This is a genomic window from Acinetobacter gerneri DSM 14967 = CIP 107464 = MTCC 9824 (assembly GCF_000368565.1).
Taxonomy (GTDB): Bacteria; Pseudomonadota; Gammaproteobacteria; order Pseudomonadales; family Moraxellaceae; genus Acinetobacter; species Acinetobacter gerneri.
The window spans coordinates 2,381-60,051 of the sequence record NZ_KB849539.1; the positions used below are offsets into that span (position 1 = coordinate 2,381).

Below are 57,671 nucleotides of genomic sequence, written 5' to 3' on the forward strand. Positions count from 1 at the left end.
GATGCACCAACAGCGGCACTGGTTTCTGATACGGGTATTCCAGGTGATGGCGTGACTTCAAATGGTGAAGTGGCTGTAACCTTGACGGACAGTGGCGTAGACAACTGGCAGTACAGTACTGATGGCGGTGTAACATGGTCGACAGTACAAACTGCGGACAACAACCGCTTCACCTTGGCGGATGGTGATTACCCAGCAGGACAAGTACAAGTCCGAGAAGTAGACCCAGCAGGAAACATTTCAAATGCTTATGAAATGGGTCATCTACAAGTTTACAATGGCGCACCACCACAACCACAAGCATCGCTTGTGAACGATACAGGTGTTGATAATAATGACCAAATCACCACTGATGGTACCTTGCAAATCACGGGCATTCTCCCAGGATTTACATGGAAATACTCATTGGATGGTGGTACGACCTTCGTCGATGGTTCAAGCGATAACTTGTTGGTATTACCAGCAGGTACATATGACAATGTCATGATCTTCCAAGTGAATGATATTGGTAGTAGTGGTACAGCTTGGAATACTGGTGAAATTGAAGTGGTTGCACCAATCACGCTTGGCTTAAGCTTGGCAGCAGATACCGGTTCAAGTGCTACTGATGGCATTACCAGCAATGGCACAATCAATGTCACAGGGATCAACCAGTCCGCATCGACAGGGACTTGGGAATATTCGACAGATGGTGGAACAACATGGACACCAGGTTCAGGCACAAGCTTCACATTACCAAGTGATGGAACTTATGCAGCGGATCAAATCCAAGTACGCCAATCTAACCCTGCGTTTACTTCAGATTCGATTACGAAGTTTGGTAATGTTGTGTTGGATAACAGCGCACCAGATGCACCAGTGATCTTGAATGTGAGTGCGGCGGATGTCGTCACAGGCACAGCAGAGAAAAACAGTGTTGTGACCGTTAAGTTTGCTGACAACACGACAGAAATCGTTACTGTATCAAGCACTGGAACTTGGAGTGTGACACATCCAGGTATCGTGAATGGTTCAACCATTACAGCGACAGCAACGGATACAGCAGGTAATATCAGCCCAGAAGCGAGCAAAGTTGTTGATAATTCAGCACCAGCAACGCCGACAGGCTATGTGGATAATGTTGCGCCAGAAGAAGGCACATTTGCTTCAGGAACATCGACCAACGATACAACGCCAGGCGTACTCATCGCAGCACCAGCTGCGGGTGAAACACCGAAGTTATATGTGGATGGCACAGAAGTCCCTGCGACTTATGATCCAGTAACGGGTACATTGACACCAGATGCTCCACTGGGTGAAGGCAAACATGATTTGACCTACACCTTGACTGACAGCAATGGCTTTGAAAGTGTACCGAGTGGCATATTGAGTTTAACTGTAGATACCCAAACTCCAGTAGCACCAACAGCAGCATTGGTTTCTGATACGGGTATTCCAGGTGATGGCGTGACTTCATATGGTGAAGTGGCTGTAACCTTGACGGACAGTGGCATAGATAACTGGCAGTACAGTACTGATGGCGGCGTAACATGGTCGACAGTACAAACTGCCAACAACAACCGCTTCACCTTGGCGGATGGCGATTACCCAGCAGGACAAGTACAAGTCCGTGAAGTCGATCCGGCAGGAAACGCATCGGATGCTTATTTATTAGGTCATTTACAAGTCTATAATGGTGCACCACCGCAACCGCAAGCATATCTTGTGAATGACACAGGTGCAGATGATAATGACCAAATTACCACTGATGGTACCTTGCAAATCACGGGCATTCTCCCAGGATTTACATGGTCATACTCTATTGATGATGGTCCATTCATTACAGGTTCAAGTGATAACTTGTTAGTATTACCAATTGGTACTTACGATAACATTATGATTTCTCAAGTGAATGATATTGGTAGCAGTGGTCAAGCATGGAATACGGGTAGAATTGAGGTTGTTGCATCTGATAGTGGATCTGTTGTTGCGCCATTTGCTGCATTCTCGGCGCTAGAGGATACAACACCAAGTAATACGACTGAAACTTCGACCTCTGCAAATGATACGTTTAACTCAACTGCATCACAGCACAACACAGTGATCTTTAATGTGTTAAATAACGCAGATGCAACAGGTGGAAATGGTCAAGATACTTGGAATGGATTTACGGTTACGCCTACAGATGCAAGTTCAACAGTACAAAGTACTCAAGATGTGATTGATGTAACTAAGCTGTTGAGCGGACAATCAGTAGACGCAACGAATATTTCTAAGTTTGTGACTTCTGTGACTGTAAATAACACTGAAGGCGGTAAAGACACCGTGATTGCAATTGATCGTGACGGTGCAGGCGGTTCATTTAATTCAACAGACATTTTGACATTGAAAAATGTTGATACGACTGTAGATGAATTAATCAAAAATCATCAATTATTATATTAATCAATGATTTGATTAAGATATAAAAGAGGATCTTCGGATCCTCTTTTTTTTCTTAAAATATGCAAGCTAGGAATATATAGCGATGTTTAGTAATAAAAAAGCCAGAATAGATTCTGGCTTTTTCTACTAAAATTGATTTTAAAATGGAAATAAAACGAAGACGATTCTTAAAAATATAACAGGTTATTTTGCATTCTTCTTTAAAAAATCTAGATAAGGCTTAACTAACAGCTGTTCTTGTTCCATGATTGGCATATGTCCAACACCTTTTAAAATCACAGGATCTTGAGCATTTTTCAGTAAGCTTTTTAGTTCAGATGCAGCTTCAACATTAATGATTTTATCTTGATCACCCCATGCAATCAGTACAGGTTGATCAATTGAACGAGTCGCCAAAGAGAAAGTATCAGGCGTGTAGAGTTTAGCCATCGTTACCAATTGTTCAACCAATTTTGAAGTATTTTCCTGCTGAGAAATCATCATTTTTTCTTGTTCGACTTTTAGCTCATTTGGCACAAAAGGAGGCAGCGCAGTCGCAATTGAAAATAGGCGGTCAAAATCACCGGGTTTACGCACTACAAATTGGCGTAATAAAGTAGGATCTTTGAGATAAGGCGTATTGGCAGATTTAAACACGCCTGCGGAATCAACTAAAAATAAGGATTGAGTATCAATAGGATATTGCGCGGTATAGAGCAGGGCAATAGCTCCCCCCATACTATGACCTGCAATATTTAAATTTTTATCCACTTTTGCAGCTTCAGCAAAACGACGTAATTTCTCAGCTAGATTTGGTATCGAATAATCAAAGTCAGCAGGGACTTTACTATCGCCTTGACCAGGTAAATCAGGAATAATCACGTGATAATGTGGTGTTAAATAACGTGCTACGCGATTCCAGTTATCACGGCTACCTGCCAAGCCATGGACCAGCATGACTGTAGGTTTAGAAGCATCACCACCTTCGCTATAAGCCCAATCAATATCCGCAACTTTTAAACGTTTACTTTGCAAGCCAGCCCAAGCACGTTCTTGTTGCAAAACACTTTGAATATTGATTGAGGAAGAAGCTGCATGTGATGAAGTTGCGATACTCAGCACGCCTGCAGAACCCATTGCAAGACAAGCTGATAATAATAATTTGGGAAAAGTCCGTTTCATTTTAAATACTCTTGTTTTAGTTTTAAAAAACTTTGCCAAATTAGCCTAAAATAGTTAGTGAATAAAAGCATTTGCTAAAAAAATACAAAGCATATATTTAAGGTCAATCTATGACAGTACAGTCGAAAGTCTCAGATGAATTGGCGCGACAAATATTGGAGGTCGTGATACGAATTCCCAAAGGGAAAGTTGCAAGTTATGGACAAATCGCACGAATGGCTGGTTTACCAAAACATGCAAGGTTGGTGGGGTATGTATTAAAACACTTAGATGAAACCAGTGAAGTGCCGTGGTATCGAGTGATCAATTCTCAGGGAAAAATTAGCCTAAGCAAATTGGATGAAAAAGGAGAAAATATTCAAATTATAAAATTGAGAGAAGAGGGGATTTTGGCAGCAAATGGCAAAGTCGATTTAAAACAATTTGCATGGCAAAGTGACTAAACGGATATTAAGTCGAAAAACATAAGCTCCTTACTCGGCCAGAGAATAAGGAGCTTATCGGGTTAGTCTTGGCGAACGATTAAGACAGGAATCTTAACTTCACCGAGGACATTCTGTGCAACGCTTCCCAGAATGAACTTTTTAAAACCAGTTCGTCCATGAGACCCCATGACAATTAGATCTGCGCCAACTTTGTTAGTAGCCTCAACAATTTCACGATGAACCACTTGACCTTCCGCAATCAAAGTATCAACGACGATACCTTCTTCTCGGAATTTTTGTTTCGCCAAGTCCAAAGTTTCTTGAATATTGTTTTTTGCACGCTCGATAATATCGCTACTTTGTGTTGCAGTAATATATTGGGCTTCGATATAAGGATCAATCGTCAAAACTTGTAGTACTGTTATTTTACAACGAAAATTTTTAGCCATATCTGCTGCATGTGCTACAGCTGTCATTGAAGTTTCAGAACCATCAATCGGAACTAAAATATGTTCATATACCATAATTTTTCTCGCTATATCTAAGGTAAATCTTATTTGAAAAAATAAATGTATATTGGTGTAAAATACTTATAATCCTTATTAAAACAGTAAGGATAAATAAATATTAAGGTCATAATTTAAACTAACATAAAATAGTTTAAAAATCATTTAATATTCCACTAAAGTTAATAAAAATATTTTTTAATAAATTAAACATTGATGAATAATAAATAAATTTTAAATAATGTGATTTTCTATGCAAATTTTAATTTCCTTCATAAAATCGAGTAAAATAATAGGATTATTTTTTAATGAAAATTATTTAAGTGTTTTTAAATAAAACTAAGTAAATGTAAATTTTAAATGATTTTGCATTTAAAATAATATTACGTGAAAAATATAATAATATTACTTTATTTTAATTTTCTTTGATTCGTTTTTAGGTATTTATTATCTCTTAACAATAGATTTCTTTGATCAGTCAAAAAGGATTGAATAATATATTATTTTATAAAATAATATAGCAAGTTCCTTCTCCTGAGCAAGAATCAAAGCACTGCTTTGATCGTAGCGCAAGACGTAGTGAGGAGAAGCTTAGGATGAGGAGAGATTTCTAATAGAATTTCATCTTCTTGCGGAACATGTTCCTGATCCTGTAGAAAGGAGAGCCAACCGCATTGTAAAACATAATTTTAATCTAAAATCTATTTATGCAAATGATCCAATATTTTGAGAAATATCATGCTTTAAAGAGACTGGGGGAGTTTATCTCTGATACTTAAAAAAAGCGCAGGGATGGCTATAGCATAAGTACGATGCTGGTTTAGCCGAGCAAATCACATTGTCATTTCATCAATAGATGATCTAGAGTCTAGAGAGCAGAAGTCTATTATTCTGGATTAGATGCACTTAAATATAGAGCTAAAGCATCTACATCATCACCTTGAAGTTGTTCACGTATTTTCAAGATAACTTTTTCATCTAAATCATAAAGCTTGAGTGCAAGCAGTTTTTCGATTTTATCTTGATCAAAACGATATTTTATAATTTGCGCGGGAACGCCAGCCACAACAGCATAAGGTGGTACATCTTTGGTCACAACTGATCCTGCTGCAACGACTACACCTTCGCCAAGATGCACGCCTTGCATGATCATGGCACGACTGCCAATCCAGCAAGCATCATCAATTTTGGTATCTCCAGCAACGACAAAGCTACGAGTATCAAAAGGGAAAGTGCAAATCCAGTCAGGGCGGTGTAGTTGATTTCCACCCATCATAATCACGCATTCAGCGCCAAAACTGACAAAATTGCCAATGTACAGTTGATCTATAGGTTTATCTTCAGTGGTGGCTTTTTCATGTAAATAACGCACCACACAGCGCTCAAAGCCTTGATCCCAATAAGCAGAATAATACGAATAATTTCCTTTGATATGAATGTTAGGATTGGTATTGGTTTTAGCAATAAACTCAAATTCACACCAATGTTTTACAGGAGAATTAATCGAATCAGACATTTCACAAGATTTTGATGACAAAGCAAAATTATAGCTGAGTTATGCGATAAATCTCAGCTTCTCTTATCAATTAACTCGCAAAAAGCAGTTTTATTGATTTTCAATATCAAACTTCGATACAACATGGCTGCTCATCAGTATTTATTTTTACGCAGATGAAGCATGTGTGTGGCATGGGTATGACGGATATAGTCTGGGCGTTTTTCGAAATAGCGTTGACTGATTTCAAGTCCAGTTAAATCTTCAACGACTTCATAACCCATATTTTCTAAAGACTGATGTAGATGTTCTGGTAAAAATGCACCAATCAGCGGCTCTTTTAAAAGTTGCGTAAATCGTGAAAGCAACATACTACCGATACGCTCAATCCCTAACAGATTGCGATAATCAACAGAATAATCTAAAACAACCTCACTTCCATCAACTACAAAATCAGCAATATTTTTTAAAGTCGCAAGTGTAGTTTCTGGTTGCAAATAATGTGTCGTACCCAACCAAGAATAAAATCCTGCTTTGTTTTTGTCATAAGCACTGCGACTCAGTGCGTCTGAGAGACTTTCCTTTTCAAAATCAATGCAAACGAACTCAACATTTTTAGGTACATTGCCGTATTTTTGCAATTTATGAAGTTTGAGTTTTTGAGTATCGGGATGATCAACTTCAAAGATACGTAGATTTGGATATAAGTTTGCCAAACGCAAAATAAATGAATCTAAGCCTGCACCAACCAATATATATTGTTCAATGCCATTTTCGATGGCTTGTTTGAGCAAATCTTCGCTATAACGGGATCTGGCAACGACTTGTCCAGTCAATTTTCCAAAAGTACGATTGACAGGTGCTGAATTGAATAATCGGGTAAATGTTTGATTGGATAATAATTTTCGCCATTCAGTACTGGTCATGTCCAGCGCGAAAGGGTCTGAAAAAACTGGATTAATGGCGTTCAAATAATGATTAGCACGTATTGCTGCTGCCGCTAAAGCTGTTTTGCTGGCACGTCCTGCTTTCATTGTTGTTTTCCCCATTTTTTTAAAGTGTTATTTTTTTTAGTGTAGCTCAAAGACTTAATTTTGAAATAGCAAAAAAGGACTATTTGTAATTATTTATTGAAAAAAAATTCTGATTTTTAACATAAATTTCTAATTTTGTTGGCTAGTAGACATTTAATATTTTTTATTAAAATTTTTCCGTTTTTTAAAGAATGCACCCCATTAATTTTCCCCTTTTTAAAGAATCCACCCCAACCCTCCTTTGGAAAAGGAGGGAGCTACCTTTTTTAGGGGAGCTAGGGAGTGCGGGTAATGCAGTCAGTTAAAAAATCCACTCCATCAAGTCTCCCTCTTTTTTAAAGAGGGGTTAGGGGAGATTCAAATATAGGATTAAGAATTTTACTGCACTGATCACATGATTCATGCGAGGATAATGTTTATTAGCAAAGAATTTATTCAATAAGTTCCTCCCTTTTTAAATAATCCACCCCAACCCTCCTTTAGAAAAGGAGGGTGCATTCTTTTTTAGAGGGGCAAGGGGAGATTAATGGCATGATTTATTTGAGGGTAATGCAGTGAGTTGAATACTTAGAATCCACTCCATCAAGTTCCCCTCTTTTTTAAAGAGGGGTTAGGGGAGATTAAAAATATAGAATCAAAAATTTTACTGCACTGATCACATGATATATTTGAGGATAATGTTTATTAGTAAAGAATCTATCAAATAAGTTCCACTCTTTTTTTAAGAATCCACCCCAATCCTCATATAGAAAAGGAGGGAGCGTTCCTCTAGTGAGTTTTTACCACTTAGCTATTATTAAAAATCAGAGCATAAAAAAAGCCCCCATTTGAGGAGGCTTAGATGCATTTCATACTATAAAGATCAATTATAGATATTCAACGCTAACGATTTCATATTCCACTTCGCCTTGTGGTGTGACGATTTTTGCTTCATCACCTTCATTTTTGCCAAGCAAACCACGTGCAATTGGCGAATTCACAGAAATTTTGTGAATTTTAAAGTCAGCTTCATCATCGCCAACAATTTTATAAGTTTTACGTTCTTCTGTATCAATGTTTTCGATGGTAACTGTTACACCGAAAACCACTCGACCATTTTGTTCAAGCGTTTTGACATCAATCACTTGAACTGCGCCAAGTTTCCCCTCGATATCTTGAATACGTCCCTCGCAAAATCCTTGTTGTTCGCGTGCAGCATGATATTCAGCATTTTCTTTTAAATCACCGTGTTCACGCGCTTCTGCAATTGCAGCAGTGATACGTGGACGGTCAACTGATTTAAGTTGCTGTAATTCTTTCTCTAAGGCTTCTTTGCCTTCGGGAGTCATAGGATAACGTTGCATTGTTGTCCCTCAAGTTGAGTATTAAAAAAATACACGTTTATAAAATAAAAAAATCCCGCCACCGATAGGTGACGGGACTTATCGGTAAACGAATTAACCTTTTGTTTGCAAATCTTGCAAGCGATATACATCCATTGGCAATTTAATTGCTAAAGCTTGGCATACAGCTTCTGCGCCATTTAAGGTTGTAGTGTAATACACTTTACCTTGAAGTGCAGAGCGACGGATTGAGAATGAATCCTGCTGAGCTTGTTTGCCTTCAGTAGTATTGATAATGAGGTGAATTTCGCCATTTTTCAAGCGGTCTACAATATTTGGTCGACCTTCTGTGACTTTGTTCACACGTTCACATTCAATACCAACTTCATTGATCACATCATAAGTACCGCCAGTTGCGATTACTTTGAAGCCATATTCAGTCAATTGTTTTGCAACATCAACCACACGGTGTTTATCAGAATCACGTACTGAAATGAAAGCGTGTTTTACTTCACCTTCAGTTGGTTTACCTGGTAAGCGATCATTTGAGCCTAACACAGCTTTATAGAATGCTTCACCAAAAGTTTGACCAACACCCATCACTTCACCAGTAGATTTCATTTCTGGTCCAAGGATAGGGTCAACACCTGGGAATTTGTTGAATGGGAATACCGCTTCTTTCACTGCGAAGTGAGTCGGGATAATTTCTTTAGTAAATCCTTGAGATTCTAAAGATTGACCCGCCATACAACGTGCAGCAACTTTTGCTAAAGATTCGCCGATACATTTAGAAACGAATGGCACAGTACGTGATGCACGTGGATTCACTTCCAAGATGTAAACGTCATTGCCTTTAACAGCAAACTGTACGTTCATCAAACCAATAACGCCAAGCTCTTTTGCCATAGCCACAGTTTGACGACGCATTTCGTCCTGGATTTCTTTAGATAAAGAATAAGGAGGAATCGAACATGCTGAGTCACCAGAGTGAATACCTGCTTGTTCAATGTGCTGCATGATACCGCCGATTACCACATCTTTACCGTCAGATACACAGTCAACGTCGACTTCTGTTGCATCATCTAGGAAATGGTCAAGAAGTACAGGTGCTTCGTTAGAAGCTTGTACTGCTTCACGTAAATAACGTTTCAATTCATCATCGTTATATACGATTTCCATCGCACGACCACCCAATACATAAGATGGACGAACAACAAGAGGGTAACCTACTTTAGATGCTTCAGCCAAACCTTCTTCAGCAGATTTTACAATGCTGTTACTTGGTTGACGTAGATTCAATTTTTGAATCATTTGTTGGAAGCGTTCACGGTCTTCTGCACGGTCGATCGCGTCAGGTGATGTACCAATAATAGGTGCACCAGCTTCTTCTAAAGCACGAGCCAATTTAAGCGGAGTTTGACCACCGTATTGAACGATAATGCCTTTCGGTTTTTCGTTACGAACGATTTCAAGTACGTCTTCAAGTGTAATTGGTTCGAAGTACAAACGATCAGAAGTATCATAGTCTGTAGACACTGTTTCAGGGTTACAGTTGACCATGATTGTTTCGTAGCCGTCGTCACGCATTGCAAGAGCTGCGTGTACACAGCAGTAATCGAACTCGATCCCTTGACCAATACGGTTAGGACCACCACCGATTACCATAATCTTGTCTTTAGTAGACGGATTAGATTCACATTCTTCATCGTAAGTTGAATACATATATGCTGTATCTGATTCAAACTCAGCAGCACATGTATCTACACGTTTGTAAACTGGATATACACCCAAGCTCCAACGATGTTTACGGAATTGTTTTTGTGAAATACCCATCAAGTTTGCGATACGAAGATCAGACAAACCTTTGCGTTTGAACGCACGAATATTGTCAGCGTTTAAATCACCAAAACCTAAAGTTTTAATTTCTTCTTCAGTTTTGATAATGTCTTCGATTTGAATCAAGAACCAACGATCAATATTTGTTGCTGCAAAAACTTCGTCTAAAGTAAAACCATGACGGAATGCATCAGCAACATACCAAATACGTTCTGGACCTGGAACTTTAAGTTCAACCAAGATTTTTTCTTTCGCGCCTTCAGTACCTACAGCGATTTTTTCATCAAAACCACATGTACCTACTTCTAAACCGCGAAGTGCTTTGTGCACTGACTCTTGGAAATTACGGCCAATTGCCATAACTTCGCCCACAGATTTCATCTGTGTAGTCAACATTGCGTCAGCTTGAGGGAATTTCTCAAAATTAAAGCGAGGAATCTTGGTAACTACATAGTCGATCGCAGGTTCGAACGATGCTGGAGTTGTTCCACCAGTGATGTCATTTTTAAGTTCATCAAGGGTATAACCAACAGCAAGTTTCGCAGCAATTTTTGCAATAGGGAAACCTGTTGCTTTAGATGCAAGTGCAGATGAACGTGAAACACGTGGGTTCATCTCGATCACAACCATACGTCCATCTTTCGGATTGATACCGAACTGAACGTTTGAACCACCAGTTTCTACACCGATTTCACGAAGTACAGCTAAAGAGGCATTACGTAATAATTGGAATTCTTTGTCTGTCAATGTTTGCGCAGGAGCTACAGTGATTGAGTCACCTGTATGTACGCCCATTGGATCAAAGTTTTCAATGGTACAAACAATGATACAGTTGTCGTTTTTATCACGAACAACTTCCATTTCGTACTCTTTCCAACCAATCAATGATTCATCGATCAAAAGTTGGTGAGTAGGAGAGAGGTCAAAACCACGTTCACAGATTTCGATGAATTCTTCACGGTTATATGCGATACCGCCACCTGAACCACCCATGGTAAATGATGGACGGATAATCACAGGGAAACCAAAACGTGCTTGAATTTCTAATGCATGTTCCATGTCTTCGGCAACATCTGCACGAGGACATTCAAGACCAATTTTACGCATTGCGATATCGAAAAGTTTACGGTCTTCCGCTTTTTCAATAGCGTCTTTAGTCGCACCGATCAATTCAACGTTATATTTTTTTAAAATACCGTTGGCATCAAGTGCAAGCGCACAGTTCAATGCAGTTTGACCACCCATGGTTGGGAGTACAGCATCTGGGCGTTCTTTTTCAATGATTTGAGCAACAGTCTGCCAAGTGATTGGCTCGATATAGGTTGCATCTGCCATTGCAGGGTCAGTCATGATGGTCGCTGGGTTAGAGTTTACCAAAATAACACGGTAACCTTCTTCACGAAGCGCTTTACATGCTTGCGCACCTGAATAGTCAAACTCGCAGGCTTGACCAATGACAATCGGACCAGCACCAATAATTAAGATGCTTTTAATATCCGTACGTTTAGGCATTATTTCGCTCCTTAATTACTTCTTAGATGCTTCGATAAGTTCGATGAAATGATCGAACAAAGGTGCACAGTCATGTGGACCAGGACTTGCTTCAGGGTGACCTTGGAAGCTAAATGCTGGTTTGTCTGTGCGATGAATCCCTTGAAGCGTACCGTCAAACAATGATTTGTGTGTTGCTTTCAACGTTGCAGGCAATGTTTTTTCATCAACCGCAAAGCCATGGTTTTGTGAAGTAATCATCACAGTACCATTTTCTAAGTTTTGCACAGGGTGGTTGGCACCGTGGTGACCGTGACCCATTTTCACTGTTTGAGCACCAGAAGCGAGTGCCAAAATTTGATGACCTAAGCAAATGCCGAACACTGGGAGAGTAGTGGTTTCAACAATTGTTTTTACAGCTTCGATTGCATAATCACATGCAGCTGGATCGCCAGGACCATTTGACAAGAACACGCCATCAGGATTCATTGCGAGAACTTTAGCTGCAGGAGTTTCTGCTGGAACCACAGTCAATTTACAACCACGGTCAGCAAGCATACGTAAGATGTTGGTTTTGACACCATAATCGTAAGCCACAACATGATATTTAAGTTCTGGTTGACTAAAGCCTTGACCTAGAGCCCAAGAACCTTCAGTCCATTCAAAACCGTCTTTATCACAGCAAACTTTTGCAAGATCTAAGCCATTTAAACCACCAAAAGCACGAGCTTTAGCTAAAGCTTCTTCTTCGGTGATATTTTCGCCTGCAAGGATACAACCGTTCTGTGCACCCTTAGCACGTAAAATACGCGTCAATCGTCGCGTGTCGATATCAGCAATCGCCACGACATTATGTTCTTTTAAATAATCGCCGAGAGATTGATTTGCACGGAAATTGCTGTGCAATAAAGGCAAGTCACGGATAATTAAACCGTTCGCCCAAACTTTGTGGATACGACCAGACTCTGAGTCTTCGTCATTACAACCTGTATTACCAATATGCGGGTAAGTTAATGTCACAAGTTGTTGTGCATAACTCGGGTCAGTCAAAATTTCTTGATAGCCAGTCATGGCAGTGTTAAAAACGACTTCACCAGTCGTATTTCCCGTAGCGCCGATAGATGTACCTTTAAAAATAGTACCGTCGGCAAGGGCTAAAATGGCGGGGGTGCTCAAACCAAAGCTCCTGAATTTTTGGCTGTAAAAAAGCGAGAAGACGAAAAAAAAGGAAGGCTATTTAAAAACCTACCCTCCTCATGTCTGCTCGCTTAACTTAACAGCGCATTATACGCATCTAACCCTGAAAAGTCCACGTTAATAATCAATATAATGTCAGATTATTTCCTTGCATTCTTATTGATTTTCTGTATGGGTAAGAGAACAAAGGCTTTGGTGCTAAAAACCAAGAAATGTAAAAAATAAAAATTGAATATTCAAAGTACTAATTTTAACCCGACTTTAGAGTGCTAATCGTTGATTGCTATGTATTTGCTTGGGTTGCTATAGAAAAATAAAAGCGTCAAAGCTACTCAAAACCAAAATGCAAATTTTAAATAATAACTGTTGAATGGTGGTTTTTATTTGAAAAGGATCCATAAAGTATAGATTGATTCTGTTTATAAAATATGCAGAACTGATATTTAAAAATGATCAATAAAATTGATTTTGTTAGACAATTTTTATGTTTAAAAAATAAGCAATAAAATATGCTGTAAGTTAGGGTTTGTAGACATTTCAAATAAATTCACAGGGGAATAAAAATGCCGAACGCTCAAAATAGCAATAAAGGTAGTTTGAAAGACATTGTGCAAGAACATGGTCAATCCTTTACAGAAGCTACTCAGCAAGCTGAGGAAAAAATCAGATCAGCGGTTTTAGATACTGCTCACTCTTTACAGACTGAAGCCAAGTCATTTATTGGAGTGGTACAAGAGCAGGTAAAAGAGTTTCAAGACGACGTGCATGACCAAGTGGGTGCGATTAAGGAAAAGCTATCTCATTCCAAAGAAACTTTGTTGGAACTCAAAGACAGTTTATTGCATGAGTTGAAATATTCTGCGAGTGAGCTGAATCAACTTGGACAAGAAATTAAAGGTGAAGTGCAAGCGATTACTTTAAAGTCAAAAGCGCATTTTGCAGAGTCGTACCAACGTATCAAAGGAAATGTTTCTGAGCCGAATGATCAGCCTAATACTGTTGAGCAGGATCAAAACCAACAAGATTCAAATGCTTAATGTTTCGCATGATGAGCTTTATTTTTAATACTCTTTAGGCAAGCTATTTCTTGACTGAAAAATGCGTTGATATAAAAAAGTGAGGTCATTGCCTCACTTTTTTATTGAACTAATTAAAACTGATGTAGCCAATCTCGTTTGTTATGAAAATCGGCATTTGGACTACTGTGTTGCATGGCAAAATATTTTTCACCTTGGCTTGTGGCTAAAACAGCGCTTAAACCAACAAAAACATCCGTCCATTTTAATTTATTTGCCAACATAAACTCTGTCAAATCTAGACTGACATTGAGACCATAATGTGTGCGCTTCAATTGATTTAACTCAATATCATAAGCGGCAACAGGGGGCATGTCTTCAGGATAACGATATTCTTCAAACTGATAAGCCTGCCAAGCTTGTGAAGGCGAAAGATTGATTTCACGATAAAAATCTTGATCTTTCACACCCACAAAAATTTCGAAACAGGTTTGATTCCATAAAAAATCTTGGCGAGGATGAGCCGCAACGAGTTCAGGGTACTGAACCAATTGGTTTGGATCACGTAACCAAAAACCTACATTGAGTGTGTAAGGGCTGACTTGCTCGATCGCTCCGACCAATGAAACATCAAAAAAACGATCAAAAGCGCTCAGTTCATAACTCGCCATAAAAGGTGCTCGAAAATGAATTTTGGAAATCTTTAGACAGCGTCAATACTCAATTTTTCAATCAAGTACTGGTGCAAAACAAATCAATAAGATGAAAAAATTAATTTGCTAGATGAGAATGACGGACCAAATTAGAAAGTTTTGGATTTTGTTTTGCTGCTTTTTTATAAAGTAATGCCACTTTACCAATGGTTTGCACCACTTCAGATTGTGTTACTTTTGCAATTTCAGCAATGATTGCTACGCGAAGTTCACGATCTTCACCTGCAATTTTGATTTTGATCAGTTCGTGGTCGTTCAATGCACGGTTAGTTTCTTCAACGACATTTTCAGATAAACCTTGACCGCCAATCATCACTACTGGATTTAAAGCATGACCAATTTGACGTAAACGCTTGCGTTCATGGATAGATAAAGCCGCCATAAAAAGATAACCTAATTTTAAAAACGGCTTAGTATAGCAAATACCAAAATCAAACGCTCAAAAATAATCGTATTTCGTTGACAAATTTATTCTCTCAATTCGAAAATTACGATCAGCAAAATAGGAAAAAATATTTGAAAATGAGATGATTTAGATACAGATCACTACTGCAAGTGTGCATTTTTTACCGTACAATAATAAATTAGACATTTAATTTTATAGAGAGTTATGGCAACCCGCATTACCAACCAAAAGTTATCTAAAAGTAGTCGTGCGTGGATGCGAGAGCACTTAGACGATCCTTTTGTAAAAAAAGCACAAAAGGAAGGCTACCGAGCTCGCGCAGCGTACAAGCTTCTTGAAATTCAAGAAAAATATAAAATCATTAAACCGGGGATGACGGTTGTTGATTTGGGTGCTGCACCAGGAAGTTGGTCGCAAATCGCTGGAAAATTGGTTGGAACACAAGGTTTAGTGATTGCTTCAGATATTCTTGAAATGGATGCTTTACCAGACGTCACTTTCTTACAAGGCGACTTTCGAGAAGAAGAAGTTTTCGAAAAATTGTTAAATATTTTAAATGGACGTACTGTAGACGTTGTAATTTCAGATATGGCCCCCAATACTTCAGGTAATAAGGCTGTTGATCAACCTCGCCAGATTTATTTATGTGAACTTGCGCTTGATTTTGCCAATAAGGTACTGGGTCCTAAAGGGCAATTTGTGGTAAAAGTATTCCAAGGTACAGGTTTCGATGAATTTCGAAAGCAAGTGGTTGACAGTTTTCAGGTGCTGAAAACAGCAAAACCTGCTGCTTCACGCGCACGTTCAAAAGAAGTTTTTTTGATTGGACAGGGGCGTAAAGGCACTTTGCGATAAAGTCTACTTGCCAAGTAGTTAAAAATTGTGCATTTTGTACGTTTTTAATTTATTGTGAAGTAAATTACTCGCTTTTGTTAAGGGTCTCCCAACTGTGGGCAAGATCAAATTAGATTGATATGGGAATAAAGCTTTGAGCGATCTCTTCAAAAATGCCGTTTTGTGGCTGGTGATACTGGGTGTGCTGATCTTGATTTTCAGCAACATCAGTGACCGCAATAAACCTGCAACAATGAACTACTCTGAGTTTGTTAGTGCGGTGAATGCTGGTCAGATTAAGCAAGTCACAATTGATGGTGAAAGAATAAGTGGCGAAAAAACAAATGGATCGAACTTTGAAAGTATTCGCCCAGCGGTTCAAGATCCTGAATTAATGCCTAATCTTATAAAAAACAAAGTTGTCGTTGAAGGTACTGCACCACAACGTCAAGGTTTGTTAATGCAATTACTCATTGCAAGCTTCCCTGTGCTTTTAATTATTTTATTGTTCATGTTCTTCATGCGTAATATGGGCGGTGGCGCAGGTGGTAAAAATGGTCCGATGAGCTTTGGTAAGTCAAAAGCCAAAATGCTATCTGAAGACCAAATCAAAGTAACATTCCAAGATGTTGCGGGATGTGATGAAGCGAAACAAGAAGTTGTCGAAATTGTAGATTTCTTAAAAGATCCTGCAAAATTCAAACGTTTAGGTGCAACAATTCCTAAAGGCGTTTTGATGGTTGGTCCTCCGGGTACAGGTAAAACTTTGCTTGCTAAAGCGATTGCTGGTGAAGCGAAAGTACCATTCTTTAGTATCTCTGGTTCTGACTTCGTCGAAATGTTCGTTGGTGTTGGTGCATCACGTGTACGTGATATGTTTGAACAAGCGAAACGCCATGCGCCATGTATCATCTTTATTGATGAGATTGATGCCGTGGGTCGTCATCGTGGTTCGGGTACAGGTGGTGGTCACGATGAACGTGAACAAACACTGAACCAGATGCTTGTTGAAATGGATGGTTTTGAAGGCAATGAAGGTATTATCGTTATTGCTGCGACCAACCGTGCAGACGTATTGGATAAAGCATTATTGCGTCCGGGTCGTTTTGACCGTCAAGTAATGGTTGGTCTTCCTGACATCAAAGGTCGTGAACAAATCTTGAATGTTCACTTGAAAAAGCTTCCTTCTGTTACCGGTGTAGACGTTAAAGTTCTTGCACGTGGTACTCCGGGCTTCTCAGGTGCGCAGCTTGCTAACCTTGTGAACGAAGCAGCATTATTTGCCGCACGTCGTAATAAAAACACTGTTGATATGCATGATTTTGAAGATGCAAAAGACAAAATCTACATGGGACCAGAGCGTAAATCGATGGTAATCCGTGAAGAAGAGCGTCGTGCAACTGCTTATCATGAATCTGGACATGCGATCGTTGCTGAAATTTTACCGGGTACTGATCCTGTGCATAAAGTAACAATTATGCCGCGTGGTTGGGCGCTTGGTGTAACTTGGCAGCTTCCTGAACATGACCAAACTAGCCATTATAAAGACAAGATGTTGAATGAAATTTCAATCTTGTTTGGTGGTCGTATCGCAGAAGAAGTCTTTATCGGTCAACAATCGACTGGTGCTTCTAATGACTTTGAACGTGCTACGAAAATGGCGCGTGCAATGGTGACCAAATACGGTATGTCAGATAAACTTGGTGTGATGGTTTACGAAGACGAAAACCAAAACGGTTTCTTTGGAAATGTCGGTAGTCGAACTATTTCTGAAGCAACTCAACAACAAGTCGATGCTGAAGTACGTCGTATTTTGGATGAGCAATATAAAGTTGCCCGTGAAATCTTGGAAAATAACAAAGATATCGCGCATGCAATGGTTAAAGCTTTGATGGAATGGGAAACAATTGACCGCGAACAAATCCGTGACATCATGGAAGGTCGTGAGCCAAACCCACCAAAAGTTTATGTTGCTGAAAATCCAGTAATCGATATTACACCAACTGATGGTCCGTCAACTCCGCCACCATTACCGGCAAGTTGATTTGATTGAAAAAAGAGCCTTTATAAAGGCTCTTTTTTTTTGCTTAATATTTAGTGCTTGAGATATTTTACAAATAAACAGCATGAAGATTGAGTTTGATGGAAATTTCGTGTGAACAATCTAATGAAAAGATTTCAATGCAAATCCAATCAGACTTGTTAGAATATTGAAAATTTTTTGGAGTTTAAACATGCGGTTAATGCCATTACCTAAGCAAGTTTTAAAGTGCGGCAAACTGAGCCTAGATTTATCTGTTCCGCATGTGATGGGTATTTTAAATGTTACTCCAGATTCATTTAGCGATGGTGGTAAACACAACGGAAAAGAACAAGCAGTCGCTCACGCTTTGCAAATGATCGAAGATGGCGCAACTGTGATTGATATTGGTGGGGAGTCAACCCGTCCGGGTGCTTCGCCAGTCAGTATTGAGGAAGAAATCCGACGTGTTGTACCTGTAGTCGAAGCTTTGGCAAAGTATGATGTGGTTTTGTCCATAGATACTTCTGAGCCAGAAGTGATTAAGGCCGCGGTAAAAGCAGGTGCACATATTTGGAATGATGTGCGAGCACTGACACGTCCGAATGCATTGGCGACAGCGGCAGAGTTAGATATTCCGATCATCATCATGCATATGCGTGGCGAACCGACCACGATGAATAATCTTGATCAATATGATGATGTCACAGTTGATGTCATGCAAGAGTTGCAACAACGGGTTGATGATGCAGTCAATGCAGGGGTTAAGCCTGAAAATATCATGATTGATCCCGGCTTTGGTTTTGCAAAAAATGCAGGGCAAAACTTAAAACTTTTAAATGAACTTTATCAGCTCAATGCAATGGGTTATCCGATTCTTTCTGCGCTCTCACGTAAGCGTTTTATTGGAGAAGCTTTGAATGGTGCTGATGCACAAAATCGAGCAGTAGGTAGCGTTACAGCACATTTGATGAGTATTCAGCAGGGTGCTTGTATGGTACGTGCCCATGATGTCAAAGCCATGAGTGATGCCATCAAAGTGTGGCAAGCGACAGTGATGATTTAATTTGTTAAAAAGTTCAAGTTGGTTTTTTAATTTTGTTCTATATGCTAAAGACTTAAATTAAATTTTAAGTCTTTTTTTATAATTATAGGTTAAATATGAAATTACAAATAAAACTACTCACTGCGGCAATGACAACATTCATGGTTGCTGGATGTTCACAATTTCACAAGAATAATGCGCCAGTTTTAGAAGCAGCGCCTGTAATGCCAGCACCTGTGCATCAAGCCAACGCAGCACCTACGTTAGGTAAGTCTGTTCGGCATACTGGAGTAAGTGTACAACCTATGCTCTTTGGATATACCTATCAAGATGCACAGGGGGTAAATTATCAAGAATCATCTCCTCCAAATATCAATACTGAACGATACCAAGACCTAGAACAAAACCCTGTACATGAAGTGGCTAAAGAACCTATATCTACATTTAGTATAGATGTGGATACAGGCAGTTATGCAAATGTGCGACGATATCTAGAAAGGGGTGGTCGTTTGCCACCAAAAGATGCTGTACGTGTAGAAGAAATGGTAAATTATTTTGACTATCATTATTCAAATCCGACAGGACAACATCCATTTTCAGTCAATACTGAAATAGTAGATTCTCCTTGGCAAGCCAATGCTAAATTAATCAAAATTGGAATCAAAGCTAAAGACCTAGAGCAAAAAGAATTACCACCTGCAAATTTGGTATTTCTAATAGATGTTTCGGGCAGTATGGATGCAGAAGATAAGCTACCTTTGGTGAAAAAAACACTGAGACTTCTAACGGAACAACTTCGTCCACAAGATAAAGTGACTCTGATTACTTATGCTAGTGGTGAAAAGCTCGTATTAGAGCCAACTTCTGGCAATGAAAAAGATAAAATTCTAAAAGCGATTAATCAATTACAAGCCGGTGGTGCGACTTCTGGAGAAAAAGCGATTCAGATGGCATATAAAGAAGCCGAAAAATCACTCATTAAAAATGGGATTAATCGAATTTTAATTGCAACAGATGGTGATTTTAATGTTGGTATAACGGATTTTGGAACGCTCAAAGCAATGGTCGCTGAAAAAAGAAAAAGTGGTATTTCATTGACGACATTAGGTTTTGGTACGGGTAATTATAATGAGAAATTGATGGAACAGTTGGCTGATGCTGGCGATGGAAATTATAGCTATATTGATACTGAAAAAGAGGCTAAAAAGGTCTTACAGCGACAGCTTTCTTCGACGCTCGCGACGGTAGCCCAAGATGTCAAAATACAGGTTGAGTTTAATCCCGTGACGGTTAAAGAATATCGTTTAGTGGGTTATGAAAATCGCTTATTAAAAAATGAGGATTTTAAAAACGATAATGTTGATGCAGGAGATATTGGTGCAGGACATACAGTTACTGCCTTTTATGAAATTATTCCTGCAGGGCAAAAGGGTTGGCTCGAAGATTCACGTTATCAAGCAAATACGAATTTAAAAGAAAGCAATAATAATAAAGAATATGCTTATTTGAACATGCGCTATAAACAGCCTAGTCAGACCAAGAGTATTCTATTGAGCCAAGCAATTCCAGTAACTTCAAAACCTTTGAGTCAAGCAAGTAGCGATACACGTTTTGCCGTCGCAGTCGCTGCATATGCACAGCAATTAAAGGGCGGTGCTTATAATGGTAATATGAAATGGTCAGATATAGTTGGGTTGGCAGAGAAGTCAAAGTCAAATGATGAGTTTGGGTTGCGACAAGAGTTCATTGAGTTAGCAAAAATTGCTCAAAGTTTGAGTGCTAAATAAAACTAAATTTAATGATTTATAAAATTAATATCATCTCAATCAGTATTAACAATTTGGTGATTTGTACAGTTTGTGTTATATAAGCCTGCATCATTGTTATGCTAAATTTTTATGTAGGTTTATATGTTTCAAGACATACTTCTCCCAATGTATGACGACGACTATTATCCAGACATTTTAGTTGCCGAAGTTAAAAGTTTAATTGAAATTTTTGCAAAGAAAATTGCCAAAACTGATATGTCTGATATGGAAATTTATCATGTTGCGAGTTCAATTGTATCTGAAATCAATGAAATGAAACCTCAGTTTGAGGATTTGGATTCTTCGCTTGATGATACAGCGGCAGATTATATTGCTGAAGCAATGATGATGGTGGTGCAGGATGCAGGCTATATGGACATTGAAATGGAAGAGCTTGTATCAAATAGAGAGTGGTAAACTCTCTATTTGTTTATCACACACATAAATCAAAGTATAAAAATAATTAACTGCCCAATTCGTCGAGTAGATCAGTTAGATGGCAGGTTTCATTTAAATGTTCTGCAACTATTTTATTAACTGTCATGTAATATTTCCCATTTTTTTCATCAGCATATGCACTTACATATAGCCAAAATTTCTGATATTTTTCAACCAATTTTGATACTTTTTCTTGATCTTCAGCATGATTGAATTTAAGCAAAAATAGCGCATCAGCAGCTCTACAGGTGTGTAGATATAGCTGATTATCCTTTTGCACAACCGTTCCTGGAAATAGATCATAAAATCGATCGTCTTGTTGATCATCCGCATATAAGGTTGATGAAAAGAATAGGGCCGACAGGAGCACAAGGATGTATTTTTTCATGATTTAGGGTCTGTTGATATTTCAAATTGGTTGCGACGTGAGGAGTATACTCCGCAAGGTTTTTTAGGTGATATGAGGCGTAGATTGAGAAATTTAGTGATCTAAATGATCGAGCTACAACGAAATAGCATTAAAAAACACTCTCGTCCCGAAGGGTTGTGGCTAAAAATATCACAGGCTTCGTTATGAAATTTGAAAATGGTTTCGCCATTCTCTGCATTTCATGCCTTGCCTGCTCAATTTTAGCCGACAACGCAATTCAGTTGTGAAATGCCAACAGACCCTATTCTTTATTGTATTGGATTTTGGAAATAATATTCTAACAAGCAGGCATAAAAAAACCAGCAAAAGCTGGATCTCTTATTCACCACTAAAAAGTGGTGCCCGGGGCCGGACTCGAACCGGCACGCTTTGTGGGCGGGGGATTTTAAATCCCCTGTGTCTACCTATTTCACCACCCGGGCATGTGCGCAATAATAGAGGACGAATGAAAACTTGGCAAGGGTAAATTGGATGGTTTGTTTTATTTTCATGCAATTGTGCTCACTCTTGATGGAAAAATAATGGTTTCTCAATTGTTTGCCTAAAATTTGTCACTTCTTTTTCATCAAAATGAGATCAGGGCTAAATATTTCCAAACTAGACTTTATTTGAAAAAACACTTAAAAATCTAGGGAAAAATGATGTCTAAAAACATTTCACGTCGTGAATTGATCCAAAAATCACTTGCGGGTTTCGGGGCTTTGTCTGTTCCAGTGGTATTGACTGCATGTGGAGGGGATTCAAAAGATGAAGTTGTACCCAGTGTAAAAGCTGATTTTAAACATGGAGTGGCCAGTGGTGATCCATTGCAGGATCAAATCATTTTATGGACGCGGATCAGTCCACAGGACACAGCTGCACGCTTGCAGATCAATTGGGAAATTGCCAAAGATGAAAAGTTTAGCCAGCTTGTCAATTCGGGCAGTGTGGTCACATCGTCTGCACAGGATTTCACAGTTAAAATTGATGCCAATAAATTGGTTGCGGGACAACAGTATTTTTACCGTTTTAAATATGGAAATATAGTATCGCCAGTGGGTAAAACGAAAACCCTTCCGAGTACGACAAATAATGTGAAATTTGCTGTTTGTTCATGTTCAAATTATCCAGCAGGTTACTTCTATGTTTATCGTGAAATGGCTAAACAAAAGGTAGATGCGATTATCCATTTGGGTGATTATATTTATGAATATGGGCAGGATGGATATGCTGCAGAAGATGCAGTAAAGCTAGGTCGTACATTGCCAAGTGACAATAATAAAGAAATTATAAAACTTGATGATTATCGTAAAAGATATGCTTTATATCGTACGGATTTGGATTTGCAAGCAGCACACCAAACTACGCCTTTTATCGTGATTTGGGATGATCATGAGCTTGCAAATGATGCATGGAAAGAGGGAGCGGAAAATCATCAGGCTGATGAAGGAAGTTTTTTAGATCGTAAATTAGCAGCATTACAAGCTTACTTTGAATGGATGCCGATACGTCCAATTTCAGATCAAGATCATTTGAATATTTATCGACAGTTCAGCTATGGCAATTTAGTGCAACTCATGATGCTGGATACACGTATTTTGGCACGTGATAAGCAGCTCGATTATGCTGATTATATGACTGCACAAGGTTTAAATATCACACAATTTCAGACAGATTTAACGAGTCAAACTCGGACACTGATGGGTTATACCCAGCGTGATTGGTTGATGGCACAATTGGAAAGTAGCAAGGCAACATGGAATGTGATTGGGCAGCAGGTTTTGATGTCGAAAATGTGGATCCCTGCTGAATTATTGATGTCATTGGCAGCGATTACCAGTGGTGCTGTTGATGCAAATACGCTGATAAAAATGAATCAACAAATCACAGAACTTGTTACGTTAAAAGTACGATTATTAAAAGGGGATACGAGTTTAAGCGCTGTCGAAAAAGCACGTATAACAACCGTGGCTCCATACAATTTGGATGCATGGGATGGATATTTCTTTGAACGTGAAATTTTATACAATAAATTGAAATCTTTAAATAAAAAAGTCGTGGTTCTGGCTGGAGATACGCACAATGCATGGTCTTCGGATTTGCACACAGCACAAGGGGATTTTGTTGGGGTGGAGCTTGCAACGAGTTCAGTTTCATCACCGGGGATGGAAAAATATCTCAATATTTCGGATGATCAACTGAAGGCATTTGAATCTGCATTTACCACCTTGATTGATGAGTTAAATTATGCCAACTTAAAGCAACGTGGTTATTTAAATGTCTCTTTTACAGCAGAAAAAATGCAAGCAGAATGGATTTTCGTCAATACCATCAAAGCTGCTGAATATTCAATTGATGATTCACGTACTAAAACACTTGAAATAGATAATAAATTTAACTTGATACAGCCTATTGCGAAAACAGCATAATGTAATGTTTAACTAAAAGAAGTAGACAGGTAATAAGCGTTTTTATTACCTGTCTTTTCATTTTAATATTCATTCAATATTTAAAAATTAAGTTGCATCCTCTGCGGACTCTGATTCGGTATCATCTTCTTCTTGGTCAGATTTACAATAATCAGAAGGGAGCTTCAAAAGCTCAGCGGGCTGATTTTGGAAAATAAATTCACGACGTACAGTTTCTTCCTCACGACCTGTTTCTGGATTGAGTTCATTCATATAGTTTACGATTTTCAGTACGCGGGCTTTGTACATCGCATTTTTAAAGTTTTCAAATTGCGCGGGTTGATCGTCATGGAAGGGATCAGCAAAACTTTTATCATCGAGGAAAAACTCAACACGATCAGAATACTTGTCATAAGCTTTCAGTTCGTCAGCACCATCTTCATCTTCGATAAGGAAGTAAGGCTTCTTGTTTGGATCTTTACAATTTAATGCCATGGAAATTTGCCAACGCTTAGAGGTGCGATTGCTGATATAGGCAAAGTGATGTTGATCTTTTTGAAAATACAAATACAGCCATTGGTCTTTGGGCAAATTTTTATAAAAATCTTCTTCCTGACCTTTTTTCATCGTTGCTAGATCAATTTTATTTTTATTTAATGCGATATGGTCTTCGCTCGGTGTATTTTGACAAGCACTTAAAAATAAAGTTGAAAAAGAAAGTATTAAGCAAGCTAATTTATTCTTCATATCATGTTCCATTGATTATTTTTTCTTATTATAAATTTTAGGCATAAAAAAACCAGCTTTCGCTGGATCTTTTATTGACACCATCTTTAAAGATTAAAAATGGTGCCCGGGGCCGGACTCGAACCGGCACGCTTTGTGGGCGGGGGATTTTAAATCCCCTGTGTCTACCTATTTCACCACCCGGGCTTTACCAAGTTGGAGGCGGAGGTCGGAATCGAACCGGCGTCCACGGAGTTGCAGTCCGCTGCATGACCACTCTGCCACCCCGCCTTGACTTGGTGATGCACATATTAGCAACCTTTGAAAAAAAAACAATAGTGTCATTGAATGATATGCACAGAAAAGCATCATATAGAATAAAATTGTCTAAATAATCATGTATTATTTGCAAAATTGATTCATATCTACTTTGGAGATGTGCCGTGGCATTAGTTTTAGATGGTCGTGCGTTGGCAAAACAAATTGAAGCTGATTTGTTAACTCGTGTTGAAGCTTTGAAAGCGAAAACAAATCGTACCCCAATTTTGGCAACAATTTTAGTCGGCGATGATGGAGCATCTGCGACTTATGTACGTATGAAAGGGAATGCTTGCCGTCGTGTCGGTATGGATTCTTTGAAAGTTGAGTTGTCAAAAGAAACAACAACAGAACAATTATTGGCTGAAATTGAAAAATTAAATGCCAATCCAGATGTGCATGGCATTTTGTTGCAACATCCAGTTCCAGAACAAATTGATGAGCGTGCATGTTTTGATGCCATTTCACTTGAAAAAGATGTAGACGGTGTGACTTGTTTTGGCTTTGGTCGTATGGCAATGGGCGAAGCTGCTTATGGTTCTGCAACACCTGCAGGCATCATGACGATTTTAAAAGAAAATAACATTGAAATCGCGGGTAAACATGCAGTTGTGGTTGGTCGTTCAGCTATTTTGGGTAAACCAATGGCAATGATGTTGTTGCAAGCCAATGCAACTGTGACGATCTGTCATAGCCGTACCCAAAATCTTCCTGAATTGGTCAAACAAGCGGATATTATTGTGGGTGCTGTTGGTAAGGCTGAACTCATTCAAAAAGATTGGATCAAACAAGGTGCAGTTGTGGTTGATGCTGGCTTCCATCCACGTGATGGCGGTGGTGTAGGTGATATCCAATTGGTTGGAATCGAAGAAGTTGCAAGTGCTTATACACCTGTTCCAGGTGGTGTTGGTCCAATGACAATTACGACTTTGATTCGCCAAACTGTAGAAGCAGCAGAAAAAGCTTTAGGTTAATAAGATCTAGAGTTGTTGTTCGATACGCGTAATCGTCATTCGCAACTGTTCGAGGCAGGACTACATTTGATATGAAATGTTTTTGCAATACGAATGATTTGTTGATGGTATATAACGAGTTTTGCGAATGACAATGGTTTTGCCTACTTTTCCCGAAAGAAAAGTAGGTCGAACCGAAGGTTAATGAAGAATCAAAATTACAATGGAAAGACTCCGTTGTGTGGGTAAATCAATTAAATAAGAACGCATATGAGCTGTACTTTCCAATTTCAAAAAGCCCCAGAACATTTACTTCAAGCACTACACGAAGTGATTCCAAATTGTGAGTTAATTACTCAGCAGTTACCTGAAACGCCTATTTCACTTTGGTTGATTCCTCCTGTTTTTTCTAACGATCGTTTGGATGATGAGGTGATTCGCCGTATTTGGAATGAAACACCGTATTGGATTTTTTGTTGGGCATCTGGCTTAGCGATGGCGCAGTGGTTACTGGCTGAACCACATCACGTGAAAGATAAAGTTGTTCTTGATTTTGGCGCAGGCTCAGGCGTGGTGGCAATTGCTGCAAAGATGGCGGGTGCGAAACGTGTAATATGTTGTGATATTGATCAAATTAGTTTAGCTGCCAGTCGTGAAAATGCATTATTAAATGATGTAGAGCTTGAATATTTAGATGATTTATACAAAGCAGAACAGGTCGATGTACTCCTAGCTGCCGATGTTTTATATGATCAATGCAATCGTTTTTTCTTAGATGAATTTTTAAAATTTGCACCAGAAGTTTGGGTTGCTGATAGTCGTGTAAAAAACTTTAGCCATCCAAAATATCAAAAACTGGATGAGAGAAGTGCGACTACATGGCCTGATTTGGATGAAGCCAAAGAATTTCGAAATGTGAGTTTTTATAAAACAGTGTGAAAGAAAGATTTCGCACTGTTTAAATAAAAATGTTGAAAATGAATGCTCTATTTTTATTATTATAAAAACATTAATTATCAATAGATTGCTAAGAATTATTTTAAATGTCTATAAAATAAACATAAAATGATTATTGACGAAGCGCCATCTTGGAGTTTTTAATCAAGCTTCAAGTATTTTTAAAAGATTAATAAATAACAGCTTAAAAGATGACAAATTCTAAATAAGTCCTTTATATCAAGAGCTGCCTAACCTTTTCAAACATAGGTAATTCATTTGAAAACATTAAGTACTTGGCATGTGGTTCTAGCAAAAATAATGACAGGTTTTTATTTTTCTAAGATCCAAGTCCAAGGTAAATTGTCACACAAACCGACCTTATATATTGCCAGTCATCGAAATGGTGCGACTGATGGACAGGTTTATACTTGGGCTTTGGGCAAAACACCATCACTTATCTCGATCCAAATGCTGAGAAAATGGTTCTTGCGAATTATTTTTGATGGTATCGCGGTCGTGCGTCCAGTGGATACGGAACGCTATCGGATTTCAGCAGATCAAGTGGCTTCGCCGATTGAAGAGGCGATCAAACAAATTTCTGTGGGTGGTTCGCTGTGTTTGATGCCTGAAGGGACGAGTGAGTGGGGCTATCGACCACAAGAATATAAGCAAGGTATGGCAAAAATCGTACAGGAACTTAAGGCGAAAGGTATAGATTTTGAAGTTCAGGCTGTGGGTGTTTTTTATACTAAACCTGATGGATTTCGTAGTCGTGTTTCTATCATTTTAGCTGAACCTTTTTTACCGCAGTCGGTTGAAATAGATGAAATATTTCATGAAATGTCAGATAAATTGGATGATGTATCAGTAAATTGTCAGTCTGTGGCAGAGTTTAATCAACGCCAATCCTTTGCTTGGCAGCAAGCTCAAATTGCAAAGCAAGATTATGGGCTGGCATTTTTATCAGCGGATTTAAATACTACTCATGCATCATACCAACCTGCTCAAACTCCGATTTGGCAAAGTTCTATAAAAATTATCATTAAGCTTATATTTGTCCTGACTTTCTTCCCAACTGTACTCTTTGCAAAACTGGCTGAAAAAGGCGCTGATGGCCGAAATAATGTGACATTTTTCCGACTTTTAGGCGGATTTTACGGTTCTATTTTGACACTTATTTTATGGATTGTACTGTTTTTTATTGATTTAAGCTGCGCAATGGCTTGGATCGTATCTGCTATTTTATCTTGGTATTTTTATCCTGAACCTATGCCTAAAGCATTGAAGGACAATGCATGAATAAAAAAATAACTTCAGCTTTTCTCGCGATAATATTGATTTTCTTGATACTTGCTGCGATTGGAATATATAAGTCTGCCCAGTGGCAAACTTTTGGATTATTTTCATTGGTCTCTGTTGTTTGGTTGATTGGTGTTTTTATTCTAATTAAAAAACCAACATGGTCATGGTTCGGACTGTTACTGTTCTTATTGTCATGGGGCGTGTTCCCGTTGATGAGTTTTATAGCAAAATATGTATTGTCGTGGTCTGCAGATTCATTGCTAGAACAGATCGATCGTAAGATTTGGGCAGGGCATATTTTATCGGACTTTTTACGATATGAAGAATACCCCGTATTTTCCGATCTCATTACTGCTTGTTATTTTTTCTTTTATTTTTTAGTGGTCGGCAGTGTTATTTATTTTACGATTCACCGAAAAAAGCTTATCGGAATCGTATTTTTTAATGCAATTATTACCCTTTATTTGATCGGATTTATTGGCTATATATGCCTGCCAGCCGCAGGTCCTGCTTTTACAATCTCTCCACAAGTTGGAGGTGGTGGTCAGCTCACACAAAGCATTACTAAAATGGTCAATGATGGTGTGACGGGAATGGATGTTTTCCCGAGCTTACACACCGCGATCTCACTTTTTATCGTTGGTTATTTGTGGCAAATTGGGCTTAAAAAGATCAGTATCTGTATATTTCCAATCACTTTAGGCACTGTTTTTGCTACCATTTTTTTACGATATCACTACGGAATAGATATGTTATGCGGTGTTTTGATCGCAATAGGTATGTTATTTCTCTCTGCTCAATGGCTTAACAATCAACAAAAAACTTAAATCAATTTGGATAAAAAACATGAATAAGAACATATTTATTGCGTTTAAAGAAGCGGAGCACTTCGAGGTTAATCTTGTCGGAGGTAAAGGTGCTGGCCTGATTCGCTCGACGCTTGCAGGGCTTCCTGTCCCAGATGGTTATGTTATTCCTACCAGTGTATATAGCGCATGGTTTACGCCGTTAAAAGCAGAGATAGAAACAGCTTTGCTTGGCATCAAACAGGCGCAAGAAAAAAGCCAAAAAATACGTGAAATATTACAAGAAAAACCTTTGCCAGATGAATTGATCAAGGCATTGGATGAACTAGAGAAAAAATTTCCAGAAACTTACTTTGCTGTTCGGTCTTCAGGAAGTGCTGAGGATCTGCCCGGAGCTGCTTTCGCGGGTTTGCATGACACAATTTTAAATGTCAAAGGCGTTGCCGCACTCGAACAAGCGATTAAGCAATGTTGGCTATCACTTTGGAATCCTGAAGTGATCATCTATCGAGAAAAATTGGCAGTGCCAGACGATGCAGCCGCTATGGCAGTTGTGGTACAGAAAATGGTTAATGTCACTGAACATGAGGCGGCTGGTGTGGCATTTTCCATAGATCCTGTCGGTGAAAATATCGAAAATGTGCTGATAAATTCTGCCTTTGGTTTAGGTGAAACCGTCGTAGCGGGGGAGGCTGAGGTTGACGAATTTAGAGTTGACCCTGCAGGTGCAATCAGTTCAGAGCATGTTGCGACAAAATTGCACGCCTTGGTTCGTAAAGATGGAAAATCGTGTGAAATAGAACTGGATGATTCTCTTAAAAATACAGCATCGCTTAAGCCAGAGCAGGCTGCAAGAGTGGCAGAACTCGCTCGTCTTGCTGAGAAATATGCCTCATTTCCACAAGATATAGAATGGGCTTTTGAAGGTGATCAGTTATTTTTACTTCAATCACGTCCAGTCACACGATTTGCGCCACGTTGGACAAGAGATGAATCTGCTGAGCGTTTTCCAAATCCTGTCACGCCACTGACTTGGCAATTGTGTGAGGAAGGGTTCCATACCTCATTAAATTATTCTTTTAAACTGATGGGTTTGCCACCATTTCATGATAAGTGGTTTGTTTTAAAAGATAATTATGTTTATGGCAATCAAAATGCAGTACGCGTTTATGCAGGGCGTATGCCGATTGCCTCACTCAATACAGCAGAAAAATTGGCGCAGTTTATTGAATCAGGTGGGCTGTGGCAATTTACTTGGATCAGTGAGTTGCCAACGCGTTGGATGAATGATCTTGATTCATATTTACTGGCCATTGGTCGATTTAATCATATTGATTATCAGCATAAATCTATTGCAGATTGTTGGTCGTTATTGCAAGAAATAAATACCTTGGGAACGGCATATTTTTTACCAAATATTGCGATATCTTTAACACAAAATTTACTGTATCTAACCTTAGGTGCGGTACTAAAACAATTTGTGGGAGACCAAGCTCAATCGGTATTTGATCAATTAATTTCTAATACTGAAACGAAAACCAGTATTGTTAATCAATCTATGTGGCAAATTTCACGTGAAATACGTGAATATCAGACGCTAGTGAATACTGCATTTGAAAACCCGCAAACGCTATTGGATCACTTGAAGCAATATCCAGAAATTTATAAAAAATTCACTCAATTTTTAGATCAACATGGACATCGTGAAGTAGATTTTGATGCTTATCATGCGACGTGGTTAGAAGCACCACATATCGTATTTGCACAAATTCAGATGATGGCAAAACAAGAGGAAGATCATCATAAGGCGACGTATTGGCAAAAACGTGATTTGATGTTGGCGACTGAGCTTGAGTTGCTGCGTAACGTGCCGGAAACTTTTAGATTTTTCTTGCAAGAGTTGATCCGTTTAGTACGTACATATACGGCGTTGGATGATATTGAGCATTACCATACTACACGACTGACGATCCCATTTCGTAAGGCAGCACATGAAATTGGTAAACGCCTTGTTAATTATGGCGCACTCAATGATGCATGGGATGTATTTTTTATCCCACCAAAAGATTTGGGAAATGCGATAGATTCACATGATTTTAGTCATATTCGCAGCATCGTAAAATATGAAAAATCACAGTATTTATCTGCTTGTCAGCGTACCGCTGAGTGGGTATATGGTGAAAAAAATGTCTTTGCTGAGGATGGAGCGACGACTCGAAAAGGTTTGGGTGGAAGCTCTGGACAAGTTGAGGGTTCGGTCTATGTGATTACAGATCCAAATCAATTTGTGCATTTCCCAGAAGGGGCGATTTTAGTTGCGAAAACGACAAATCCAGCGTGGACACCATTATTTTATCAAGCAGTAGGTGTGATTACTGAAAGCGGTGGTCCACTTTCACATGGTGCTGTTACAGCTAGAGAGTTGGGAATTCCTGCGGTAATGAGTGTACATGGTGCTTGTACTTGGTTGAAAAATGGTGACAAAGTCAAAATAGATGGACAAAGTGGTGCTGTGATATTGCTTGAAGAATAACTTAATATAGAGACTTGGTAGAGATTGTTTCAATGAAGCGATCTCTAAAAAATCTATGATAGGCATTATGAATAGCTGTACTTGCTTATTCATAATGCTGTTAGATTTCATTTACTTATATTAAAGACGCAATAATATTTTTTCTCTAAATTGATGCTCTGCAGGAAGTAATTCAAGTATGCGTTGCATCGCATCAATCCGTTCTGGAATACGTCCTACCAATTTAAGAAGTTGATCAACATCTTCCATTTGATAGATCAGATGGCTTAAGCGAGCGTCAAAACAATCACGCCATGCGGATAAAATCGGGCTTTCAGATTTCGTTAAAAAACTACCTTTATACAGTGAAAAAGTGCTGGCTAAAAAGCCTGCATCGAGTGATTTTTCAGCTCGTATAAAATCTGCTTGTACTTCACATGACAATTTATAAGGACGTGAAAGTATACACTCAGGTAAAAGTGTTCTGAGCTGAGAAAGTTCTGCTTTTAACGTTTTTTCACTGATATCACGATCACCATACAAGGCATAATGCAATTCATTTAAGCTGATGCCTTCGGGATGTAAAGCCAAAATACAGAGAATCTCAATTTGACGATGGGTAATAGTCAGGATTTGTTGATTAAATTGAATTTGTGGTGTGCCTAAAGCTTTTATGTATAAAACATTTTTTTGTTCAAATTGAATCGAGCGACTCACCAATTCTGCACAGCGTTCAACTGCCAAAAGCCCCAGCGAACTATGTTTTTTATATTTGGTTGAAAGGTTAATAATCCCGTGAAATTGACCAGAAATTGGATCTAAAATTGGTGCAGCATAACAAACCCAGTCTCGTACACTATGCATTTGATTTTCATGTGAATAAACACAACTAGAAGTATGGTTGTTGAGTGCTAAGCCAATAGCATTTGTCCCAACAGCTTGGGTTGACCAATGACCACCCTCAACGAAATGTACTTGTTCTGCAGATGAAAGCATCGGACGGCTACTCCAAGTCCAAAGTAGTGTACCTTGGTGATCAGTCACGCCGATCGCCATGCCAGAATCTTCTGCAATTTTCAGTAAATCCTGATGCGTATGTTGGATCGATCTGCGAAATAGTGAGGGTTGTTCTTCTTGTGTTAATGTGACCAATGGTGCAGATGTAACGCCATCAAGATTCACAAAATGCGTGGTTTGTAGTCGTTGAGCTGGGTTTTGTAATTTATTCCAGAGATCCATATCATATTCCTTTATGATTGATGTGTACTGATCAACATACCCTACTGTATTTATAATATTTATCAGATTTAATATATGTTGAAAACTTTCAATTGTTATCTTACGGTTTTTTAATCTATCACTATTTTAAAATCGCTGAGTAATGCGATATAAAAATATTTTAAGCCTAAATCTTAGAAAAAATTTCGTGTAAAACATATACAACTTTGGTTTGGAAAAAGCTCTACTTTGTAACTCAATTTTTGCACCGCAATTTAGTTTTTTTCACGTGAAAAGGGTTGCGGTACAGCTTCACCTTTATATTGGCGATCAGCAAAATAACTCGAACGAACCATAGGTGCACTCCAAATATTTTTAAAACCTAATAATTGACCATGAGTTTGATAATGCTCAAATTCACGTAGCGAAACAAAACGATGAATTGGGGCATGAGATTTGGAAGGTTGTAAGTATTGTCCAATGGTGATGAAATCGACTTGATGATCACTGAGATCATTAAGTAAAACAATGACTTCAGCTTCGACTTCACCCAGCCCAACCATTAAACCGCATTTGGTCGCAATATCTGGTCTGAGTTGTTTAAATTTTTTCAATAAATCAAGGGAATGCTGATAATCTGAACCGGGACGCATGGCACGATATAAACGTGGCACAGTTTCAATATTGTGATTAAACACATCAGGTGGCGTTTCACTGAAAATTTTTAAGGCAATATCTAATCTGCCACGAAAATCAGGCACAAGAATTTCAATCAATGTATCTGGACTTGTTTTACGAATTTCATTAATACAATCAGCAAAATGTTGTGCACCACCATCTTTTAAATCATCGCGATCCACTGAGGTAATGACCACATATTTCAGATTTAGATTTTTCACTGACTCTGCTAAATGTTTCGGTTCATTTACATCGAGGGCATTGGGACGACCATGTGCCACATCGCAAAACGGACATCTTCGTGTACAAATATCACCCATAATCATAAATGTTGCTGTGCCACCACCAAAGCACTCGGGCAGGTTTGGACAAGCCGCTTCTTCACAAACAGTATGTAATTTTTGCTGACGTAATAGGCTTTTTATCCGTGCAATCTCATCAGGGTGGCTGATTTTGGCACGGATCCATTCTGGTTTTTTGGGAATTTGTTCTGTTGGAATAATCTTTACAGGGATACGCGACATTTTATCTGCGCCACGTAATTTTTCACCTGTAATAACTGAGCGTTTTAAATTCATTTTAAATCGTCCATTAAATAGTAAATTAAAATAATATTAAATTACAAATATATTTAAAAACATATTTATAGAAAATAAATAAATGCAAAATAATAATATTATAAAATAAAGGTTGGTTAAAGGTTTGGTTTTTTAAGTTTTTGAAAATTATAAAAAATTACAATTATTTTTGAATGTTTAAATCTTTGTTTTTAATATTTTTATTTATTTTTTAAAAATAATATTTTTTTAGTCTAATATTAATTATTTTTAAAATGAATTTATATAAATATATGGATTTTAAATGTCCATATTGATTATTTTAAAAATATGGTTTTACTTTTTGAGTAAATGATAAGGATGAAATATATGCAATTAACGGAAGAGCAATTGCTAGCAGCATACCGACGGATGCGAGATATTCGTGAATTTGAGGATCGACTTCACGATGAAAACAATACGGGTGATATCCCCGGTTTTATCCATCTTTATAGTGGTGAAGAAGCTGTTGCCGTCGGGATCTGTGAAAATTTAACGGATAAAGATTTTATTACTTCGACACATCGTGGGCATGGACACTGTATTGCCAAAGGTTGCGATATTCACGGCATGATGTTGGAAATTTTTGGTAAAGATGACGGACTTTGTCGAGGCAAGGGTGGCTCAATGCACATTGCTGACTTAGACAAAGGCATGTTAGGTGCAAACGGGATTGTGGGTGGTGGTCCTCCTTTGGCGATTGGTGCTGCGTTGACAGCCAAAACCCTAAAAACTGGTGGAGTTGGTTTGTCTTTTACTGGTGATGGTGGTTCGAATCAAGGCTTGACTTTTGAAGCAATGAATATGGCTGTAGTTTTAAAATTGCCTGTGGTTTTTGTCTTTGAAAATAATGGTTTTGGTGAAGGTACAGCACATGATTATGCTGTCGGAAGTAAAGATATTGCAGGACGTGCAGCAGCATTTGGTATGCCTGCTGAAAAAGTAGATGGTACTGATTTCTTTGCGATGTATGAGGTTGCACAAAGAGCCATTGAGCGTGCACGCCGTGGCGAAGGTCCAAGTGTGATTGAAAGCGTAACCAATCGTTTTTATGGTCACTTTGAGGGAGATCCTGGACTGATTCGTTCTAAAGAAGAATTAGATTTTGTAAAAGAGCATAAAGATCCTTTGAAAATTTTCCGTGAAAAAGTCAAAGGAAAAATTGATGAAGCCAAACTGGATGCGATTGACGCTGAGTCAAAAGCCAATATTGATGCTGCAGTTGCTAAAGCACGTGCTGCCAATTATCCAGAAGTCTCTCAACTTCTTACAGACGTTTATGTCTCTTACTAAAGGAATAGTAAAGCAATGCCAAATAAAAGTTATCGAAACGCGATTAAAGAAGCGATTGAATTAGAAATGCGTCGTGATCCAAGTGTGATCGTGGTGGGTGAAGATGTTCGTGGTGGGCATGGCGGTAAAAATACCGATGACAATAAACTTGAAGGTTTTGGTGGTGTACTCGGTGTGACCAAAGGCTTGTGGACAGAGTTTGGTTCAGAGCGTGTGATTGATACTCCGATTACAGAATCTGCAATTATCGGGATGGCGGCAGGCGCTGCTGCAACAGGTTTACGTCCAGTTGCAGACTTGATGTTTATGGATTTTTACGGTGTGTGTCATGACATGCTGTATAACCAAGCCGCTAAATTCCGCTATATGTTTGGTGGTAAAGCCAAAGCCCCAATGGTGGTGCGAGGCATGATTGGTGCAGGTTTTTCGGCTGCGGCACAACATTCTCAATCACCATACAATGTTTTTGCTGCTGTGCCGGGCTTAAAAGTCGTGGTGCCATCAAGTGCTTATGATGTTAAAGGTCTTCTTATTCAAGCGATTCGTGATGATGACCCTGTCGTATTTTGTGAACATAAACTTTTGTATGACATCAAAGATGAAGTGCCAGATGGTGCATATACCATTCCATTTGGTGTAGCAAATTACACACGTCAAGGAACAGATGTCACGATTATTGCGCTGAGTTTAATGGTGCATCGTGCCAATGAAGTTGCAGACAAATTGGCTAAAGAAGGCATTTCGGTTGAAGTGGTTGATCCACGTACCATTTCACCACTTGATGAAGAAGGCATTTTGGAATCCGTCGCTTCAACAGGTCGTGTGGTGATTGTGGATGAATCAGCAGCACGTTGTGGTTTTGGTCATGATGTCGCGGCATTGATTGCACAAAAAGGTTTTTATTATCTCAAAGCGCCAATCGAATTGGTTACGCCACCACACTCGCCAGTACCATTTTCACCTGTATTGGAAAAAGAATGGTTACCAAGTGTAGAACGTATCGAACAGGCTGTACGTAAAACTTTGGAGGCTTAGGATGAGCGAAATTAAAACCCTAGAAATCCCAAAATGGGGTTTGTCGATGGAAGAGGGTACGATTGCCCAATGGCTGATTCAGGAAGGCACTGCATTTAGCAAAGGTGATGAAATTTGTGAAATTGAAACCACAAAAATCGTCAATGTGCTTGAAGCACCTTTCGATAGTACATTACGTAAAATTATTGCCAAATCAGGTGATACTCTAATTGTCGGTGGAATTATCGCAATTTGTGCAGACAGCCAAGTTTCAGATGCAGAGATCGAAGCATTTGCACAGTCTTTGGGTGGATCAAGCGCAGCAGTAACTGAGACTAAATCTGCGGAAGTGGTTGCTGAAAAAGTAGCGACAACGCCTGTGGAAACAAAAGTTCAGAGTGTGGCTGTACAAAATAATGCAGCAAACATTGCTGGAAATAGTGCAGCAAATAGTGCGAAACCAATGGCAAAAGGCGGTTATTCAGTGCCTGCAACATTGCAAGGTTATCAGCAAGTCGATGATATTTTCACGACACCGCATGCTTTGAAATTAGCTGAAAAACATAATGTCAATTTGGCACAAATCTCAGGTTCTGGGCGTGAAGGTCGTATTAGCGTCAAAGATATTCAGCTTGCTGTACAAGCCGCAGGTGGTTCTTGGCCAGATGTGCGTCATCAATCAAGTGGAAAAGTTGCAAAATCTACAGCTGATGATAGCCAAGTTTTGGCAACACCAGTCGCACGCCGTTTAGCTCAGCAATGGGGGATTAATTTACATGATTGCCGTGCTTCGGGTTCACGTGGACGAGTGTCAAAAGAAGATGTTGAAGCCGTTTATCAACGTGAAAATCCAACCGTTGTAGAAACGATAGGTGCTGTAGCAGAAACGGCACAAGTCACAGCAATCCCAATGAATGGTATGCGTAAAGCTATTGCCTCACGCTTACAATCTGCAAAACGAAATGCTCCACATTTCCGTTTAACTATTGATTTAAATGTCGATGCAGTTCAGGCACTGCGTCAGCAAATTAATACAACCGTGCCACAAGTTAAATTGTCTATTAACGATATGTTAATTAAGGCAGCAGCGGCAGCATTAATCAAAGTCCCACAAGTCAATGTACAGTTTGATGAAGAAAATCAGCAAATTTTACAGTTTGATCAAGCGGATATTTCTGTTGCTGTAGCAATCGAAAATGGTCTGATTACACCGATCATCAAAGCAGCCAATCGCAAATCTTTGGCACAGATTTCAACGGATATGCGAGATCTTGCAACACGTGCCAAGACAGGAAAACTTGCACCAGACGAATTCCAAGGCGGTAGCTTTAGTATTTCAAACTTGGGAATGTTGGGAATCAAAGCATTTGATGCAATTATCAATCCACCGCAAGGTGCAATATTGGCATTAGGCTCAGCAGAAAAACGTGCCGTTGTGGATGGTGATGCTGTGGTGATTCGTGAAATTGTGACTGCAACATTGTCTTGTGATCATCGTGTGATAGACGGTGCATTGGGTGCAAAATTCTTAGCAGCCTTTAAGCAGTTTGTTGAAAATCCTGCATTGATTTTAGTGTAGGAGAACAAAAATGTCAGATACACAATTTGATGTCATCGTCATTGGTGCGGGTCCGGGTGGGTATGTGGCTGCGATTCGCGCAGCCCAACTCGGCTTAAAAACAGCGATTGTTGAAGAAAAGCATTTGGGAGGTATTTGCCTAAATTGGGGCTGTATTCCAACGAAAGCACTATTAAGTGGTGCTGCGGTAGCTCAGCAACTCAAACACGCAGGTCAGTTTGGTTTCACGGTAGCTTCAGTAGATTTTGATATCCAGCAATTGGTTCAACATAGCCGCAAAGTCTCTAGTCAGTTGGTGCAAGGCATTGGACAATTGTTGAAAAAAAATCAAGTCACTGTTTTTACAGCGAGAGCACAGTTTATCGGCAAAGAACAGCTTGAAGTGACTGATGTTGATGGGAAAAAGCAACAGATTTCTGCGCCACATATTATTGTGGCGACAGGGGCTAAAGCTGCCAACTTAGCGCAAATACCCGTCGATGGTCAGCATGTTTGGAGTTATAAAGAAGCCCTAATCCCTGAAGAATTACCTAAGTCTCTTTTGGTGGTCGGCTCAGGTGCGATTGGCAGTGAATTTGCCAGTTTGTACCAAGATTTAGGGTGCCAAGTGACCTTGGTCGATATTGCTAAGCAAATATTACCAAGTGAAGACCTAGAAGTTGCCAAGTATGTACAAAAGCAGTTTGAACAGCAAGGTATGCAGGTGCTGACCGATGCTGCTGTACAGAAAATTGAAATTGTTCAAGGGCAAGTACACTGCCATGTTGAAACTTCATCAGAAGTAAAAGTGATCATCGTGGATAAGGTACTTTCTGCGATTGGCGTAAGACCAAATTCACAAAATCTTGGCTTAGAAGCTTTAGGAATCGAGTTTGAAAATGGCTTTATCAAAGTAGATCAGTGGTGCAAAACCAATGTGGTCGGTGTCTATGCGATTGGTGATGTGGCAGGCGCACCATGTTTGGCGCACAAAGCCAGTCATGAGGCGATTTTATGTGTGGAAAAAATTGCAGGCGTTGCCAATGTCCATGCTTTGGATCGCACGCAAATTCCGGGTTGTATTTTCACTCATCCACAAGTGGCAAGTATTGGTCTAACTGAACAGAAAGCCAAAGCTGCGGGTTTGAATGTCAATATTGGTAAATTCCCGCTACAAGCCAATGGTAAGGCTTTGGCTTTAGGTGAAACGGCTGGATTTGTAAAGACTATTTTCGATCAGAAAACTGGCGAATTGCTCGGTGCTCACATGGTTGGTCATGAAGTGACTGAACATATCCAAGGTTTTGCGATAGCCAAATATTTAGAAGCGACAGATGAAAGTTTAGCGCAGGTGATTTTCCCACATCCAACGTTGTCTGAAGCGATGCATGAGTCTGTTTTATCGGCAATGCAGCGTGCGATTCATATTTAAGGAGCGTAGCTATGCCTAGAGGATTAAATAATAAAGTTGCTTTGATCACAGGTGCAGGACAGGGCATTGGTCGAGGTATTGCATTAAGACTGGCACAAGAAGGTGTGCATATCGCCTTGGTCGACTTAAATCAAGAAAAATTGGATGCCGTAAAAAGTGAAGTTGAAGCATTGGGTGTCAAAGCATCAACGTTCATTGCAGATATTTCTGATCTTGCCCAAATCAGTAATGCAATTGATCATGCAGAATCAGCGCTCAATGGTTTTGACATTATTATCAATAATGCGGGTATTGCCCAAGTTCAAGCTTTAGCAGAAGTGACTCCAGAGGAATTTCGTAAAATCACGGATATCAATGTGGGTGGTGTGCTTTGGGGGATCCAAGCTGCGGCAAAGAAGTTTAAGCAACGTCAACATGCTGGAAAGATTATTAATGCATGTTCAATTGCTGGGCATGAAGGTTTTGCCTTGCTAGGTGTTTATTCTTCAACTAAATTTGCAGTTCGAGCATTGACACAAGCTGCTGCGAAAGAATATGCCACTGCGGGTATTACCGTAAATAGTTATTGCCCCGGTGTTGTTGGAACAGATATGTGGGTTGAAATCGATCAGCGTTTTTCCCAAATTACGGGAGCACCTGTTGGTGAAACCTATAAGAAATATGTGGACGGAATTGCTCTAGGACGTGCAGAAACACCAGATGATGTTGCATCTTTAGTAGCTTTCTTGGCAAGTGAAGACTCTAACTACATAACGGGTCAGTCCATCTTGACTGATGGTGGAATGGTTTATCGTTAATTTTAATCAAGGAATAACACGATGAAAGCAGCTCGTTTTTATGATAAAGGCGATATCCGCATAGAAGATATTCCTGAACCCCAAGTTTTACCCGGAACAGTAGGCATACAAGTCGCTTGGTGTGGTATTTGTGGTACAGACTTGCATGAGTTTATGGAAGGTCCCATTTTTATACCACCATGTGGGCATCCGCATCCCATTTCTGGAGAATCTGCACCTGTGACGATGGGGCATGAGTTTTCAGGTGTGGTTTATGCCGTAGGTGACGGCGTGACTGATATTGAAATTGGTCAACATGTCGTCGTTGAACCATATATCATCGCTGATGATGTACCGACTGGACCGAATGACAATTATCATTTATCTAAAGATATGAATTTTATCGGTTTGGGTGGTCGTGGTGGTGGATTGTCTGAAAAGATTGCCGTGCAACGCCGTTGGGTACACCCGATTTCCAATGATATTCCTTTAGATCAAGCTGCATTGATTGAGCCTTTATCTGTTGGTCACCACGCTTATGTGCGAAGTGGAGCAAAGGCAGGTGATATTGCGCTGGTGGGTGGAGCAGGTCCAATCGGATTGTTATTATCGGCCATTTTAAAAGCCAAAGGCTTGACGGTTATTATCACTGAACTGAGTGCGAAGCGTAAAGAAAAAGCACTTGAGGCAGGCGTTGCAGATTATGTTTTAGATCCATCTCAAGTGGATGTTGTTGCTGAAGTCATGAAAATTACCCAAGATCGTGGCGTAGATGTGGCTTTTGAGTGTAGTAGTGTCAATAAAGTCATGGATACTTTAGTGGCAGCCATGAAGCCCACAGGTGTAGTGGTGATCGTGTCAATCTGGAGTCATCCCGCAACCATCAATGTGCACAGTGTGGTGATGAAAGAACTGGATATTCGAGGCACCATTGCTTATGTGAATGACCATCAAGAAACCATTCGCTTAGTAGAGCAAGGCAAGATTAATCTGGAACCATTTATTACCCAGCGTATTGCACTGGATGATTTGGTGGCAAAAGGCTTTGACACTTTGATTCACAATAATGAGTCAGCAGTTAAAATTATTGTTCATCCTTAACCCTAAAATAAATCCTCTTCCTAGTACTTATATTTAGATACTTAAACCAAAGATGAAAAATGTTTAAGTAGAATAGGATGGTTTGATTAGCCAATTTCAAGTCTTTGACTTAAATTGGCTAAATCACATAAAAATGAAAATTTATTTTGGATCTGTATTTTGATCTTTTAAACCCAATAATTTATATAAAATAAACATGGCAATGATCCAGATTGGGATTAAGATCACCGATTCTTTAAAGTTCTGAGTCCACATAATATATAAAATCATCACAATGAAAATCAGCACGATATAATTGCTGATCGGTGAAAATAGCGCAGGAAATTTACTGGTTTTCGCTTCATCTCGCATGGCTTGTCTAAACTTAAGATGAGTAAAACTGATAATTGCCCAATTCAATACCAAAGCAGCAACCGCCATATACATCAAATGACTGAGTGCTTGTTCAGGAGCAACATAGTTAAGTAAGACGCAACCAAAAATCAAAATAGAAGAGAAAATAACGGCAGCGATAGGCACGCCATTTTTACTTAATTTTTGGAAAATTTTGGGTGCATTGCCTTGTGTAGACAAGCCATAGAGCATACGACTGTTGGCAAACATGCCACTGTTATAAACTGAAAGTGCGGCTGTCAAAATGATAAAGTTGAGCAAATGCGCTGCCCAACTGATTCCAAGCTGGCTAAAGATCATCACAAAAGGACTTTTATCTAAGCCACCCAAATCGAGTTGATTCCACGGAATCAATGACATGATAATAGCTAAAGACGCCACATAAAAAATCAATATACGGAAAATGACTTGGTTAATCGCTTGAGGAATACTTTTTGAAGGATTTTCTGCTTCGGCAGCTGTCATACCGATCAGTTCAATACCACCAAAAGCAAACATCAAAAAGGCGAGCATATAAAATAGCCCAGAAAAACCATGCGGGAAAAATCCCCCATGTTGCCAAAGATTTGTAAATGATGCTGTTGAATCAGGTCCTGCACTCAAGAGTAAATATAAACCAAATACAATCATCGAAATCACGGCAGCCACTTTAATAATCGCTAACCAAAACTCAGATTCACCATAAAACTTAACATTGCTTAGATTGAGCAAAGTCACCAAAATAAAGAAAACAAATGCAGGCACCCAAGCAGGGATATGTGGCCACCAAAAATGGATATATTTGGCTACAGCAGTCAGCTCAGTCATGGCGACTAAGATATAAACGACCCAATAATTCCAACCAGATAAAAAGCCCGGAAATCTGCCCCAATATTTTTGTGCAAAGTGACTAAAAGAACCAGCAACAGGTTCTTCGACGATCATTTCACCCATTTGGCGCATAATCAAAAAGGCAATTAGGCCCACGATGGTATAGCCCAAAATAATCGATGGACCAGCAGCTTGAATCACTTGTGCAGAGCCTAAAAATAAACCAGTACCCACTGCACCGCCCATGGCGATCAGTTGAATATGTCGATTTTTTAGCGCACGTTTTAATTGAGGAGATGAATTATTCAAAATACAAAGCGAAGAATAAAAGAAACAATTGTAATGGATTGGTTATCGAACGCCTAGCGTAGTTTAATTTTCACGAATCGAAATCGCCTGATATTTTATAAAAAATGGCTTTTAACTGCATTGAACATTATTTAGAAGCGACTGTTAATGTATAAGAGTTGAGCTTGTTGGCTTGATTGTTTAGATCTCTCAAGATCGCCGTCTAGCTATATATCATTTTAAAAAACGTGAGGAGTAGTTCCTCACGTTATACGTCATTTGAAATTTTGAAATATAGACAGCGTCTAGCATTTGAATCTTGCTATAAAAAATCAGTGTGGACAAAAAGCCATATTAAAATAATCAAATAGATAAGGGGTGTTCATCCACAAGATAATAGCCAAAGCCATCAATAACACCACCGCAATGATGATCATTGTTTTTAACCATGAAAATGAATTAGTCATCCACAACTGCCTCCTCATTGACAAAATAGTGTACGGCAACTGCAAAGAAACTGAGGAAAATCGCACAACCCCAGATCATATTATAATTGCCCGTCATATCATGATTGAGCCCACCGAGCCAACCACCAAAAAATGAACCGACTTGGTGAGTGAAAAATACTACACCACTCAGCATAGTAAGATATTTTACACCAAACATATTGGCAACTATACCATTGGTGAGTGGAACTGTGGAAAGCCAGAGTAAACCCATGACCACACCGAAGGCATAAACAGTCCAGATACTGAGCGGTAGCAATAGAAAAGCAATGATGGCAATCCCACGGATCCCATAAAGCCACATCAATAAATGCGGTTTAGAATAACGGTCGCCTAACCAGCCTGCGGAATAAGTCCCGACGATATTAAATAAACCAATTAAAGCCAAGAAAATCGTCCCTGTTGAGGCATCAAAACCGTGATCAATGAGATATCCCGGTAAATGTATTCCCAAAAATACCACTTGGAAACCACATACTAAAAAGCCCAAAGCTAACCATAGGAAGGGTTTATGGTGAGCTGCAATATTTAAAATCTGTTTAAAGCTAAGCTCTGGCGCATTGGCATTTTTTAAGGATTTAGGTACATGATAGGGCGGTGCATTTAAAGTGAGCGCAAGCGGTATGATTAAAGCAACTAAAATTGCGCTCACCACCAATGCCGCTGACCAACCGATATGCTGTAGCAACAAAAGCGTTGTTGGCAACATGATAAATTGACCAAAAGAACCCGCAGCACTAGCGATCCCCATAGCCATACTACGTTTACTTGGATGCGCAGCACGTCCAACGGCTGAAAGTAAAACAGAAAATGAAGTTGCCGATAGCGCTAAACCAATAATAATCCCGACACTAAAATCCAGTAGCCAAGCGGTCGAACTGATCGCCATGAGCAAAAGCCCAATGGTGTATAGAACACCACCTACAGCAACAACTTTTTTACTGCCATATTTGTCAGCAAGCGCACCAGTAAAAGGCTGCACAGCACCCCAAAATAGGTTTTGTATAGCGATTGCAAGGCTAAAAACTTGATGGCTCCAACCAAACTCATGACTCATCGGAACAAGGTAAAGACCAAATCCATGTCTGACACCCAAGGACAGCGCTAAAATAAAAGCACTCCCGATAAGCATGATAATCAGCGGTTTAGAAAATTTATATTGTTGCTGTACTGTTTCCATGGCATTCCTTTTTGCAATTGAAAAATATTTCCATTGAAAATCAATTGCTTTTTAGTATTTTAGATACTGCATTGTGCCTATTTAAGTGTCTATTCATCTTGAGAATATCAAGAAGTAGCTTAAACGATACAAAAATATAGAAATAGATTATAATCATAATCTATAATCAGGTTCTATATTTTTTTTAATTAGTTTTAATTTGAATAATCATGTGATTTTTTTGCTAAATTTGGATAGGAATTCGCATTATGCCTCGTGTATCAAAACAATTGGCGGCTGAAAATAGAAAAAAAATTGAAAATATCACCTCTCATCTGATTCGAGATCGTGGATTTGCTGTGAGTGTTTCAGATCTTATGCATGCTGCTGGATTGACGCATGGAGGTTTCTATAAGCATTTTCAAAGCAAAGATGAACTCATTGATATCGCTTGTAAGGATACCTTTGAGCAGTCAGTGAGGAAATGGCAAAATATTGTTGATACTTCAGAAGATGACCGTGGGGCATTAAAAGCAATTTTTAATCGTTATTTGTCAGAGCAAAATTTAGAAAATCCGGGTACAAGCTGTCCTTTATCTACATTAAGTATTGATGTTGCGAGAGAGCCAAGCGAGAAACCAGTCAAGCGATCTTTTCAGGATGGGGTAGAGGCTTTACTGAAAATCTTATCTGAACTTGATGCTGGTGAGGCGCAACAAGAATTTTCTAAAAATGCGCTAGTACAGCTGAGTTTACTTTCTGGCGCATTAACATTAGCACGTTCTGTTGATCATGATTTAGCAGTGAAAATACTTGAAACAGTACGTGAGTTTATGCAGGAAAATTGAGCCATTGGAGACTGTCAAAATAAATAAAGCGATCTAAGATCGCTTTATAAGTCTAAAACGAAGTCCTATTTAGAAGCGATAACCCACACCGACATAGGTAATCAGAGGGTCAATATCGATTTTAGTTTTAGCACTAATCAACTGTTTTCCTGTGTTTGAGTCGGAAATCGTAATTTTTGCATCACTACTCATTGGTGCATAGCTGACAGAACCTACTGCAAACCAATTTGGGTTGAAGTCATAGGTTGCCCCTAAAGTGGCGATTGGGGCCCAAGCATCATCAGCTTCAACTTTGATTTTAGGGTTTGCTGAAGATGTTTTACCATCCAATGCCGCACCAGCCTTGCCATCTAAAACATTTTGGATCATATGACCAGCGGCGATGAGGTCATTGCCAATTGCATCATCAAGTTTTAAATGCGTAAAGTGTGCATACATTACCCCGACACCCACATAAGGCCTAAATTTATTGACCCCAGTTTTACCAAATTGATAATGCAGCTCAGCAGCAGGTAACCAAGCCGTAGCGGAAGCCGCTTTTTTAGATTGTGCTAAGTTGGTGATTGGAATCTGGGTATCTAAAGGAATCCCTCCGATACCATTGATTAATCCATTAGCGATTGAGTTAACTAAGCCAGGAGGAAGCTTACCTTCAGGCGTAGCAGTACCAAGAACAGGTGCATTAATTTGTCCTTCACCTTTAATATCTACTTTAGGCGGAACCCCAGCTTTGATTTCCAATGAAATATTATCGGTAAAAAAGTAGTTGCTCATAATACCGAAAGTATCGACATCTTCAGCTTTCAAGCCAGCATTTGCATTACTCCAACTGTCTAAGCTCGTGATATTTGCTTTACCACTCATGTCAGCAGTTAATGTGCCATTTTTTATTAAACCTAATGTTTCACCCAACTTCGCTATTTGCTGAAGCTTTGATTTTTTAGCATTTCCATCTTCAGTATCGGCAATTGCATTCGTAACTGTATCCAATTGCACATCGCCTACAGCATAGTCACCTTTTGATACAACAGTGTTGATATTTACACCATTAGGATCACCTTGTGGCGCGGCATGTAACCAACCTGCAGAGATAGAGAAACGCTTAAAGCCATCACCATCCTTTAAGCTAAAGTAGGGTGAGTCTGCAAATAAATGCCCTGAAACTCCAAAGATAGAAGCTGAAGTAGCGAGATATAAAATAACTTTTTTCATAAGGGGACTCCATGTCCGATCAATCGTTCGTGTTTTTATAAGTCGCCATTATTTAAGATTATTCGAAAATTGAATGTAGGGTTTAAATACGCTTTTCTTTAAGCTTTGTGTAATTACATACGTTTTTGAGGGGTTTAAGTAAAAAAATAGTGGTCTCATGTAATGAAGATTGCATAATGTTACAGAATTTGAATGTTGTAAATTATATTGATGATTAATATATTTTATTATAAATCAATTAAATGAGTTTTTAGAAGCTTAGAGTTTAATAAAAAAGGCCATAATATGTATGACCTTTTATTCCATAAACCTTCATCTAAGGTCAATGACAGTTTAGTTTTTGAAGCGCGAAAGATCTTCTTCAGGACGTGCTGTAAGTACTTCTACACCGTCTTTTGTGACCAATAAAGTATGTTCATATTGAGCAGACAATTTATGATCTTTGGTTACAACAGTCCATTTGTCACCCATCAAACGAGTTTGCCAAACACCCGCATTGACCATTGGCTCGATGGTAAAAGTCATACCTTCTTCAAGTACCATGCCTGTATTTTGCTGACCATAGTGCAAAACTTGTGGTTCATCATGGAAAACAGTACCGATACCGTGACCACAGTATTCACGGACGACACTGAAGCGCTCTGATTCAACGTATTTTTGGATCGCCGCGCCAATATCACCAATGGTTGAACCCGGTTTAACAGTTGCGATACCACGATACATGGCTTCTTGAGCAACATGACAAATACGATTTGCAAGTACAGAACCTTCACCAATGACGTACATCATATTGGTATCGCCGTGGTAACCATCTTTGATTACAGTGACGTCGATATTTAAAATGTCACCATTTTTTAAGATTTTTGATTCAGAAGGGATACCGTGACAAACCACATGGTTCACTGAAGTACAAATCACATGCTGAAAAGCAGGGCGACCTGGAGCTGCACCATAACCTAAACAAGCTGGGATTGCATTTTGGACATTGACGATATAATCGTGACAAATTGTATCGAGTTCGAGTGTGCTGACACCTGCTTTAATATGTGGTTTGATCATATCCAAGACTTCTGCCGCCAGTCTTCCCGCCACACGCATCTTTTCAATTTCGTCTGCAGTTTTGATTAATCGACGTGGAGCTTCGTAAGTACTATTCATGATCTTTAAAAACTTTTGGAAATTTGTAGGTGTATATGGTATAAATAGCCGCCCATTTTATCAAATGCTTTTCGTGAATAATTTTTGAGACAAGTTTTAAGGCTGGTTTTTAAAATAATATTCACTTAAAAAATATGATAAATGGTGAAACTAAAATCCGCACATATATCGTCACATTACTCTGGGTGCCTTTTAAAGGTGGAGAATGCGGATATATGGAGGCCTAACCCAAACTTAAGGTATATAGAAAATGGCAGATTACAACGTAAGTATGCGCGACCTTCTTCAAGCTGGTGCGCACTTTGGTCACCAAACTCGCTTCTGGAACCCAAAAATGCGTCAATACATTTTTGGTGCGCGTAACAAAATTCATATCATTAACTTAGAACACACTGTTCCTGCGTTAAATGATGCATTGAACTTTGTTAACAATCTTGCTAGCAAAAAGAACAAAGTATTATTCGTTGGTACTAAACGTGCTGCTTCTAATATCATCCGTGAACAAGCTCAACGCGCTGGTCAACCATATGTAGATCACCGTTGGTTGGGTGGTATGTTGACTAACTGGAAAACTCTCCGTCAGTCAATCAACCGTTTAAAAGATCTTCAAACTCAATCTCAAGACGGTACTTTTGCTAAGCTTACTAAACGTGAAGCTTTAGAACGTACTCGTGAGATGGAAAAACTTGAACGCTCTTTAGGCGGCGTTAAAAACATGGGTGGTTTACCTGACGCATTATTCATTATCGACGTTGATCATGAAGCAATTGCGATTAAAGAAGCTAAAAACCTTGGTATTCCTGTAATCGGTATCGTTGATACTAACTCAAACCCAGATGACGTAGATTTCGTTATTCCTGGTAATGATGATGCGATTCGTGCAGTAACACTTTATGCTTCAGCTATGGCTGATGCGATTCTTGCTGGTAAAGAATACGCTCAAACTCAAGCTAATGCTCAAGCAAAAGGCGAAGAAGCAGCTAAAGAAGCTCCTGAGGCTTAATGCGTTTTGACGCAGCTTTGTCATTTTTGCGACATGTAATGCTGGCAAATTAAGCGTCAAGAAAGCACAAAACGGCCCAGATCAATTTTGGGTCGTTTTTGTTTAAAAGATTGATATTTCTACCGTATTTAGGAGAATAACATGACTGCAGTTACTGCGAGCATGGTAAAAGAATTACGTGACCGTACTGGTCTTGCTATGATGGAATGCAAAAAAGCATTGACAGAAGCAGACGGTGACATCGAATTAGCGATTGATAACCTTCGTAAATCAGGTCAAGCAAAAGCTGCTAAAAAAGCAGGTAACATTGCTGCTGATGGCGCGATTACTATCGTTCAAGAAGGTAACAAAGCAATTTTGGTAGAAGTTAACTGCCAAACTGACTTCGTTGCTAAAGACGGTAACTTTGCAGGTTTCTCTGAGCAAGTAGCTAAAGCTGCTTTGGCTGCAAATGAAACTGATGCTGCTAAAATTGCTGAACTTAAACTTGCTGATGGTCATACTGTAGAAGAAGCTCGTATTGCGCTTGTTCAAAAAATCGGTGAAAACATCCAAGTTCGTCGTGCAAGCATTATTGAAGGTGAAAACCTTGCAGTATACAAACACGGTTTAAAAATCGGTGTAGTTGTATCTTACACAGGTGATGCTGAAACTGGTAAAGGTTTGGCTATGCACATTGCTGCATTCAACCCAGTTGCTGTTTCTGCTGATCAAGTTCCTGCTGATCTTATCGCGAAAGAAAAAGAAATCGCTGAAGCTAAAGCATTGGAATCTGGTAAACCTGCAAACATCGTTGAAAAAATGGTTACTGGTTCAGTTGAAAAATACTTGAACGAAGTTGTTTTAGAACGTCAACAATACGTTATCGACAACGACAAAAAAGTTGCTGAAATCTTGAAAGCAACTGGTACTACTGTTGCTCAATTCGTTCGCTTCGAAGTAGGTGAAGGTATTGAGAAAAAAGCAGAATTAAGCTTCGCTGAAGAAGTTGCTGCTGCTCAAGCTGCTGCAAAATAATTTTTAAAATTATTTTGTGAAAAAGCCTCCTTTCGGGGGCTTTTTTTATGGTTGATCGGAGTTTATAAATTTGTGTCCGTCGTCACATTTCATCACTGGACTTTTTTCTGCTGCTTAAAACAAACAGCAAGAAATGAAATGTCGGGACGGGTGAGAGTAATTTAAAATTTCATAAAAATAAAACAGAAACTTAGTTTTGGAACTGAAACAGCATTGATGCGATAAGGAGGGATATTTTTTCGGGAGTTGAATGTATTGATCTAAACAACTAATTTAAAAATAAAGCTTCTCTACAAAAATAAAGTAAACAATTTCATATTCTAGGTAATTGTATTGGTTTCTACTTTGGTGTCTGAATGATTTTTTCATGCTAAAACCTCAGACCGAATATCACCCCCAGAGCCACGACGACAAAAGGGCTGACTACAGGTTTAAATATATAATATTCAATTCAGGATATTTTCAGACCATTTTAAAAAAATGTCTCGATCACTGAATTCTGGGGCCAATCGAATAGATATTTCTTGTTTATCACCAAACTGACCGGAAAATTTAAAAGGGGGAGTGAATTTAAAACTAGTGCTATCTCCATCATGGCATTCTGCAAAAAAAGCCTGAATTTTATTGAATTCTCCTGTATTCAAAAAGTTAGGGCGCTCAAGTAAAAAATAGTAGATTTGCTGCAATGTATAAAACTCATACTTTTTGTTCATTTTATACGCTCTTTTATCATAGTGTGTTATTCATAATGCGCTTTTAATTGGATAAATAATAGTTGAAATTTCAATTAATTTTGTATACCTGATAGGCGGTACAATTAAAAAAAAATCTCAATAAAATTAAATATAGAGTTTATTTTCAATTTTTGTGGTATTTAAATAGAGAAAATACTCAAGCAGGCAGGATTTTAGATTCAATATTGATTGCTTATGCTTATATAAATCTATTCTCTAGTCCTATTTGTGATATCAATTCATCAGAATTTTAGTATTTTTTTATAAATGATTGAATATTTTAAATGAAATAGGTCTTTCGATATTTTCACGACCCATAATTTTTTCTAACGAGCTTATTGTATTTAGGGTAAATCGATAACGATACAAATACTGACATTGCATACCTTTCTTACAAATATCCATTCCTGTGAAGTAAAAAGTATTTACCTTAAAGTGCGCTTTAAAGATAAGATAATTTTGAATAAAACTAAACAAATTATTTAGTAAAACTTAATTTTATCTAAGGAGTCATTACATGAGCTACGTTACAACAAATGATGGAGTTGAAATTTTCTATAAGGACTGGGGACCACGTGATGCGGAAGTATTATTTTTCCATCATGGCTGGCCGTTAAGTTCTGATGATTGGGACGCGCAATTACTCTATTTTCTCGGAAAAGGATATCGTGTTGTAGCGCATGATCGACGTGGGCATGGTCGTTCATCTCAAGTATGGGATGGGCATGATATGGATCATTATGCCGATGATGTTGCTGCCGTTGTTAAACATTTGGGTATTAACAAAGCAGTGCATATTGGTCATTCGACAGGTGGTGGAGAGGTTGCGCACTATATTGCAAAACATGGTGAAGCACACGTTTCTAAAGCTGTTTTAGTCAGTTCTGTACCTCCTCTAATGGTAAAAACTGAAAATAATCCAAATGGTTTACCGAAAGCAGTATTTGATGATTTTCAAAATCAATTATTTAACAATCGTGCAGAATTTTATCGTGCTGTACCTGAAGGACCATTTTATGGGTTTAATCGTGCAGGTGCCAAAGTTTCAGAACCCGTGATTCAAAACTGGTGGCGTCAGGGCATGATGGGTGGTGCAAAAGCTCATTACGACGGTATTGTTGCATTTTCACAAACCGACTTTACTGAAGATCTGAAAAAAATCTCAGTCCCAGTGCTCGTTATGCATGGTGATGATGACCAAGTTGTACCGTTTGAGATCTCAGGAAAATTATCAGCAGAATTGGTACAGAATGGTACATTGAAAGTCTATCCAGGTTTTTCACATGGTATGTTGACTGTAAATGCTGAAACGATTAACCCTGATTTGTTGGCATTTATCCAAAGTTAATTGATCGTTGAAAGTTTAATGTCATTTAGGGCTACCCAAGGGTAGCTCTTTTTTTTGAAATAAATTTGGATTAAGTGCTTGACCTTAAAGTTTACTTTAATCTTAGAGTGTATCCTAACTCAATAGAGATACAACTTATGCATATTTTTAAATCACTCGTTCTTCCAAATGGACAGGTCATTCCAAACAGACTTGCTAAAGCGGCAATGGAAGAAAATATGGCGAATATTGATCAACTTCCAGAACAAAAATTATTTAATTTATATCGAGTTTGGGCTGATGGCGGTGTTGGTTTAATGATTACGGGTAATGTCATGGTCGATCGTCGTGCGATGACTGGACCGGGTGGGGTGGTATTGGAGAATGATCAGCATCTGCCAGCATTTCAACAATGGGCGAAAATAGCGCGTTCTAAAGGTGCTCAGGTCTGGATGCAAATTAATCATCCGGGTCGACAAATGCAATCCAATTTGGGACAGCAGACTTGGGCTCCTTCGGCAATTCCCCTTGATTTAGGAAAAATGTCCAATAAATTTGATACTCCTATTGAAATGACACAATCTATGATTGAGGAAGTCATTCAACGTTTTGCACATACAGCACAACTTGCTGAACAAGCGGGTTTTACAGGTGTAGAAATCCATGCGGCACATGGCTATTTACTCAGTCAGTTTTTATCTCCTTTGAGCAATCAACGTAAAGACCATTGGGGCGGTTCATTGGAAAATCGTGCGCGCCTGCTCATTGAAATCGTCAAAGCGACTCGTGCTGTAGTATCTAAAGATTTTGCAGTTGCAGTTAAACTAAATTCCGCAGATTTTCAACGTGGTGGATTTAGTGCTGATGATGCGAAGCAAGTTGTAGAAATGTTAAATACCTTGGCTGTCGATTTGGTTGAATTGTCTGGTGGAAGCTACGAGGCTCCTGCAATGCAAGGTCAGGCACGAGATGGCAGAACATTGGCACGTGAGGCTTATTTTTTAGAATTTGCCACAGAGATTCAAAAAATTGCCAAAATGCCAATCATGGTGACTGGTGGAATTAGACGTAAAGAAGTTGCGGAACATGTTGTTGAAAGTGGTGTTGATATGGTGGGTATTGCAACTGCATTGGCGATTGAGCCAAATTTACCCAATGCATGGAAATCAGGGCATAAAGATACGCCACATTTGAAACCTATTCATTGGAAAAACAAGACGCTTGCTTCAGTGGCGAATATGTCTACAGTGAAATATCAATTACGCAAACTGAGCAAAGGTCAACAAACCAATGCAAAAGTTTCTCCACTTTGGGCGTTGATTTTACAGCAGTGTGCAATGATGAAACGTACCAAGCAGTATCGTAAGGTTATGCAAAGTAGTACTTAAATGATATTTAAAAAATCAAAGAGTGTTGAATGGCACTCTTTTTTATATTTGATCATTGTGAGATATCTATTTTAAATAAATCAGAAAGTACCATTTGCTTATAATCACTGAATAGATTGGCGAATATGCGTATTTTACTTCTGCAATAAAAAAGCATGATGTTATCCAGCACGCTTTTGTTCAATGCAATATAAAGACTATTTATTCCACTCATCAATTGGCGTTGGCATATGTAATGCCAATTGTGCATCTTTAATCACATCCATACGCAAAATTTTCTTCGCACCCAATTGATCAAGTAACTGACTCACAGGTCCACCATTACGCTTGAGTTCTACATGTTTAGGAAACATTTTTTGTGCAAAGGTTAAATTATTTGCCTGCACATATGATCTATACCAAATTCCATCTACTTGATTAAGCATGTTTTTCTTTTCTAGGTGAGATTCATTTTTCACAGTTTTTAACTTTGGCGTTGGAGCATTCAAGCTCACATCAATGTTGCCTTGTGTATCATATAAATTCGCTTGAATATGATCATCGATATTTAAATCAATCGCAGTTAACCATTTCGGTAAGTTATATCCATAAACGCCACGCACACGCGCAATTTCAGTGTCGACAGGCAATGCCAACACATAACCATAAAATTCATGCTGGCGAATCGAGGATATTAACTCAGCCACATTCGAACCTTTGGCATTTGGGCGACGCACTACAACAGCTACGGAAACTTCGTCATAAGGATCATTATCCCAAACATCATAGGCATAAAACGTTAGAGAAACTAAGCCATATCCTAAAATAGGGCTTAATGCTTCAACTTTGGCAGGCAATTTGGCTTTTAATTTGTCCAATGGAGCAAGCATTAACAACTGGACTTGACTACTTTGATAATAATAATTTGGAGACCATACTTTTCCGACACGTGTATCAACCAGTTGTTTGGGATTTTTTCTAAAAAAATCAACATTAGTTATACGAGAGTCCTTTGCGACTTGCTCTAAATCAGGTTTTGAATGAAAACGATCATAGAAACCATTTTTAGGTACTTGAACTTTATTTGTGCCAAACTCAACTGTAACAAACTCTGTGGCATACGGATATTGTGTTTGAGGTTGATCTGCAAGTACCAAATGGGAAGAAAGCGTACTTGTACTATTTTGCATCACGGAATTCTCTTGTGGTGTTGAGATAAATTGAGTTGAATTTGCTGGAGCAAGATGATCAGTTGCAAATGAGTGCGTATAAGTCAGACCCATAGCAAGCGCAAGCAAAGCTTGTTGTATATTGAATTTTTTAGACATCAGATTTAACTCAATTTCTTTGGTTAAATTTATGCTAAGTTTAAAGTGAACTTTAAGGTCAAGAGCTTTGAATAAAATTTATAACAAGTTTTTTGATTGAATTTTAATCTGGATAAGTCTAAAGTAAACTTGAATGTATGCGGGATGAATTGACATGAATATTAGTGAGCTTTCGAAATTGAGTGGCTTAAATGGCCCAACGATTCGTTATTATGAACAGATCAAATTGTTGCCTAAACCTCAACGCTTGGGCAATGGTTATCGCAAATATTCAGCAAATGATTTACAGCAATTACTCTTGATTAAACAAGCACAACAAGTTGGTTTTAGTTTGGAAGAGATTAGAGCCTTAGTACCATCCAATATGATTAGTTGGCAGCATGATACGATCATTAGTGCTTTAGAAGAAAAAGTAAAAGATATCAATCAAATGCAAAAGGCTTTGACTGAAAATAAAAAAAACATTTTACAATTAATTGATTCAATTAAAAATAAACCTGAAGACATTACTTGTGGTGAAAATGCACAGCGTTTAATGGATATTTATCTGACTGAGCCTGAAAAAGCATAAGGAAATAAATAACATTCCGTCATAGCAGATCGATGTTTTTCATTTAAAATATCGATCTCTAAAATGATCATTTAGTAATCATATTTAAAACAGCTAAAATGATTAAAAAATAACGATAAGCCCTATTACCTTCAACTTAACTTTAACCTTATACTCACTCTGAAATCACTCAAAGAGTCGCGTCATGATCAATCGTGGATTCGTTCAATCGCATATCGTTCAACAATTACTCGTTGTTTTGGCAATGTTGTTTGCAATGCCTTTTGCTTCAGCAAATCAGGAGAATGCCGTGAATCAAGTCACTACAAAATCGCAAGGCAAAATTTTGGTGGTGATGACCAATCACTCCAAATATCCATCACGTGAAGACACAACAGGGTTATGGGTCACTGAGTTAACGCACTTTTATGATGTTGCGCAACAAGCCGGATATGAGATGGATTTTGTTAGTCCTCAAGGTGGGGCCGTACCTTTGGATGCACGTAGCCAAAAATGGATTTACATGAATAAAGCCGCACGTGTACATCTCGCTGATCCAGCATTTATGCAGCAGTTAAATCACACTTTAAACCCGAGTGAAGTCAATGCTGCAGACTATAAAGCAATTTATTTTACGGGTGGGCATGGCGTCATGTGGGATTTCCCCAATAATCCTGAATTAACGGCTTTGGCTGAGCAAATCTATCGTCAAGGTGGGGTGGTTTCTGCGGTGTGCCATGGCGTTGCAGGGATTTTGGCACTCAAAGATGAGCAAGGACAACCTCTGATTGGAAATCGTAAAGTCACAGGGTTTTCCAATCGTGAAGAATCTCTTTCAGGGATGAAAAAACAGGTGCCATTTTTTCTAGAAGATCAATTGAAATCTAAAGGTGCTCGATATTCACAAGGCTTTTTACCATTTACTTCTTATGTCGTTGTCGATGATCGCATTATCACAGGGCAAAATCCTCAGTCACCACGTGAGGTTGGTGTGGAAGTAGTGAAACGTTTGATCAGTATAAAATAATCCATAAATGTGATTCCTATATCTAGGGTCTGTTGATATTTCATAACTGAATTGCGTTGTCGGCTAAAATTGAGCAGGCAAGGCATGAAATGCAGAGAATGGCGAGACCATTTTCAAATTTCGTAACGATGCCTGAGATAATTTTAGCCACAACCCTTCGGGACGAGAGTGTTTTTTGATGCTATTTCGTTGTAGTTTGATCATTTAGATCACTAAATTTCTCAATCTACGCCTCATATCACCTAAAAAACCTTGCGGAGTATACTCCTCACGTCGCAACCAATTTGAAATTTCAACAGACCCTATATTAGATTAGGAATCTTTTTTAGCTTTTAACTTTTTTGTTAAATCTAAAACGATTGGCGGATTCAAGCAGCAAGTGCAACAGTATAAAAACCAGCCATAACTTCACTTGGCGTATACCAGCCTAGTGTTTTTCTAGGACGATGGTTGAGTGAAAATTCTATCTGCTCTATTTCATCGTTTGACACGTCATCAAACGATGATGATTTTGGCAGATATTGCCGGATTAAACCATTCGTATTTTCATTTCTAGCTCGCTGAATAGACTTGTAAGGATCAGCAAAATAAGTATCTATGCCGACATCAGTAATTCTTTTGTGTTCGGCAAATTCCTTTCCATTATCAAATGTTACACTATAAGCATGGCTCATTCGTAAACGATCTAATGCACAAGTAATCGTTTTAGAGGATGCTCTCGTTGACCCTAAATGAACAATATGTACGTACAGGCTCTTTCGATCAACGAGGGTTAATAAAGCTCCTTTATGATGTTTACCAATCACCGTATCACCTTCGAAATCTCCTAAACGTTGTCGCTGATCAATGACCTGGTCTCGGCAATGAATACTTGTTTTATCAATGATTTGCCCTCTACGATCCGTGTTTTTGTAACCTCGTTTTCGATATTTCTTCTGATGCCTTAAGTGTAGATGGAGGTTACCTCCTTGTGATTTATCTTGATAAATGTGCTGGTAAATCCACTCATGTGAAGGTACATCCAGCCAACCGCGTTGTGTTAAAGCACCTGAAATTTGTTCTGGTGACCAGTCTAAGCCAATTAAGTAATCAATATAAGCGAAGGCAAATGCTGTCATGGATGATGAAGGATGGTACCGTCTTTGACTTGCAAATTTCGCTGCCTGTTGAGCTCTATATCCACGTTGCCCAGTATTTCTTTTTAACTCACGGTAGATGGTTGATCGTGAACGCCCTAACTCCCGAGCAAGGCTAGCGATTGAACTTTTACTTTTCAAAGTAGCATAAATTTCGTATCTTTCATCTTGAGAAAGTTGGGTGTATTTCTTCATTGTGTGCTTTCCAATTGCGAGTTGAAAAAGTCTAATGATTCTATGAATACACCTAACTTTTTCAACTAACTACAAGTGTGTTGCACTTGGGATTTGAATCTGCGATTTAATATTTCTTATGAGAATCTAAGTTTTAAAAAGTCGCTTTTTATCATAATTAGAACAATATTTTCCCAACAATTTTTCTTTAGCTACAATACACTTGAGCCAGTAAAAAATGAGAATGAAGTTGCATGGGAAATAAATCAAATATCGGTATCATCGCACTGATTATTTTTGCAGTTGCGGCGTATTTTGGCTTTGATAAAACCAATAAGCCTGAGCAAAATCAGTCCCAAAGTGGCTATGTCCAAACGGATACTTCAAAACAAGATTCACGTGATCAATCTTCAAATCAACAGGG

General features: G+C 38.8%; 49 protein-coding genes and 3 tRNA genes (1 of these 52 cut by a window edge). 28 read left to right on the forward strand and 24 right to left on the reverse strand.

The features are described from left to right. A partial coding sequence (locus tag F960_RS22800) for an Ig-like domain-containing protein (protein ID WP_004858884.1) occupies positions 1-2,424 on the forward strand: 2,424 nt, incomplete at its 5' end. 183 nt (positions 2,425-2,607) lie between these two features. Here the strand turns inward: F960_RS22800 and F960_RS04325 are convergent. After that, complete coding sequence (locus tag F960_RS04325; protein ID WP_004858887.1) at positions 2,608-3,585, reverse strand: alpha/beta fold hydrolase; 978 nt, start codon at positions 3,583-3,585, stop codon at positions 2,608-2,610. Between the two features lie 110 nt (positions 3,586-3,695). On the opposite strand from F960_RS04325, the gene F960_RS04330 reads away from it, so the two are divergent. Next, the gene (locus tag F960_RS04330; protein ID WP_004858889.1) at positions 3,696-4,028 is read left to right on the forward strand and encodes an MGMT family protein; all 333 of its coding nucleotides are present in this window, start codon (positions 3,696-3,698) and stop codon (positions 4,026-4,028) included. 62 nt (positions 4,029-4,090) lie between these two features. On the opposite strand, the gene F960_RS04335 is transcribed toward F960_RS04330, so the two are convergent. The 6 genes from F960_RS04335 to carA all read right to left on the reverse strand — a co-directional run bounded on the left by F960_RS04335 (position 4,091) and on the right by carA (position 12,870). Then, positions 4,091-4,534, reverse strand: a complete 444-nt coding sequence (locus F960_RS04335; protein WP_004858891.1) for a universal stress protein — start codon at positions 4,532-4,534, stop codon at positions 4,091-4,093. Positions 4,535-5,402: 868 nt separating this feature from the next. Further along, complete coding sequence (locus F960_RS04340; protein ID WP_004858895.1) at positions 5,403-6,032, reverse strand: CatB-related O-acetyltransferase; 630 nt, start codon at positions 6,030-6,032, stop codon at positions 5,403-5,405. Between the two features lie 134 nt (positions 6,033-6,166). Continuing rightward, positions 6,167-7,045, reverse strand: a complete 879-nt coding sequence (locus tag F960_RS04345; protein ID WP_004858899.1) for a class I SAM-dependent methyltransferase — start codon at positions 7,043-7,045, stop codon at positions 6,167-6,169. Between the two features lie 866 nt (positions 7,046-7,911). Next, entirely contained in the window at positions 7,912-8,388 is a 477-nt protein-coding gene (greA, locus tag F960_RS04350; RefSeq protein WP_004858902.1) for a transcription elongation factor GreA, read from the reverse strand. 93 nt (positions 8,389-8,481) lie between these two features. Then, positions 8,482-11,715: a carbamoyl-phosphate synthase large subunit gene (gene carB, locus F960_RS04355; protein ID WP_004858904.1), complete on the reverse strand. Its 3,234-nt coding sequence runs from the start codon at positions 11,713-11,715 to the stop codon at positions 8,482-8,484. 15 nt (positions 11,716-11,730) lie between these two features. Further along, a complete protein-coding gene (gene carA / locus F960_RS04360) occupies positions 11,731-12,870 on the reverse strand; it encodes a glutamine-hydrolyzing carbamoyl-phosphate synthase small subunit (protein WP_004858907.1) in 1,140 nt (379 codons plus the stop codon). Positions 12,871-13,454: 584 nt separating this feature from the next. Here carA and F960_RS04365 point away from each other — a divergent pair. After that, positions 13,455-13,928, forward strand: coding sequence for a kinetochore Spc7 family protein (locus tag F960_RS04365; protein ID WP_004858910.1), 474 nt, complete (start codon positions 13,455-13,457; stop codon positions 13,926-13,928). Between the two features lie 113 nt (positions 13,929-14,041). Here the strand turns inward: F960_RS04365 and F960_RS04370 are convergent, their stop codons facing one another. After that, positions 14,042-14,578: a DOMON-like domain-containing protein gene (locus F960_RS04370; protein WP_004858912.1), complete on the reverse strand. Its 537-nt coding sequence runs from the start codon at positions 14,576-14,578 to the stop codon at positions 14,042-14,044. Between the two features lie 100 nt (positions 14,579-14,678). Beyond that, entirely contained in the window at positions 14,679-15,002 is a 324-nt protein-coding gene (yhbY, locus tag F960_RS04375; RefSeq protein ID WP_004858916.1) for a ribosome assembly RNA-binding protein YhbY, read from the reverse strand. Positions 15,003-15,230: 228 nt separating this feature from the next. Between yhbY and rlmE the strand changes: the two genes are divergently transcribed. The 5 genes from rlmE to F960_RS04400 all read left to right on the forward strand — a co-directional run bounded on the left by rlmE (position 15,231) and on the right by F960_RS04400 (position 21,150). Then, the gene (gene rlmE, locus F960_RS04380) at positions 15,231-15,881 is read left to right on the forward strand and encodes a 23S rRNA (uridine(2552)-2'-O)-methyltransferase RlmE (protein ID WP_004858917.1); all 651 of its coding nucleotides are present in this window, start codon (positions 15,231-15,233) and stop codon (positions 15,879-15,881) included. 133 nt (positions 15,882-16,014) lie between these two features. Then, a complete protein-coding gene (gene ftsH / locus F960_RS04385; protein WP_004858920.1) occupies positions 16,015-17,904 on the forward strand; it encodes an ATP-dependent zinc metalloprotease FtsH in 1,890 nt (629 codons plus the stop codon). Positions 17,905-18,094: 190 nt separating this feature from the next. Then, entirely contained in the window at positions 18,095-18,946 is an 852-nt protein-coding gene (gene folP, locus F960_RS04390; protein WP_004858921.1) for a dihydropteroate synthase, read from the forward strand. Positions 18,947-19,041: 95 nt separating this feature from the next. Continuing rightward, positions 19,042-20,712: a vWA domain-containing protein gene (locus tag F960_RS04395; protein WP_004858924.1), complete on the forward strand. Its 1,671-nt coding sequence runs from the start codon at positions 19,042-19,044 to the stop codon at positions 20,710-20,712. A gap of 123 nt (positions 20,713-20,835) precedes the next feature. Then, positions 20,836-21,150: a DUF5713 family protein gene (locus tag F960_RS04400; protein ID WP_004858927.1), complete on the forward strand. Its 315-nt coding sequence runs from the start codon at positions 20,836-20,838 to the stop codon at positions 21,148-21,150. A 46-nt stretch (positions 21,151-21,196) separates the two neighbouring features. On the opposite strand, the gene F960_RS04405 is transcribed toward F960_RS04400, so the two are convergent. Further along, positions 21,197-21,559, reverse strand: a complete 363-nt coding sequence (locus F960_RS04405; RefSeq protein WP_004858930.1) for a hypothetical protein — start codon at positions 21,557-21,559, stop codon at positions 21,197-21,199. A gap of 378 nt (positions 21,560-21,937) precedes the next feature. Next, positions 21,938-22,023: transfer RNA gene (locus F960_RS04410), tRNA-Leu, on the reverse strand. Positions 22,024-22,242: 219 nt separating this feature from the next. Between F960_RS04410 and F960_RS04415 the strand changes: the two genes are divergently transcribed. After that, a complete protein-coding gene (locus F960_RS04415; protein ID WP_020846820.1) occupies positions 22,243-24,009 on the forward strand; it encodes an alkaline phosphatase D family protein in 1,767 nt (588 codons plus the stop codon). An 87-nt stretch (positions 24,010-24,096) separates the two neighbouring features. Here F960_RS04415 and F960_RS04420 read toward each other — a convergent pair whose 3' ends face one another. From F960_RS04420 to F960_RS04430, 3 genes are all read right to left on the reverse strand, one after another. Continuing rightward, positions 24,097-24,735, reverse strand: coding sequence for a YfjT/YkfB family phage-associated protein (locus tag F960_RS04420; protein ID WP_004858937.1), 639 nt, complete (start codon positions 24,733-24,735; stop codon positions 24,097-24,099). Between the two features lie 100 nt (positions 24,736-24,835). Beyond that, positions 24,836-24,921 (reverse strand) — tRNA-Leu (locus F960_RS04425). Between the two features lie 10 nt (positions 24,922-24,931). Continuing rightward, positions 24,932-25,005: transfer RNA gene (locus F960_RS04430), tRNA-Cys, on the reverse strand. A 152-nt stretch (positions 25,006-25,157) separates the two neighbouring features. On the opposite strand from F960_RS04430, the gene folD reads away from it, so the two are divergent. From folD to F960_RS04455, 5 genes are all read left to right on the forward strand, one after another. Beyond that, entirely contained in the window at positions 25,158-26,006 is an 849-nt protein-coding gene (gene folD, locus F960_RS04435; protein ID WP_004858939.1) for a bifunctional methylenetetrahydrofolate dehydrogenase/methenyltetrahydrofolate cyclohydrolase FolD, read from the forward strand. A gap of 249 nt (positions 26,007-26,255) precedes the next feature. Continuing rightward, positions 26,256-26,924: a class I SAM-dependent methyltransferase gene (locus F960_RS04440; RefSeq protein WP_004858942.1), complete on the forward strand. Its 669-nt coding sequence runs from the start codon at positions 26,256-26,258 to the stop codon at positions 26,922-26,924. Between the two features lie 276 nt (positions 26,925-27,200). Further along, positions 27,201-28,223 carry a 1-acyl-sn-glycerol-3-phosphate acyltransferase gene (locus F960_RS04445; RefSeq protein ID WP_004858944.1) on the forward strand — a complete coding sequence of 341 codons (1,023 nt, stop codon included), beginning with the start codon at positions 27,201-27,203 and terminating at the stop codon, positions 28,221-28,223. Beyond that, complete coding sequence (locus F960_RS04450) at positions 28,220-29,053, forward strand: phosphatase PAP2 family protein (protein ID WP_004858945.1); 834 nt, start codon at positions 28,220-28,222, stop codon at positions 29,051-29,053. Before F960_RS04445 ends, F960_RS04450 begins: the two co-directional genes overlap by 4 nt. A gap of 19 nt (positions 29,054-29,072) precedes the next feature. Beyond that, positions 29,073-31,565, forward strand: coding sequence for a PEP/pyruvate-binding domain-containing protein (locus F960_RS04455; RefSeq protein WP_004858947.1), 2,493 nt, complete (start codon positions 29,073-29,075; stop codon positions 31,563-31,565). Between the two features lie 120 nt (positions 31,566-31,685). Here F960_RS04455 and F960_RS04460 read toward each other — a convergent pair whose 3' ends face one another. Next, entirely contained in the window at positions 31,686-32,783 is a 1,098-nt protein-coding gene (locus F960_RS04460; protein ID WP_004858951.1) for a hypothetical protein, read from the reverse strand. A 254-nt stretch (positions 32,784-33,037) separates the two neighbouring features. Further along, entirely contained in the window at positions 33,038-34,018 is a 981-nt protein-coding gene (gene lipA, locus F960_RS04465) for a lipoyl synthase (protein ID WP_004858955.1), read from the reverse strand. 348 nt (positions 34,019-34,366) lie between these two features. Here lipA and F960_RS04470 point away from each other — a divergent pair, with 348 nt between their 5' ends. The 6 genes from F960_RS04470 to F960_RS04495 are packed head-to-tail and all read left to right on the forward strand — an operon-like array spanning position 34,367 to position 41,210. Then, positions 34,367-35,329 carry a thiamine pyrophosphate-dependent dehydrogenase E1 component subunit alpha gene (locus F960_RS04470; protein ID WP_004858959.1) on the forward strand — a complete coding sequence of 321 codons (963 nt, stop codon included), beginning with the start codon at positions 34,367-34,369 and terminating at the stop codon, positions 35,327-35,329. A 15-nt stretch (positions 35,330-35,344) separates the two neighbouring features. Further along, positions 35,345-36,364 carry an alpha-ketoacid dehydrogenase subunit beta gene (locus F960_RS04475; RefSeq protein WP_004858962.1) on the forward strand — a complete coding sequence of 340 codons (1,020 nt, stop codon included), beginning with the start codon at positions 35,345-35,347 and terminating at the stop codon, positions 36,362-36,364. A gap of 1 nt (position 36,365) precedes the next feature. Then, the gene (locus tag F960_RS04480) at positions 36,366-37,922 is read left to right on the forward strand and encodes a dihydrolipoamide acetyltransferase family protein (protein ID WP_004858965.1); all 1,557 of its coding nucleotides are present in this window, start codon (positions 36,366-36,368) and stop codon (positions 37,920-37,922) included. Positions 37,923-37,932: 10 nt separating this feature from the next. Further along, complete coding sequence (lpdA, locus tag F960_RS04485; RefSeq protein WP_004858967.1) at positions 37,933-39,333, forward strand: dihydrolipoyl dehydrogenase; 1,401 nt, start codon at positions 37,933-37,935, stop codon at positions 39,331-39,333. Positions 39,334-39,344: 11 nt separating this feature from the next. Then, positions 39,345-40,130, forward strand: coding sequence for an acetoin reductase (locus F960_RS04490; protein ID WP_004858970.1), 786 nt, complete (start codon positions 39,345-39,347; stop codon positions 40,128-40,130). A 21-nt stretch (positions 40,131-40,151) separates the two neighbouring features. Beyond that, positions 40,152-41,210, forward strand: a complete 1,059-nt coding sequence (locus F960_RS04495; protein WP_004858973.1) for a 2,3-butanediol dehydrogenase — start codon at positions 40,152-40,154, stop codon at positions 41,208-41,210. A 141-nt stretch (positions 41,211-41,351) separates the two neighbouring features. On the opposite strand, the gene F960_RS04500 is transcribed toward F960_RS04495, so the two are convergent. The 3 genes from F960_RS04500 to F960_RS04510 all read right to left on the reverse strand — a co-directional run bounded on the left by F960_RS04500 (position 41,352) and on the right by F960_RS04510 (position 44,387). Beyond that, positions 41,352-42,722: an amino acid permease gene (locus tag F960_RS04500; RefSeq protein ID WP_020846822.1), complete on the reverse strand. Its 1,371-nt coding sequence runs from the start codon at positions 42,720-42,722 to the stop codon at positions 41,352-41,354. Positions 42,723-43,033: 311 nt separating this feature from the next. Next, positions 43,034-43,168: a hypothetical protein gene (locus tag F960_RS23100; protein WP_004858979.1), complete on the reverse strand. Its 135-nt coding sequence runs from the start codon at positions 43,166-43,168 to the stop codon at positions 43,034-43,036. After that, a complete protein-coding gene (locus F960_RS04510) occupies positions 43,161-44,387 on the reverse strand; it encodes an MFS transporter (RefSeq protein WP_004858982.1) in 1,227 nt (408 codons plus the stop codon). Before F960_RS04510 ends, F960_RS23100 begins: the two co-directional genes overlap by 8 nt. A gap of 248 nt (positions 44,388-44,635) precedes the next feature. Between F960_RS04510 and F960_RS04515 the strand changes: the two genes are divergently transcribed. Further along, positions 44,636-45,214, forward strand: coding sequence for a TetR/AcrR family transcriptional regulator (locus tag F960_RS04515; RefSeq protein ID WP_004858985.1), 579 nt, complete (start codon positions 44,636-44,638; stop codon positions 45,212-45,214). A 69-nt stretch (positions 45,215-45,283) separates the two neighbouring features. Here the strand turns inward: F960_RS04515 and F960_RS04520 are convergent, their stop codons facing one another. Together F960_RS04520 and map are read right to left on the reverse strand one after the other, a co-directional pair. Beyond that, complete coding sequence (locus tag F960_RS04520) at positions 45,284-46,426, reverse strand: OmpW/AlkL family protein (RefSeq protein ID WP_004858987.1); 1,143 nt, start codon at positions 46,424-46,426, stop codon at positions 45,284-45,286. Between the two features lie 333 nt (positions 46,427-46,759). Continuing rightward, entirely contained in the window at positions 46,760-47,584 is an 825-nt protein-coding gene (gene map / locus F960_RS04525) for a type I methionyl aminopeptidase (protein WP_004858989.1), read from the reverse strand. A gap of 250 nt (positions 47,585-47,834) precedes the next feature. Here map and rpsB point away from each other — a divergent pair, with 250 nt between their 5' ends. Together rpsB and tsf are read left to right on the forward strand one after the other, a co-directional pair. Then, positions 47,835-48,587 (forward strand): 30S ribosomal protein S2, encoded by a 753-nt coding sequence (gene rpsB, locus F960_RS04530; RefSeq protein ID WP_004858993.1) that lies wholly within the window; start codon positions 47,835-47,837, stop codon positions 48,585-48,587. A 141-nt stretch (positions 48,588-48,728) separates the two neighbouring features. Then, positions 48,729-49,604 carry a translation elongation factor Ts gene (tsf, locus tag F960_RS04535; protein WP_004858996.1) on the forward strand — a complete coding sequence of 292 codons (876 nt, stop codon included), beginning with the start codon at positions 48,729-48,731 and terminating at the stop codon, positions 49,602-49,604. Between the two features lie 446 nt (positions 49,605-50,050). On the opposite strand, the gene F960_RS04540 is transcribed toward tsf, so the two are convergent. Then, positions 50,051-50,317 carry a hypothetical protein gene (locus tag F960_RS04540; protein WP_004858999.1) on the reverse strand — a complete coding sequence of 89 codons (267 nt, stop codon included), beginning with the start codon at positions 50,315-50,317 and terminating at the stop codon, positions 50,051-50,053. A 538-nt stretch (positions 50,318-50,855) separates the two neighbouring features. Here F960_RS04540 and F960_RS04545 point away from each other — a divergent pair. Both F960_RS04545 and F960_RS04550 read left to right on the forward strand, forming a co-directional pair. Beyond that, a complete protein-coding gene (locus F960_RS04545; protein ID WP_004859002.1) occupies positions 50,856-51,686 on the forward strand; it encodes an alpha/beta fold hydrolase in 831 nt (276 codons plus the stop codon). Between the two features lie 137 nt (positions 51,687-51,823). Beyond that, positions 51,824-53,053 (forward strand): NADH:flavin oxidoreductase/NADH oxidase family protein, encoded by a 1,230-nt coding sequence (locus F960_RS04550; protein WP_004859005.1) that lies wholly within the window; start codon positions 51,824-51,826, stop codon positions 53,051-53,053. Between the two features lie 197 nt (positions 53,054-53,250). On the opposite strand, the gene F960_RS04555 is transcribed toward F960_RS04550, so the two are convergent. After that, the gene (locus F960_RS04555) at positions 53,251-54,360 is read right to left on the reverse strand and encodes an acetoacetate decarboxylase family protein (protein WP_004859007.1); all 1,110 of its coding nucleotides are present in this window, start codon (positions 54,358-54,360) and stop codon (positions 53,251-53,253) included. 154 nt (positions 54,361-54,514) lie between these two features. Here F960_RS04555 and F960_RS04560 point away from each other — a divergent pair, with 154 nt between their 5' ends. Further along, positions 54,515-54,931 carry a MerR family transcriptional regulator gene (locus F960_RS04560; RefSeq protein ID WP_004859010.1) on the forward strand — a complete coding sequence of 139 codons (417 nt, stop codon included), beginning with the start codon at positions 54,515-54,517 and terminating at the stop codon, positions 54,929-54,931. A gap of 256 nt (positions 54,932-55,187) precedes the next feature. Beyond that, positions 55,188-55,937 (forward strand): type 1 glutamine amidotransferase domain-containing protein, encoded by a 750-nt coding sequence (locus F960_RS04565; RefSeq protein ID WP_228134729.1) that lies wholly within the window; start codon positions 55,188-55,190, stop codon positions 55,935-55,937. Positions 55,938-56,305: 368 nt separating this feature from the next. Here the strand turns inward: F960_RS04565 and F960_RS04570 are convergent, their stop codons facing one another. Beyond that, positions 56,306-57,268, reverse strand: a complete 963-nt coding sequence (locus F960_RS04570; RefSeq protein WP_004854881.1) for an IS30 family transposase — start codon at positions 57,266-57,268, stop codon at positions 56,306-56,308. A gap of 233 nt (positions 57,269-57,501) precedes the next feature. Between F960_RS04570 and F960_RS04575 the strand changes: the two genes are divergently transcribed. Beyond that, a protein-coding gene (locus F960_RS04575) for a DUF3465 domain-containing protein (RefSeq protein WP_004859018.1) crosses the window boundary here: on the forward strand, positions 57,502-57,671 show its 5' end (the start). 331 nt of this gene lie beyond the right edge of the window; only the first 170 of its 501 coding nucleotides appear in the window; the start codon lies at positions 57,502-57,504; its stop codon lies beyond the right edge, outside the window.

What these genes read in the sequence shown, in the direction of transcription:
- F960_RS04325 (WP_004858887.1), bottom strand. Translation starts at nt 3,585, where the DNA reads ATGAAACGGACTTTTCCCAAATTATTATTATCAGCTTGTCTTGCAATG.
- F960_RS04330 (WP_004858889.1), top strand. Translation starts at nt 3,696, where the DNA reads ATGACAGTACAGTCGAAAGTCTCAGATGAATTGGCGCGACAAATATTG.
- F960_RS04335 (WP_004858891.1), bottom strand. Translation starts at nt 4,534, where the DNA reads ATGGTATATGAACATATTTTAGTTCCGATTGATGGTTCTGAAACTTCA.
- F960_RS04340 (WP_004858895.1), bottom strand. Translation starts at nt 6,032, where the DNA reads ATGTCTGATTCGATTAATTCTCCTGTAAAACATTGGTGTGAATTTGAG.
- F960_RS04345 (WP_004858899.1), bottom strand. Translation starts at nt 7,045, where the DNA reads ATGAAAGCAGGACGTGCCAGCAAAACAGCTTTAGCGGCAGCAGCAATA.
- greA (WP_004858902.1), bottom strand. Translation starts at nt 8,388, where the DNA reads ATGCAACGTTATCCTATGACTCCCGAAGGCAAAGAAGCCTTAGAGAAA.
- carB (WP_004858904.1), bottom strand. Translation starts at nt 11,715, where the DNA reads ATGCCTAAACGTACGGATATTAAAAGCATCTTAATTATTGGTGCTGGT.
- F960_RS04365 (WP_004858910.1), top strand. Translation starts at nt 13,455, where the DNA reads ATGCCGAACGCTCAAAATAGCAATAAAGGTAGTTTGAAAGACATTGTG.
- F960_RS04370 (WP_004858912.1), bottom strand. Translation starts at nt 14,578, where the DNA reads ATGGCGAGTTATGAACTGAGCGCTTTTGATCGTTTTTTTGATGTTTCA.
- yhbY (WP_004858916.1), bottom strand. Translation starts at nt 15,002, where the DNA reads ATGGCGGCTTTATCTATCCATGAACGCAAGCGTTTACGTCAAATTGGT.
- rlmE (WP_004858917.1), top strand. Translation starts at nt 15,231, where the DNA reads ATGGCAACCCGCATTACCAACCAAAAGTTATCTAAAAGTAGTCGTGCG.
- folP (WP_004858921.1), top strand. Translation starts at nt 18,095, where the DNA reads ATGCGGTTAATGCCATTACCTAAGCAAGTTTTAAAGTGCGGCAAACTG.
- F960_RS04395 (WP_004858924.1), top strand. Translation starts at nt 19,042, where the DNA reads ATGAAATTACAAATAAAACTACTCACTGCGGCAATGACAACATTCATG.
- F960_RS04400 (WP_004858927.1), top strand. Translation starts at nt 20,836, where the DNA reads ATGTTTCAAGACATACTTCTCCCAATGTATGACGACGACTATTATCCA.
- F960_RS04405 (WP_004858930.1), bottom strand. Translation starts at nt 21,559, where the DNA reads ATGAAAAAATACATCCTTGTGCTCCTGTCGGCCCTATTCTTTTCATCA.
- F960_RS04415 (WP_020846820.1), top strand. Translation starts at nt 22,243, where the DNA reads ATGTCTAAAAACATTTCACGTCGTGAATTGATCCAAAAATCACTTGCG.
- F960_RS04420 (WP_004858937.1), bottom strand. Translation starts at nt 24,735, where the DNA reads ATGAAGAATAAATTAGCTTGCTTAATACTTTCTTTTTCAACTTTATTT.
- F960_RS04440 (WP_004858942.1), top strand. Translation starts at nt 26,256, where the DNA reads ATGAGCTGTACTTTCCAATTTCAAAAAGCCCCAGAACATTTACTTCAA.
- F960_RS04450 (WP_004858945.1), top strand. Translation starts at nt 28,220, where the DNA reads ATGAATAAAAAAATAACTTCAGCTTTTCTCGCGATAATATTGATTTTC.
- F960_RS04455 (WP_004858947.1), top strand. Translation starts at nt 29,073, where the DNA reads ATGAATAAGAACATATTTATTGCGTTTAAAGAAGCGGAGCACTTCGAG.
- F960_RS04460 (WP_004858951.1), bottom strand. Translation starts at nt 32,783, where the DNA reads ATGGATCTCTGGAATAAATTACAAAACCCAGCTCAACGACTACAAACC.
- lipA (WP_004858955.1), bottom strand. Translation starts at nt 34,018, where the DNA reads ATGAATTTAAAACGCTCAGTTATTACAGGTGAAAAATTACGTGGCGCA.
- F960_RS04470 (WP_004858959.1), top strand. Translation starts at nt 34,367, where the DNA reads ATGCAATTAACGGAAGAGCAATTGCTAGCAGCATACCGACGGATGCGA.
- F960_RS04475 (WP_004858962.1), top strand. Translation starts at nt 35,345, where the DNA reads ATGCCAAATAAAAGTTATCGAAACGCGATTAAAGAAGCGATTGAATTA.
- F960_RS04480 (WP_004858965.1), top strand. Translation starts at nt 36,366, where the DNA reads ATGAGCGAAATTAAAACCCTAGAAATCCCAAAATGGGGTTTGTCGATG.
- lpdA (WP_004858967.1), top strand. Translation starts at nt 37,933, where the DNA reads ATGTCAGATACACAATTTGATGTCATCGTCATTGGTGCGGGTCCGGGT.
- F960_RS04490 (WP_004858970.1), top strand. Translation starts at nt 39,345, where the DNA reads ATGCCTAGAGGATTAAATAATAAAGTTGCTTTGATCACAGGTGCAGGA.
- F960_RS04495 (WP_004858973.1), top strand. Translation starts at nt 40,152, where the DNA reads ATGAAAGCAGCTCGTTTTTATGATAAAGGCGATATCCGCATAGAAGAT.
- F960_RS23100 (WP_004858979.1), bottom strand. Translation starts at nt 43,168, where the DNA reads ATGACTAATTCATTTTCATGGTTAAAAACAATGATCATCATTGCGGTG.
- F960_RS04510 (WP_004858982.1), bottom strand. Translation starts at nt 44,387, where the DNA reads ATGGAAACAGTACAGCAACAATATAAATTTTCTAAACCGCTGATTATC.
- F960_RS04515 (WP_004858985.1), top strand. Translation starts at nt 44,636, where the DNA reads ATGCCTCGTGTATCAAAACAATTGGCGGCTGAAAATAGAAAAAAAATT.
- F960_RS04520 (WP_004858987.1), bottom strand. Translation starts at nt 46,426, where the DNA reads ATGAAAAAAGTTATTTTATATCTCGCTACTTCAGCTTCTATCTTTGGA.
- map (WP_004858989.1), bottom strand. Translation starts at nt 47,584, where the DNA reads ATGAATAGTACTTACGAAGCTCCACGTCGATTAATCAAAACTGCAGAC.
- rpsB (WP_004858993.1), top strand. Translation starts at nt 47,835, where the DNA reads ATGGCAGATTACAACGTAAGTATGCGCGACCTTCTTCAAGCTGGTGCG.
- tsf (WP_004858996.1), top strand. Translation starts at nt 48,729, where the DNA reads ATGACTGCAGTTACTGCGAGCATGGTAAAAGAATTACGTGACCGTACT.
- F960_RS04540 (WP_004858999.1), bottom strand. Translation starts at nt 50,317, where the DNA reads ATGAACAAAAAGTATGAGTTTTATACATTGCAGCAAATCTACTATTTT.
- F960_RS04545 (WP_004859002.1), top strand. Translation starts at nt 50,856, where the DNA reads ATGAGCTACGTTACAACAAATGATGGAGTTGAAATTTTCTATAAGGAC.
- F960_RS04550 (WP_004859005.1), top strand. Translation starts at nt 51,824, where the DNA reads ATGCATATTTTTAAATCACTCGTTCTTCCAAATGGACAGGTCATTCCA.
- F960_RS04555 (WP_004859007.1), bottom strand. Translation starts at nt 54,360, where the DNA reads ATGTCTAAAAAATTCAATATACAACAAGCTTTGCTTGCGCTTGCTATG.
- F960_RS04560 (WP_004859010.1), top strand. Translation starts at nt 54,515, where the DNA reads ATGAATATTAGTGAGCTTTCGAAATTGAGTGGCTTAAATGGCCCAACG.
- F960_RS04565 (WP_228134729.1), top strand. Translation starts at nt 55,188, where the DNA reads ATGCCTTTTGCTTCAGCAAATCAGGAGAATGCCGTGAATCAAGTCACT.
- F960_RS04570 (WP_004854881.1), bottom strand. Translation starts at nt 57,268, where the DNA reads ATGAAGAAATACACCCAACTTTCTCAAGATGAAAGATACGAAATTTAT.